This is a genomic window from Streptomyces sp. NPDC057445 (assembly GCF_042802855.1).
GTDB lineage: Bacteria > Actinomycetota > Actinomycetes > Streptomycetales > Streptomycetaceae > Streptomyces.
The window spans coordinates 91,209-148,879 of record NZ_JBHVDH010000003.1 but is presented as its reverse complement, the minus strand read 5'-3'; the positions used below and the strand labels follow the sequence as shown (position 1 = coordinate 148,879).

Genomic DNA, 57,671 nt, shown 5'->3' with positions numbered 1-57,671 from the left:
CTCCTCGAGGTTCACGTACCAGTTCTTGAACTGCCAGCCCCGCTCCCAGAACAGCCAGACCGACCACGGCTCGCCGGGCCGTGCCAGCTTCAGCACGCCCGTGCCGAACCAGCGCGAGCGGACCGTGGTCCGCGGCACGGTGTACCGGGTGGCGAGCGGTTCCTGCTGCACGGGCGAGCCGTCGCTGAGCACCGGCTTCACGCACTCGGTCCCCGGCGCCATCCACACGGCCAGCAGCTCGGGAGTGTCCTCGACGACTGTCACGGGGCGGCAGATGTGGACGTGCCCGGACGCGTTGCCGCGATAGCGCCAGAGGATGTGATCCCCCGGCGCCCAGTGTTGGGGCTCCGCCGATCCTGTCATGCGCAGATTTTAGGCGGGCAGGCCTTTCCCCGCTGCGGCGCAGATCACGAGGCGTGGCGCCGTCCACCCGGACTCCACCGTGCCCGGACGCGGCCCGCGGCGGGGGCAGCCGCCCGCCCCTGCCGGGGCCATTGCGCCCGCGCGGGTCGCGGCGTACGGCGGAGAAGTCCCTTCCACCCGGCTCCGCCGGGCGGTTCACGGGTCTCGCCTGCGGGATCCGGGGCCCGGGGCCCGGCGCCTGCTGTCACAGTCCCCAGCGGGCGCTCGCGACCTCCGGCCGGCCGGTGCGGCGAGGCATCCCGCGGGCGGCCGCGCCCCGCCCCTCGGCCCCGTGACACCGGGCCGGCGTCACGGATGCGTCATCCGCAGTACGTCCAGCGCCTCGTCCAGCTGCTCCAGCGTCAGGTCGCCCCGGTCCACGTACCCCGACTCCAGCACCACCTGACGGATCGTCTTCCGCTCGGCGAGGGACTTCTTGGCGACCTTGGCCGCCTCCTCGTAGCCGATGTACTTGTTCAGCGGAGTGACCACGGACGGGGAGGACTCGGCGTACTCACGGGCCCGCTCCACATTCGCGGTGACGCCGTCGACCGTGCGGTCGGCGAGCAGCCGGGAGGCAGCCGTGAGGAGCCGTACCGACTCGAGGACGTTCTTGGCCATCACCGGCAGCATGACGTTCAGCTCGAAGTTCCCCGCGGCTCCGGCCACCGCCACGGTCGTGTCGTTGCCGGTCACCTGCGCGGCCACCATCAGCACGGCCTCGGGAATCACCGGATTGACCTTCCCCGGCATGATCGAGGACCCGGGCTGCAGGTCGGGAAGGTTGATCTCGGCGAGCCCGGTGCGCGGGCCGCTGGCCATCCAGCGCAGATCATTCGCGATCTTGGTGAGCGAGACGGCGATCGTACGGAGCTGCCCCGACGTCTCGACCAGCCCGTCCCGCGCGCCCTGCGCCTCGAAGTGGTCGCGCGCCTCCGTGAGCGGCAGGCCCGTCGCCCTGGCCACCTCGGCGATCACGGCCGGGGCGAAGCCGGGCGGGGTGTTGATGCCGGTGCCCACGGCGGTCCCGCCGAGGGGCAGTTCGGCGAGGCGGGGAAGACTGGCCCGGAGCCGCTCGGCCCCGTACCGGATCTGTGCGGCGTAGCCCCCGAACTCCTGGCCGAGGGTGACGGGCGTCGCGTCCATCAAGTGCGTCCGGCCCGACTTGACGACCTGCGCGAACTCGGCGGCCTTGCGCTCCAGCGATGCGGCGAGATGCTCCAGGGCCGGGATCAGGTCCCGCGTCACCGCGGCGGTGGCGGCGATGTGGATGGACGATGGGAAGACGTCGTTGGACGACTGTGAGGCGTTGACGTGGTCGTTGGGGTGAACGGCGCGGCCCAGGCGCTCCCCGGCGAGCGTCGCCAGGACCTCGTTCATGTTCATGTTGGACGACGTGCCGGAGCCGGTCTGGAAGACGTCGACCGGAAAGTGCTCGTCCCAGCGGCCTTGGGCGACCTCTTCCGCCGCCTCCTGGACGGCCCCGGCGATGTCCTTGTCGAGCACCCCGAGCTCCGCGTTGACCTTGGCGGCGGCCGCCTTGATCCGGGCCAGTGCCTCGATATGGGCGCGTTCCAGCCGCGCACCCGAGATGGGGAAGTTCTCCACGGCCCGCTGGGTCTGGGCCCGCCACTTGGCGTGACCGGGCACCTTCACCTCGCCCATGGAGTCGTGCTCGATCCGGTAGCCCGGATGGTCGCCTGCGTTCTCGCGCGTGTCGGACATCTCCAAACCTCCTGAAAAGCTGAGCACTTGTCGAGGTCCGCGTATTCCCGCGTCCTGTGGCCGGTGGATCCCGTCGGTGACGCACGCCGGGACACACGGGACGCGCTTCGGCCGGACGGACCCGGCGGCCGCGGCCACCGTGGCCCATGCGGCGGCCCTGGCACCATGGCAGCCACCACCGCCGCGTGCGTGCAGGACACGGCGCACCCGGTCGCATCGCCGCCCCCCGTACCCCGTCCGCCGGAGCCCGGGCGATCCGGGCGCGGAGGTGCCCACGGGGGCGAGCGCCGGGCGACGGCCCGACGCCACCGAGCCGCCGCCCCTGGAGTGATCGCTCCGAGGCATCGCTCCGAGGCTGTGCAGGGTCCGCTGCCGTCCCTCTTGCCGTCCTCAGCAGGACGGCATCGGGGAGGGCAGTCGGAAACTTCGGGAGACTCTTTCCGGGCACCCGCCGTCTTTCCCTCGGTGTGAACGCGCCGGGGGTCAGCCCGAACTGGCGGGTCCTGCGGGGGTGAGTATCACTCGGACTCGCCCGACCTTGGCTTCCCAACGCTCTCCCCGTGCCAGGGCCGCGCGACCATCGCTGAGCATCTGGGCGCGGATGACCCGCGCCGATTCGCGTAGGGCCGCAGCCTCCAGCGGGTTCATGGCTCGTTCCTGAATCCGCAGCACCGACCCGTCAAGAGCCTTCACGGCGCCCTCGATGTTGTTCACGTTCTCACCGGCCGAGGCGATAGGCGCGACTTCCCAGGACATGCGCAGAGCCATGGTCGAAGTGTAGGAGCGGGCCCGGGACCGTGCATCACGTGTCGTCGGCAGATGGCGCCGAGGCAATTCGAGTGGCGTGACGCACGTCGTGGTCACGGGGTGTGTCGGAATCTGCCTTGCACCAGGTCTTTCCATGTGAGGCCGGCGAACGGATGGGCCCCGTTCCCGCTGCCCGTGAGTCGGGTGGGCCCAGCACGCTCAGACTTGCGAAACCCCCTGCTCCGTGGCCCTACTTGCGCCGCAAGGACGACGGACGAGGGCGCTGCTCACCCGTCTGTGCCCACTCGCGACCATGCGCGTCGTCGCATGAACCGGCGCGCCCCGGGGCTGTGGGAACGCCCCGTGTACGGCAGGGGTCTGCCTGCGGCGAAGGGCGCCGGAACGCCCGTGTGCCTGCCGGGACAACGACCGAGCCCCCGGCGGTTGCCAGGGGCTCGGTCGAATGGCGGAGGTCAGCCCAGTCCGGGACCCCGCACCGGGATGCTGGTGAACGTCGGCGCGGGAGCCGGGTTCTGGAAGAAGTCGTTGCCCTTGTCGTCCACGACGACGAACGCTGGGAAGTCCTCGACCTCGATCCTCCAGACCGCCTCCATGCCGAGCTCCTCGTACTCGACGACCTCGACCTTCTTGATGCAGTCCTGGGCCAGCCGCGCTGCCGGGCCGCCGATCGAGCCGAGGTAGAAGCCGCCGTGCGCATCGCACGCGTCCGTGACCTGCTTGCTGCGGTTGCCCTTCGCCAGCATGACCTTGGAGCCGCCCGCCGCCTGGAACTGCTCGACGTAGGAGTCCATGCGGCCGGCCGTGGTGGGGCCGAAGGAGCCGGACGCGTAACCCTCGGGCGTCTTCGCCGGGCCCGCGTAGTAGACCGGGTGGTCCTTCAGGTACTGCGGCATCTCCTCGCCCGCGTCGAGACGCTCCTTGATCTTGGCGTGCGCGATGTCGCGAGCCACGACCAGCGGGCCGGTCAGCGAGAGACGGGTCTTGACCGGGTACTTGGTCAGCTCGGCGAGGATCTCGTCCATCGGCTGGTTGAGGTCGATCCTGACGACGTCACCCGCCTCGTCGAGGTGCTCCTCCGTGGTCTCGGGGAGGAAGCGCGCCGGGTCCGTCTCCAGCTGTTCCAGGAAGACACCCTCCGCCGTGATCTTCGCGACGGCCTGGCGGTCGGCCGAGCAGGACACGGCGATCGCGACGGGGCAGGACGCGCCGTGCCGCGGCAGCCGCACCACGCGCACGTCGTGGCAGAAGTACTTGCCGCCGAACTGCGCACCGATGCCGATCTTCTGCGTCAGCTCGAAGACCTTCTCCTCCAGCTCCTTGTCCCGGAAGCCGTGGCCGAGGGGCGAGCCCTCCTCCGGCAGTTCGTCCAGGTAGTGCGCGGAGGCGTACTTCGCGGTCTTCAGCGCGTACTCGGCCGACGTACCGCCGACGACGATCGCCAGGTGGTACGGCGGGCAGGCGGCCGTACCCAGCGAGCGGATCTTCTCCTCCAGGAACTTCATCATGGAGGCCTCGTTCAGGACCGCCTTGGTCTCCTGGTAGAGGAAGGACTTGTTGGCGGAGCCGCCGCCCTTGGCCATGAAGAGGAACTTGTAGGCGCCGCCGTCGGTCGCGTACAGCTCGATCTGCGCGGGCAGGTTCGAGCCGGTGTTCTTCTCCTCCCACATGGTGAGCGGAGCCATCTGCGAGTAGCGCAGGTTCAGCCTGGTGTACGCGTCGTGGATGCCGTGCGAGAGGGCTTCCTCGTCGCCGCCCGACGTCAGGACGTTCTGACCGCGCTTGCCCATGACGATCGCCGTGCCGGTGTCCTGGCACATCGGGAGGACGCCCGCGGCGGCGATGTTCGCGTTCTTGAGCAGGTCCAGTGCGACGAACTTGTCGTTGGACGACGCCTCGGGGTCGTCGATGATCTTGCGCAGCTGGGCGAGGTGTGCAGGGCGGAGGTAGTGCTGGATGTCGTGGATCGCCTCCGCGGCCAGCTTGCGCAGCGCCTCCGGCTCGACCTTGAGGAAGGTGCGCCCGTCGGCCTCGAAGGTGGAGACACCTTCGGCGGTCACCAGGCGGTAGGGCGTGGTGTCCTCTCCCAGCGGGAGCAGATCGGAGTACTCGAACGCAGGGTTGGTCGGGCGGGAGACAGGGGGCATTACGGCCATTCCTCACTCGGCAGACGGCGGCTGGCATCCATTGGCAGCGCGCCCACAAGCGTAAGACGCTCCCGGGCGTCCGGGCTTGTGAGGTAAGGCTCAGTTGCCGGGGTGCCGTTGTCCGGATCGGCGCAACGCGCTGACCGGGCGGCGGTCTCGGCCGTGAGGAGGACATGCCCTCCGGATCCTGCCGGGCCCGCGAACGGCCTGGCGTCGCGCTCGTCCGGTCGCCGCTCGGGCCCGGTGGGCGTCCCCGGCGCGGCGGGGGAGTGCCCCCGGTCGCGTTGCCGTGTGGCGCCGGTGCTCCGCGCGGACGCTGCCCCTGCCTTCGGACCGCTGCCTTCGGACCCTGCCTTCGGGCCGCTGCCTTCGGAGGGGTCGTTCGCCGTTCACCGGCCCGGTCCTTCCCGTACCCGGCCGGTCCCCGTACTGTCCGATCCCGTCCCCTCCCGTCCGGTCGGACCCGGTCGGGTCCGGAGGACTGACCCTAGTCGCGATCTATCGCGTTTCGCTAGGCTGGGGTCGTGGACCTCGAAAAGCACCCTCAGACGCCGGTCGCACCCGCCGTTCCTGCGGACCGGCCCGCTTCCGCCGACCCCGTCGGCTCCATCCGTGCCTCCGATGCCGACCGCGACCGTGTCGCGGACATCCTCCGCGACGCCCTGGCAGAGGGCCGCCTCGACGCCGACGAGCACTCCGACCGTATCGACGCGGTCTACCGGGCGAAGACCGTCGGCGAACTCGAGCCGATCGTGGGGGACTTGCCCGCGGCCGGGCGCCGTCCGGACCCGGTTCCCCACGCGTACGGGCCGGAGGCGCCTGCCGGGCCCACGGACAACCTGGTAGCGATCTTCTCGAGTTCCACCCGCAAGGGCCGCTGGCGCGTCGGCGCGAGGACCAACGCCTTCTCCCTCTTCGGCAGCGTCGAGATCGATCTGACCGAGGCGATGTTCGGGCAGCGGCTCACCGTCATCAACGCGACGTCGATCTTCGGCAACGTGGAGGTGCGCGTGCCGGAGAACATCTCGCTGCGCGGCAGCGGCACCGGAATCTTCGGCAACTTCGAGGTGGTCACTCTGGAGGCCGCCGACCCGGAGGCCCCGGTGGTGGTGGTCAACGGCTACTCGGTTTTCGGCAATGTCGAGGCCAAGCCGAAGCGGGGCAAGCTCATCGCCGACCTGCACAACCGTCTGCGCAAGCACCTGGGCCATTGACGCGGCCACGCGGTGTCCACTGCGGTGTCCGCTGACGGCGACCGGGATTCCGGCACCCGGAACTCCGTGCCACTCAGTGCATAGGCGCGCGCACAGCGGGTAGGCCTTGCTGCATCGTCTCTCGCTCGCGAAGCCGTCGTCAGGAGTAGACCGTGCTGCAACTGCCGCATCAGGCCCTGCAGGTAGCCACCGTTCCGCCTCAGCGCACCTCTGCTCGGGAAGACCAGGACGGGCCCTGGCACTCGGAGGCGGTGTGCCGCCGGGACGAAGCCGGGCTGTTCTTCGCGCCGTCGAAGGAACCGACCGCCGCGCGGCTCTCGCGCGAGGAGGCCGCCAAGCGGGTCTGCGCCCGCTGCCCGGTCATGGTCGAGTGCCGCGAGCACGCGCTGCTCCAGCCCGAGCCGTACGGAGTGTGGGGCGGACTCACCGCGGCCGAGCGCCGTGTCGTCCTCGCCCGCCGCAGGCGGCGCGAGACGGAGCTGAAGAAGCCGGCATCGGCTGCCTGACGAAACCGTGACGTACGCGGATCCTCGCGTACGTACGGGAAGGGGCGCCCCCACCGCACATGGGGACGCCCCTTTCTGTATGCAGGACTCCGTTCTCAGGACTCCCTGTTCAGGGTCCTCGCGAATCCAGGGTGAGCTCCGCCCGAGCGCGGGCGAGCCCGCTACTGGGCGCGGTCGAAGTCGATGGCGCTGTAGGCGCGCAGCTTCGACAGCCGGTGCGTCGAGTCGATCTGGCGGATCGTTCCCGACTTGGACCGCATCACCAGCGACTGCGTCGTCGCGGTCGCGGCGCGGTACCGCACGCCGCGCAGCAGTTCGCCGTCCGTGATGCCCGTGGCCACGAAGAACACGTTGTCGCCGCTGACGAGGTCATCGGTGAGGAGCACGCGGTCCAGGTCGTGGCCCGCGTCGAGCGCGCGCTGCCGCTCCGCCTCGTCCTTCGGCCAGAGCTTGCCCTGGATCGTGCCACCCAGGCACTTGATCGCGCACGCGGTGATGATGCCCTCCGGCGTACCACCGATGCCCATCAGCATGTCGACGCCGGTGCCCTCGCGCACGGCCATGATCGCGCCCGCGACATCGCCGTCCGAGATGAACTTGATCCGCGCGCCGGTCTCCCGGATCTCCTTGACGATGCCCTCGTGGCGGGGCCGGTCCAGGATGACGACGGTGACGTCCTCGGGCGCGGAGTTCTTCGCCTTGGCCACCCGGCGGATGTTCACCGGTACGGGGGCGTCGATGTCGACGAAGTCGGCGGCCTCGGGGCCGGTGACCAGCTTGTCCATGTAGAAGACCGCGGACGGGTCGAACATGGTGCCCCGGTCGGCGGCGGCGAGGACCGCGATCGCGTTGGGCATGCCCTTGGCGGCGAGCGTCGTCCCGTCGATCGGGTCCACGGCGATGTCGCACTCGGCCCCGGTCCCGTCACCGATGCGCTCGCCGTTGAACAGCATCGGGGCTTCGTCCTTCTCGCCCTCGCCGATCACGACGACACCGTTCATCGAGACGGTGGACACGAGAGTCCGCATGGCCTTGACAGCCGCGCCGTCCGCGCCGTTCTTGTCGCCGCGGCCCACCCACCGGCCGGCGGCCATGGCGGCGGCCTCGGTGACCCGGACGAGCTCCAGGGCGAGGTTGCGATCGGGGGCCTCGGGGGAGACCTCCAGCTGGGACGGAAGATGATGCTCGGTCATCGGAGCGCACCTTTCTGTACGACGACGGCCGGAATAAAGAGGGTGCTGTGACTCTATCGGTACGTCGACAAAATGAGCAGAGGGGCCCACGTTTGAGCAAACAACCTTGATGCGACCATAGTGCGGTGGCAGGTATGCGAGGCAAGCAAACGGTACGCGGGATGGTCCAGTCGATGGCGGTGGTTCTGGCCGCCGCCTTCGTGATCTATCTTTTCGTCCCGCACGACGACACGGCGAACCCGGTTCAGGCGAAGGACTACCGCGTCGAACTGGTGACAGCGCGCCGGGCGGCGCCCTATCCGGTGGCCGCTCCCGCCGGTCTGCACGCGGACTGGAAGCCCACCTCGGCCCGCTACAGCCGGGCGGACGCCCATGCCTGGCACCTCGGCTTCCTCGACCCGGACGGGCAGTACGTCGCGGTCGAGCAGTCCACCGCGGCCGCGCGCAAGTACGTCCCGAAGGTCACCCAGCGGGCCGCCAGGACCGACCGCACCGAGCAGGTGGGCGGCGTGACCTGGGAGCGCTGGGAGGGCCCGAAGTACGACGCGCTCGTGCGCACCGGCGAGAACGGCTCGACGACGGTCGTCACGGGAACGGCGTCCTTCAAGCGGCTCGCGGAGATGGCGGCGGCGCTGGAGCCGAAGAAGTCCTGAGGCCGGAGAGGTCCTGAGGCCGGAGCCCCGAGGTCGGAGAGGTCCCGGGGGCCGCAGAAGTCCTGAAACGCACGACGAGGCGGCCGCACCCACAGGGGTGCGGCCGCCTCGTCGTCGTACGGACCGGAGTGTCAGACGGTCTTGATGACCTCGTCGAACTCCAGACGCGGCGAACGCGGGAACCACGCGTCGTCGCCCGGCTTGCCGATGTTGACGACCATCAGCGGGGTGTGGTCGTCGTCCAGGAACTCCTTCTGGACGCCCGCGAAGTCGACGCCGGTCATCGGGCCCGCGGCCAGACCGGCCGCGCGGACGCCGACGATGAAGTAGGCGGCCTGGAGCGCGGCGTTCAGCAGAGCGGACTGCTCACGGGCGGGGCGCTCGGCGAAGAACATGTCCTTGGCCTGCGGGAAGTGCGGGAACAGCGCCGGAAGCTCCTCGTGGAACTCGTTGTCCGCGGCGAGGATCGCGACCAGGGGTGCCGTGGCGGTCTTCGGCTGGTTGCCCTCGGCCATGTGCTTCACCAGCCGCTCCCGGGCCTCGGCGGAGCGGACCAGGACGACGCGCAGCGGCGACTGGTTGAAGGCGGTCGGGCCGTACTTGACCAGGTCGTAGATGGCCTGGACCTGCTCGTCGGTCACCGGCTCGTCGGTGAAGGTGTTGGCGGTGCGGGCCTCGCGGAAGAGGAGGTCCTGGGCGGCGGCGTCAAGAACGAGGGACATGCTGCGTGCCTTCCGAATGAGCAAAAGGGGATCAAGCTGTGACCTCACCGTACGGTCTAGATAGGTGAAGCTTCAACTAAATGCGGCCCGTCGTGAGCGGACTCACACAACTTTCAACTAAATGGAGTGCGCGTTCATGCCCCGCCCGGGCCGAACGCCTCAGGCGCCCGAATCGTCCCCGTAGCCACGTTCTCCGCCGGCCCCCGCTGAAGCCTCTTCGTCACGCGCCCCCGGTCCTGCCGCCCCCGGCCCCTGGTCGCCCCCGTCGCGCCCCGCAAGCGCCGCGTCCAGACGCGCCCGGGCGCCGTCCAGCCAGCGGCGGCACACCTTCGCCAGCTCCTCGCCGCGCTCCCACAGCGCGAGGGACTCCTCGAGCGTGGTGCCACCTGCTTCGAGCCGGCGTACGACCTCGATCAGCTCGTCGCGTGCCTGCTCGTAACCGATCGAACCGGCCGAACCCGTCGCGCCGATGGATTTCGCCGGATCGGCCGAGCTCTCGTCCGTCTTCGCCGTCATGCGTTCCACCCTATGCGTGAGGTCCGACAGTGACCGTGAACTCGCCTTCCGCGACCCTGGCCCGCAGCTCCTCGTCCGTCGTCACCTCGTCGGCCGCCCGGACGACCGATCCGTCCGCCCGCTGCAGCACCGCGTACCCCCGCTCCAGCGTCGCGGCCGGGGACAGGGCGACGACCCGAGCGCGGGTGTGGGCCAGCTCGGAGTCGGCACGGTCCAGCAGATGTCCGAGCACGCGACGGCCCCTTGCGGCGAGCGCGTCCGCCTCCCGCTCGCGCTCCTCCACCATCCGGTGCGGATGCTCCATGACGCGCCGGTGCAGACAGTTCGCGAGCCCCCGCTCCTCGCGCTCCAGCAGCCCCCGCACCGTCCGCAGCGCACGCTCCTGGAGCGTCCGCACCCGGTCGAGCTCCTCGCCGACGTCGGGAACGACCTTCTTCGCGGCGTCGGTCGGGGTGGAGGCACGCAGATCCGCGACCAGATCGAGCAGCGGCGAGTCCGGTTCGTGCCCGATCGCGGACACCAGGGGCGTACGGCAGTCGGCGACCGCGCGCACCAGCTGCTCGTCCGAGAACGGCAACAGGTCCTCGACGCTGCCGCCGCCGCGCGCGACGATGATCACGTCCACGTCAGGCAGCTCGTCGAGCTCCTTCACCGCCTGGACGACCTGGGGGACGGCGCGCACACCCTGCACCGCGACATTGCGCACCTCGAACCTGACGGCTGGCCAGCGCCGCCGCGCGTTCTCCAGTACGTCGCGCTCGGCTGCCGAGGCCCGGCCGCAGACCAGGCCGATCAGCTGCGGAAGGAAGGGCAGCGGCTTCTTGCGGTCGAGTGCGAAGAGACCCTCCGCGCCCAGGGTCCGCTTCAGGTGCTCGAGCCGCGCGAGCAGCTCACCGATGCCGACCGGTTTTATCTCGGCGGCACGCAGGGAGAGCTGGCCACGCGGGGCGTACCACTCCGGCTTGGCCAGCACGACGACCCGGGCGCCCTCGGACACGACGTCGGCGACCGCGTCGAACACCTGGCGGTAGCAGGTCACGCTGACCGAGATGTCGTACGACGGATCGCGCAGCGTCAGGAACACGACCCCCGCCCCGGGCCTGCGCGACAGCTGGGTGATCTGTCCTTCCACCCACACGGCGCCGAGCCGGTCGATCCATCCCCCGATGAGCCGTGACACCTCGCCGACGGGCAACGGTGCTTCGGCAGACGTAGTGAGACCCATGCACGCGAGCGTATCGGCACCCTCGGACAGGACCAGGCCCCGCACAGTGGCCCGTTCCCGCCGTCACCCGCCGCATGGACCGGCCACGGACCCGGTGAGCGCTCGGGGGACTCGTCCCGTACGCACATCGCTGATCACATATGGGCGGCGGACTCAGCCCTGTGGGCGATCGTTGGCCCGTTCGGTGCGCCCTTACGATGGGTGGCATGACTGCAACGAACGCCCGCCGCGTCCTGCTCGCCGCTCCCCGTGGCTACTGCGCGGGCGTGGACCGTGCCGTGATCGCCGTGGAGAAGGCCCTGGAGCAGTACGGCTCCCCGATCTACGTACGCCACGAGATCGTCCACAACAAGTACGTCGTGCAGACCCTGGAGAAGAAGGGCGCGATCTTCGTCGAGACGACGGAGGAGGTCCCTGAGGGCTCGATCGTCATGTTCTCGGCGCACGGCGTCGCTCCGATCGTGCACGACGAGGCCGCCGAGCGGAAGCTCGCGACCATCGACGCGACCTGCCCCCTGGTGACCAAGGTCCACAAGGAAGCCGTCCGCTACGCGAACGAGGACTTCGACATCCTCCTCATCGGCCACGAGGGCCACGAGGAGGTCATCGGCACCACGGGCGAGGCCCCCGACCACATCACCCTGGTCGACGGCCCGGACGACGTCCAGAAGGTCGAGGTCCGCGACCCGTCGAAGGTCGTCTGGCTCTCCCAGACCACGCTGTCCGTCGACGAGACGATGGAGACCGTCGACAAGCTGAAGACCAAGTTCCCGCTGCTGGTGTCCCCGCCGAGCGACGACATCTGCTACGCCACGCAGAACCGCCAGATCGCGGTCAAGCAGATGGGCGCCGACGCGGACCTGGTCATCGTCGTCGGCTCGCAGAACTCCTCGAACTCCAAGCGGCTCGTCGAGGTCGCCCTGGGCGCGGGCGCCCGCGACGCCCACCTGGTGGACTACGCGTCCGAGATCGACGAGGCCTGGCTGGAGGGCGTCACCACGGTCGGTGTCACCTCGGGTGCCTCCGTGCCGGAGGTCCTGGTCGAGGAGGTCCTGGAGTGGCTGTCCCGCCACGGCTTCGAGGACGTGGAGATCGTGAAGGCGGCGGAGGAGTCGATCACCTTCTCGCTGCCGAAGGAGCTCCGTCGCGATCTTCGCTCCGAAGCCGCCGGGCTGATCGAGGAGTAACCGTCAGCGGTTCCTCGTAACGTTGTGTCCATGAACGTCTTCGGAGTGGACATCGGCGGGTCGGGGATCAAAGGCGCTCCCGTGGACCTGGGCCGCGGCGACCTCGCAGAACCCCGCCACAAAGTACTCACACCGCACCCGGCCACGCCCGACGGCGTGGCCGGGTGCGTTGCCGAGGTGGTGGAGCACTTCGGCTGGTCGGGGCCGGTCGGGATCACCTTCCCGGGCGTGGTCACCGGCTCCGTCGTCCGAACGGCCGCGAACGTCGACAAGGGCTGGATCGACCTGGACGGCGGCAAGCTGCTGGGCGACCGGCTCGGCCTGTCGGTCACCGTGCTGAACGACGCGGACGCGGCGGGTGTGGCCGAGATGGCCTTCGGCGCGGGGCGCGGACGCAAGGGCACGGTGATGCTGCTGACGTTCGGCACGGGCATCGGCAGCGCCCTCTTCCTCGACGGCAAGCTCGTGCCGAACACGGAGCTCGGTCATCTCGAGCTGAACGGGCACGAGGCCGAGAAGCATGCTTCGACCAAGGTCAAGGATGACGAGGAGCTCAGCTGGGAGCACTGGGCGCACCGCGTCCAGAAGTACCTCATGCATCTGGAGATGCTGTTCTCACCCGAGCTGTTCATCGTCGGCGGCGGCGTGAGCCGCAAGGCGGACAGGTTCATGCCGCTGATCAAGCATGTGCGCGCGGAGATCCTCCCGGCGGAGCTCCAGAACAACGCGGGGATCGTGGGCGCGGCGATGATGGCTGCGGAGCGCTAGCAGGAACCACGGAACGGGACACCGGCAGGGCAGTCCGACGCATGCGATTGCTGTCCTGCCGGGTTCCTGCCCGTTCCTGCTGGTCCCGGGCGTTGTCTGTTGGCGTCTGCTGGCCTCTGTTGGCGTCTGTCGGTGCTCGTCGGTGCTCGTCGGTGGCCGTCGGTGTTTGTCGGTGGTCGTCGGAAGGCCGGGGGCGCCCGGCAGGACTCAGGCGCGGCCGCCCGGGCGCCGCTGGACCTGGCCCGCCCGGCCGGTGCCGGCCCGGTCTGCACGCCGGTCCGCCTCGCGCCGCCGCATCAGACGGACCTTCCGTACGGTCGTGATGAGACCGGCGATGAGCGTGCCCCCGTACAGCCATCCGGCGTTCACGGCCAGAGCCGTCACGACCGCCATGATCTGGCCGCCGTATCCGCCGGTACCGCCGGAGATCGGGACGGCCCCGACCGCGAAGGCGATCGGCACGCTGATGGGGGCCGTGACCAGGTCGGCGCTCCGTACCCACAGCGCGGTCAGGGCGCTGAGGGGGAGGAAGAACACGCCGTACACGATCGCCGAGCCGTCGAACAGAAGCTCGTCGAGCATGCCGATCAGCAGCATCACCGCCGACGCGAACAGCCCGGCGCCGATTCCGGTCAGCCGCGGATTCGGCAGTCTCCGCAGGGCATGCGCCACCGGCGGCAGCCGGCGCCCCGGGTCCGGGTCCGGCCGCCGGGGGCGACCGGACCGTTCGGGTCCGCCCGGCCGTCCGGGCGGACCCGAACGGCCCGACCCGCCGGGCTTGGCCGTGACCCGGTACACCGTGGCGCCCTCGACGAGCGCGCCCTGCCCGTAACGAGGGGCCCGCGGCCGTGGGCGTTGCTGCGAGGGACCTGTCGTGTGCTCCACGGGACCAACGTAGGTCGCAGGACGTGAGTGTTCCGCCACAGGACACGCCCTTTGGGCGACCTTGGCCGTGAGTTCGACGCAATCCCGCCCCTGCCACGTCCGGCGCGCCGCCGTGGCCTCCCTCGGTTCCCCGTCGTCGGCCCCGGCGACGCGCCCGTAAACTGGGGGATCGGCCCACCCGGGTCCGGGCCCCCGGCCCTCAGCCAGTCCTCACCCAGGAAGTCGCCAACGTGTCGCTCACGATCGGAATCGTCGGACTGCCGAATGTCGGCAAGTCGACCCTGTTCAACGCCCTGACCAAGAACGACGTGCTGGCGGCCAACTACCCGTTCGCCACCATCGAGCCCAACGTGGGCGTGGTCGGTGTCCCCGACACCCGCCTCGCCAAGCTGGCCGAGATCTTCGGGTCCCAGCGGATCCTCCCGGCGACGGTCGACTTCGTCGACATCGCGGGCATCGTCCGCGGCGCGAGCGAGGGCGAGGGCCTCGGCAACAAGTTCCTGGCGAACATCCGCGAGTCCGACGCGATCTGCCAGGTCATCCGGGCCTTCAAGGACGAGAACGTCGTACACGTCGACGGCAAGGTCTCGCCCAAGGACGACATCGAGACGATCAACACCGAGCTGATCCTCGCGGACCTCCAGACCATCGAGAAGGTGCTGCCGCGCCTCGCCAAGGAAGCCCGCATCAAGAAGGACGTGGCTCCGAAGGTGGCGGCGGTCGAGGCCGCCCAGGCCATCCTGGAGGAGGGCAACACTCTCTTCTCCGCCGGCATCGTCCAGGGCTCGGAGAAGGCGGAGCTGCTGCACGACCTGCACCTCCTCACGACGAAGCCGTTCCTCTACGTCTTCAACGTCGACGAGGACGAGCTGGTCGACGAGGACTTCAAGAACGAGCAGCGCGCCCTGGTCGCCCCGGCCGAGGCGATCTTCCTCAACGCCAAGCTCGAGGCCGACCTCGCCGAGCTCGACGAGGAGGACGCCATGGAGCTCCTCCAGTCCGTCGGCGCAGAGGAGCCGGGCCTGGCGACCCTCGCCCGCGTCGGCTTCGACACCCTCGGCCTCCAGACCTACCTCACGGCAGGTCCCAAGGAGTCCCGCGCCTGGACCATCAAGAAGGGGGCGACGGCCCCCGAGGCGGCCGGTGTGATCCACACCGACTTCCAGAAGGGCTTCATCAAGGCCGAGGTCATCTCCTTCGCCGATCTCGTCGCCACGGGCTCGGTGGCCGACGCGCGGGCGGCGGGCAAGGCGCGCATGGAGGGCAAGGACTACGTGATGCAGGACGGGGACGTGGTGGAGTTCCGCTTCAACGTGTAGTGCCTGATTCCTTGAGCGGCCGAAGTGGCTGGTCAGGGTAATAAACCCCAGGTCAGGGGCCAGATCTTCGGGTCTGGCCCCTTCCTGTTTTCTCCGGCCGGATCAGCCTCTTTCCTGCCCCCTGTGCTGACTTGGTGCTGCTTGCCGGGTGGGTCTGTACGTCCTCTGAGCAGGAGTTTCCGGCCGTTCGCTTTCTGATCGCTGTTGGTTCGGACCTCGGAGGCGCGTTCACCGCCCCGGAGGGGGAAGGGCTCGTGGAGATCCCGGAGGAGACGTTGAGGGAGTCTTTCCGTGCTCTTGGCTGGTGAGGCGTGGGCGGCGCGGTTCGAGCGCTTCACGCAGGAGGCATGGCGCCTGGAGACGCTGCCGCAGTACCTCATGCCGCAGGAGGAAGAGGAGTAGTCCGGCTCGCGAAGCGCTGCAACATGAGCCAGACAAAGATCAGCAATATCGAGAGCGGGAAGCTCACCCCCGCCATAGTCGACGTTGAGCCGATCCTTCATGCCCTTGGGGCGGAAGGGCCGCTGGCGGGCGAGATCCTCGCCCTCGCTCGCTCAGCGAACACGGAGTGGCAGGACCACCCGGCTATGCGGCGAGTGTCGCCAGCGTCTGCTCGGGTGCGGTGAGGATCGAGAAGTGGCCTTGGCCGGGATGGATGTGAAGGCGTGCGCCCGGTATCGCCGCGGCGAAGCGGCGGGCGTGCTGGAGCGGGACGGTGGTGTCGGCGTCCCCATGGTGGATCGACGTGGGCACCCTGATCGACTCGAGGTCGAAACCCCAGGGCCGGGTCAGCACGCGCAGATCCTGCTCGACTCCCCGACTGCCGCGGTGGAACGCTCGCAGGTAGTTGGTCAAGAAGGCCGCGCGTGCGTCCGACTGAGCGAGGGCACGCCGGTCGTTGGTGGGCATCTCGCTGGTCGCCAGGCGAAGGAACAGCCCTGGTGCCCGGCGCGCCAGCGTGGCCAGGCGGCCCAGAAACCAGCCACCGAAGGCCGGAGCATGCCGGGCGATCTGCAAGGACGCGCGCTGCCCGGCTGCCATCCCGCGGGTGGGCCAGGCAGGCGGACCGAGGGGCGCGATGAGCAGCAGGCTGCGGACGCGGTCAGGCAGCTCGGACGCGCAGGCGGCCGCGAACGCTCCTCCGCCCGAGACGCCGAGCAGCGTCACCGAGCCGACGTCCAACGCGTCCAGGACCAGGGTGGCTTCCGCAGCCCAGTCCACGACCTGCGGCAGGCGACGGGCGTCGGTGCCGCCGATGCCGGGGCGATCCGGGGCGATGAGGCGCAGTCCGAGCGCGTGGGCCGCGCCCGCGAAGCCGTACGCGGCCAGCCGGGAGTCGGCCAACCCGTGGCAGAACAGCACCGCAGGCGCGTCCGGCTCCCCCACCACCTCGACCGCGATCACCCCGCCGTCGGCTCGATGCAGCTCCACCCTCATATTGTCTCCCGTGACCTTGATCTGAGAGCTGCCTGAGCGGCTTTCCAGAGGTTCTGCCGGTAGTCGGCTGGGAGCCAGGGGCTGTAATCAGGTCTCGTAAACGGTGGACCGGTGTCCCACGTGAACGACCCAGACCACCAGCTCTCCGTTGTCGATCGTGTAGACGACGCGGTAGTCGCCGACGCGCAGACGGCGTCGTTCGGGCTGGGACACGAGTGCGGTGGTGTTGAAGCCGAGAGGGTCGGTCTCCAGCTCGGTCAGCTTGGCCAGGATGCGCAGCGCCATGTCGCGGGGGATCTTCCGAAGCTCGGCCTGTGCCTCAGGGCGGAAGACGGTTCGGTACTCACTCACCGCGTGCCAGCGTCTCCCTCATGATGTCCTCGATCGGGATGCCGGGCGCGGGGCTGGCCATGCGCTCGTCGATGATCCGATTGATCTCGCGCTCTTCCCACTCCTGGTACTTGCGCAGCACCTCGATGGAGACGACGGCGGCGACTTCCTTGCCTCGGCGCGTGATCACTGTGGGCACATCGTCGCGGTCTGCGCGCTCCACGACCTCCGCCAAGTGCGCACGCACGTCGCGGATGGACTCTATGGGCAGTGGCTGCGTCATGCGCTCAAGGGTACCGAGTGTCCCATGTGTACACAAGAGAGGCCGTGGTGGTGGGCAGGTCGCCTCGACGCGCGCGTGCTGGGTGTGCTGAATGAACGCGCACCGTGCTGGATCGGTGCTGGACAGGGGCTCCGGAAATCGCGTTTCCGCAGGTCGGAGCTCTGACTTTTCAGCTGCTTCGGGGCGGCGTGAGCTTGTCGAGGTCCAGGCTGACCTCGAAGGGCACCGGGCGCTGGAGGGTGCCCCGGAAGATCCCGGCGGGCGCGTAGGCGCCGGTGGGTTCGTCGAGCTCGTAGACGTGGACGACGGGTGCCCCGTCCTCGTCCTCGATGCACCAGTAGTGCGGGATGCCGGCCTCTGCGTACTTGCGAAGCTTTACGGTGCGATCGCGGTGGGCCGACTCGGGGGAGACGACCTCGCGGTGTTGTGCAAGGCGACGGGGCCGGTCCCCTTCGGGGCCCGGCCCCGTCGCCGCGTCCGCTGGATCCGTGCCGTGTCCGGGCCCGGGCCCGGCTCGGGTGAGCCGGACCCGGTGTGCGGCGTCGCGTGTCAGACGATGCCCGGGGGATAGCCGTAGTGGGCACCGCCCCGGACGAGGACCCGCCAGGCCTCCTCCTGACCGGAACAGTCGGGGAACACCTCCAGGCGGACGCCGGGCCCCCAGCTCAGGGCGAGATCACCGGCCTTGCCGAGGTGGACGCTCTCCACACGCGGCTCAGCCTTGCGGAAGACGTCGTTGAGGAGCTCGGCGCGCGCGTCGTACATCGTCGAGAAGGTGTCGAACGCGTCCGGTCCCGCGCCCTTCTGCGGGTACCTCATGTCGCGCGATCCGAGCAGCACCCTGTCGTCGTGGACGAACCGGAACGGGCACTGGATGTGGAGGCCGAGTTCTTCGCCGCGTGCGCCGGTGAGCTCCACCACCCCCATGTCCGCGGCCCTTCCGACGGTGCGGAGCACCGCCTGGTCCAGCATGCGCCGAACGTTTGCGGCCTCTTCGTCAGCACCCACCGAACATCCCCTTGGCCTCCTCGATGATGCGATGGTAGCCGTATCCCCGCCCAGTGATCCGGTCGTGCAAGGCACGTCGCTCACCAGGGGTCACGTCTCGGCCGAGATCGCGCTCCACTGCGCGGAGAGCGTCCCTGAACTCCTTGTTCTCCGCTTGGTTGCCGCGGGGTGCGTGGTACCCGTCGTCGTCAAGATTGCCGGAATCCCAGCTCCTCCTGATGTCCTCAAGGCCCTTGTCCCAGTCGAATCCGCCGTCGTTGTGCACCAGGACCGGCGAGCTTCCGGCAAGCACATAGAAGGTATGGGCATTGCTGACGGTGAGGTTGTAGACCCGCTGCTTCTGGGCCCAGGTACGGGTCGCGACGACCGTCCGCAGCGTTCCGTCCGGTGCGCGCAGACGATCCCCGGTCCGTACCTGACCGGCAGTGGTCCAGCTCTTCTGGTCGACCAGCCACAGCGGATGGTTGTCGGTCGCCGTGAAGGTGCCGGTGACGCTGCCGCGGGCGCCGTCGGTGTCGACGGTGAGGCGTACGAGGCGCTTGGCTCCGTCGCCGACGATCACCCGCTGCACGGTCTGCGGCCCCGTCACCCCCGTCGCGGTGTCGGTGGCGAGCACGCGGTCACCCAGACGCATGTGCTGGATCTGACGGGTGGTTCCGTCGGCCATGGCGACGCGTGTCTCGGGCGTGAAGCTGTTGGGTACCTTGCAGGCTTTGGCACCCTTGCCGAACAACCCCTTGAGGGCTCCGTAGGCCTTGTCGCCCCACTTGCCGAATTTCACGGCGGAGGCGCCGTAGCCGGCGACCGGGATGGCGGACGCGCAGGAGAGGCCGGCGTTGAGTGCGTCGCCTTCGGCTCCGTACCAGGCGCAGTTGGCTCCGTCGGCCGCCTCACCGGCGCCGGGGATGAGCCCGACGAGGTCCAGGGCGAGGTGTCCGCTGTCGGACCAGGTCCAGCCGCTGTCCTCCTCTTCCTCAGCAGCCTTTCTGAGGTCCTCCTCGCGCTTCTTCCGGGCTTCTTCGTCGCGCCGCCGCGCCGCCTCCTCGGCCCGTCGCTTCTCTTCTGCGATGCTCTTCGCCTCCTTGGCCGCCTTGTCGGCGGCCGCGGAGTCCTTACCTGCAGCGACGGCGGAGGCGCGGGCCTCCTGAGCCGCCGTCTCCGCGTCGGCGGCAGAGGCGCGCGCCCATGCGGCGGACGCGTGGGCCTCCCGCGCGGAGTTGCCGGCTTCGCGTGAGGCTGCGACCGCGTCGGTCTGTGCCTTGCGGGCGGCCTTGGCCGATTCCCGCGCCTGAGCGGCGGAGTTCTCGGCCTCTGATGCCGACTTGTCGGCCTCGGCCGCGTACTTCTTGGCGTCGCCTGCGGAACGGTCGGCCTGCTCGGCCCAGGTCTTGGCCTCTCCTGACTTCTTGTTGGCAAGGGCAGCGGCCCGACTGGCCTCGGCCGCGTTCTGCTGGGCGCGGGCGGCGACGACGGCGGCGTCGGAGATCAGGCGTTGGACGTCGGCGATATGGGTGGCGGCCAGGGCGTCCTTGCGCTTGGCCCGGTACTGGCCGACGGTGATGAACTCGTGCAGCATCTGCGGGGGGCCTTCGACGGCCACACGGGCCGCGGCCTTGAGTTCCGGACTGCCGGTGCTGATCAGCTGAGAGGCGCGCAGGCGTTCGTCGTTGGTGCGGGCGGCGTACTGCCCGGTGGTGAGGAACGTGCGCATCGCGTCCGTGCCGCCGCCGAGTGCGGCAACGGCCGCATCCTTGGTGGCGGGTCCGCCGGCGCTGACGGCCTGGGAGATCCGCAGACGGTAGTCGTTCGCGGCCACCTCGTGCTGACCGGCGATCAGGAAGGTGCGGATCTGCCGGACATCGCCGGCCAGGGCCTTCTCCGCTGCCTGGCGCACGGCCGGGGAGGCGGCATCGTCGGCGAGCCGCTCGGTGCGGGCGCGCTCGTCCTGTTCGGCTGCTTCCTTCCAGCCGGTACGCAGGTACTCGACGACCTCGGCGTCGGAGCCGGCCAAGGCAGCGGCTGCGGCGGTGCTGCTCCACGGTCCGCGGGTCTTCATCGTGACCAGGGCGATCCAACGGCCCTTCGCGACCATGCGCCCAGTGTCCGCGTCCGGCTGGGCCGCGTAGTCCGAGAGCTTGGCGATGAGGGCGTCCAGAGCGGAAGCCGTGCTCGCAGCCTTGTCGGCCTGGGCCCGCTTCCGCTCGTCGGCTGCCTTGAGTTCCTTGGCCTCCTCCGTAGCGGCCGCGGTGCGGGTGGCCAGTTCCTCGGCCTCGCTGCGGCGGGTCAGGCCGAAGGTGGTGCGGGCCTGGCCGACGGCGTTGGTGGCCACGTCCGCGGCCTTCTTCGCGTTCGCGGCGTGGACGGCGGATTCCTTGGCGGCCTGGGCCGACTTGCCGGCCTGCTTGGCCGCTTCCTCCGCTGCCGTGGCCGCCCGTTCGGCGTGCTCCGCCGCATCGTTGGCGGCGTCCCGCGCCTTGTAGGCGGCGGCTGCCGACTCCTTGGCGAGTGCCTGCGAGACACCGGCCGCGCGGGTCGCCTCGGCCGCTTGGCGGCGCGCTGCCGCTGCTGCGGCGTCCGCCTCGGCGGAGTGGGCTCCGGCGGCGGATGCCAGGCCGCTCGCCCGGCCGGCTTCCGCGGCGGCGGCGTCGGCGTTCCTGCCCGCGCTGCCGGCGGCCTCTGCCGCGACACCGGCGGCGGTGGCCGCCAGTCCGGCCGCCTCTGCCGCCTGGCCGGCCTGACGGGCCTCCTTGGCCACCACGCGGGCTTCCTGCGCGGCCTTGCGCGCGGCGGACGCCATACCGGCGTCACCCGCGGCCGCCGAGGCAGCACTCTGCGCCCGGGCCGCGGCATCGGCCGCACCCGCCGCAGCGGCTGCGGCCTGCGAGGCGGCGGTGGCAGCGATGCGCGCGGAGGCGTTGGCGGCACGTGCCGCGCTGATGGCCTGCTGGGCCGCGGCGGCGGCTCCCCGGGCCGCGCGGGCCGCCTGACCGGCCGCGTTCGCGGCACGCTTGGAGTCCTTGCGGGCCTCCTCGGTCTCGGTGGCCGCCTCTGCGGCAGCCTTCCTGGCCAGCTCGGACGCCTTCACCGCACGGGCGGAAGCCTCTTTGGCGGCATCGGTCTGCCGCTTGGCCTGGGCCCCGGCCGCCCTGGCCCGCTCGGCGAGCTGCGCGACAGTCGCGCGTTCCTGGTCCCGGGCCTGGGCGATGTACTGCCCGACCTCAAGGAAGTCCCGTACGTCGTCGATCGTGCCGTTGGCCGCGGCGATGGCGGCTGCCTTGGTGGCCGGCCCTCCGGTACTGACGATCCGGGACAGCGCTACCCGTTCATCGGCCTCACGCGCCGGGTACTGCCCCCGCTCGAGGAACTCCTGCACCTTTTCCGGGCCGGCGTTCAACGCGGCCACGCCGGCTTCCTTGACGCTGCTGCCGCCTTCGCTGATGACCTGCGAAACCCGGAGTTGCCGGTCCTTCTCCAGCGGCGCCTTCCAGCCGTCGTTCAAAAAGGCGTTCACGACGTCCGGGTCGTTGCTGTCCAACGCTTTCAGCGCCGCCTCACGCACACTCGGACCGCTGAGTGAGTAAAGCTGTGAGAACAACAACTGAGTGTCATGACGCTCGGCGACTGCCTTTTCCTTGCTCAGGAAAAGCTGCACGTCCGCGTCCGAACCCTGCAACGCGAGTTCAGCCGCCTCCCTGACGGCCGGCCCCCCGCGCGTCCATATCTGCAACACCTGACCGCGCTCGCTCAGCGGAACCGGGCCATTGGCTCCGGCGTCTTCCGCTTGCGCAGGACCTGCCCCGAGTACCCCCGCGGTCAGTGAGAGCGACAAGGCGCCGAGGCACACCAACCGTATGCCACGCGCCCACCTTCCCCCAGCTCTATTCACGTTTTTTGTTCCCTGTTCAAGAAACCTGCCTGGTCATGGCGGGTTCGCCGCATATCGGCCAGCCGAGCATAGCCCTGCGGGCCCGAAGTCCCGAACGCGGAAAAACTGGAACAGGGGATTCCGTGCGACGTCTCCGAGGGCTTTCGCGTTTCGTTTCCACCGGTAATTTTGCCAACTTGTTATCGGGGATTTCGAGTGAAGGTTCCGGGTGAATGGGTGATAAGTTCCGTGAAGGCCCTGGGGGAACGGGCCTTCTTTGCGGCTGCCGTTGCGCGCCGCACCATTCGGAAGGAACTCTCTGGTGAAATTTCGCGCGCGTGGAATGCTGCTTGCCGGTGTTGTGGGCACCGTCACAGCATTCGCTGGCGCTTGTACTCTCGCCGTCGCGTCCGCCGCCCCTCAGACCAGGGCGACGACCACGGTTGCAGCTGATGCCGGCGAAGCCGGGCCCTCTCATGCCGTCGAGGACTTCGCCTATCCCGACGCAGACAGGGTCCTCGCGGAGCAGGGCATCGTCCTGCGGAAGGGCGATGGCCACATCATGCTGACGGAGTGCAGCTCTCCGCACCAGATCCAGGTATGGACGCTGCAGAACGCGGCGGGCAAGTACTGCTTCCGGGTCACCGGAAAGACCGGAATCCTCACCCTGGAAGTCAACAAGGTTCACGCCATCCAGACCGAGGAGCGTGCCGTGCACGCCAGCCTGACGGTGGACGGGAAGACCACGACCGTCGAGGTCCCGAAGGACGACTACAAGCCCGTCGGCCAGGGAAACAGCAACAACCCGGCTCCGGCCGTGCTCGTCGAACTCAAGGTGACGGGCTGACCGGGCGCACTGTGCGGCCCGCGGCTGCGCAGTGTCCCCGGCTACCCATCGCACCTGATCTGCAAGGAATGAACATGTCTGGCATACGCCAACGCGCCACGGTCGTATCCATCCTCTCGGCGATCGCCGTCACGGCCGGTGCACTGGCGGGCGCCCCCGCCCACGCCGTTGTGGGGGACAGCCCCCAGGACGGCCAGTACACCTTCACCGCGAAACTCGACATAGGCAACGGACAGCGCAGCTGCACCGGCACCCTGGTCGACCAGCAGTGGCTGATCACCGCGGCCAGCTGCTTCGCCGACAATCCGGCCCAGGGGCCGAAGGTGGTGGCGGGCGCCCCCAAGCTCAAGACCACTGCCACCATCGGCCGCGCCGACCTCACGGCCACGGGTGGAAGCGTCGTCGACGTCGTCGAACTCGTCCCGCGTGACGACCGGGACCTGGTCATGGCGAAGCTCGCGACACCGGTCACCGGTGTGGCGCCCGTCCGGATCGGTTCGTCCGTCCCTCGGGAGGGCGAGGAGCTCAAGGCCGTCGGCTACGGCCGTACCAAGGACGAATGGGTGCCCAACCGTGCCCACGTCGGGGCCTTTTCCGTGCAGGCGGCCGGGGAGACGACCGTCGCCCTCGAGCCCACGTCCGCCGGCGCGGCCATCTGCAAGGGCGACACCGGCGGTCCGGCTCTGCGTGAGTCCGACGGCAAGGTGGAACTGGCCGCGGTCAACAGCGTTTCGTGGCAGGGAGGCTGCCTCGGATCTGGTGCGGAGGCCCGCAAGGGTGCCGTGAGCACCCGCGTCGATGACGTCGCCGACTGGATCCGGCAGATCACCCTGCGCGGTCTGCTGTCCCGCGCCGACTGGAAGAAGGCCGACCTCCTGGCCGCCGGGTACTTCACCGGTGGCTCCGCCAACGGCAAACGGCACATGGACCTGCTGGTGCGCTGGGTGGATGGTTCGGTGACGTTGTTCCAGGGTGCCGAGGGCAGTGACGCGAAGGCTCCGTTCTCGGCGCGGTACGAGTTGGCGAAGGCGGGCAGTGTGTGGAAGCACGCCCGGGCGATCTCGGGTGGGAGTTTCACCGCTGGTGGCAGTGATGGTCTGGTGGTGCGTTGGGTCGATGGTGAGGTGACCCAGTACACGCATGTCGATCAGCAGGGTTTCCATGAGGAGAAGATGCTGGCGAAGGCCGCGGCGGCGTGGCAGAGCGCCAAGGTGGTGACCGCGGGGCGGTTCAACGGCGGCAGCCTGCGGGACGATCTGCTGGTGGTCTGGGCGAACGGCACGGTGTCGCTGTATCCGGATCTGAACACCAACGGTGTCCGCAAGGAGAGCCAGCTGGTCAAGGCGGACAAGACGTGGACGTATGCCGATCAGATCAGTGCGGGTGAGTTCACCGGTGGCAAGACCAGTGATCTGCTGGTGCGCTGGAAGGACGGCGAGACGACGATCTATCCCGGTGTCGACACCAAGGGCTTCCACGGCGAGACCAAGATCCGCCCCGCCAAATCCCCCTGGGCCAACGCCACGGTACTGACCGTGGGCGCCTTCACCGCCAACAAGGTTCCCAACGACGTCCTCGTCCGATGGAACGACGGGAAGCTGACGCTCCACCCCGGTGTGGACGGAGCCGGGCTGCACAGCGAGGTCCAGATCGCCGGCTGAGGCACACGCCCACGTGCAGCGGTGGCGGCCCTCGCCCGACAGGAAGGTCGGGAGGGCCGCCACCGCACTACCCGACGGTCCGGCCAGTCCAGCTTCTCCTGCTTCCGGAGTACCAGCTTTGTTCCTCAGAAGTCGTCCCCACCGCCACGCCGCCCTGGCAGCCCTGTGCGGTGTGTTACTCGTCCTCGGCAGCGCGCATGCGGCGACAGCCGCTCCCCGTCCCGCCGGTGATCCGCCCTCTCGGCAGACCGCCGCGCCCCAGCGCAACAGCGATGTCGACGGGGACTGGACCGTCGAGGAAGCCCTCCGGTTCTGGACCCAGCAGCGCATCAGCACCGCGACCGATCCCTCCGGCCGTACGACTGTCGCGCCACGCAGGCGTGCCTTCGCGCGGGCGGACACGGCCGTGCACTTCGACGGCATCCGGTCCGTGGGCATGCTCTTCGGCGTGGACAAGGAGATGCGTGCGCACTACTGCTCCGCCGGCACGGTGCAGAGCGGCGATCGCAGCCTGATCCTGACCGCCGGTCACTGCACCAACGCGAAAGGCGTTTTCGTTCCCCGTTACGATCCGGCGAAGCCGATGGCCGAGCAGCCGTACGGCATCTGGCCCGTGGAGGAGTGGTTCGTCGACCCGCGCTACGAGCGCAACAGCAGGAACGCGACCTCCGACCTCGACTTTGCCTTCGCCCGCGTCAAGGTGAACGGCGACAAACGCCTGCAGGATCTCGTCGGCGGCAACACGCTCGCCCGACCTGCGTCGGCCGACAACGACGTCACCGTCATCGGATACCCGAACATCGGTCGCAATCCGGAGGACCGGCCCGTGCGGTGCGCCACCCGAACACAGGCTCTGCCGTCGTTCCGGCAGATGCGCGTGGACTGTGCGGGCATGTGGGGCGGGGTCTCCGGCGGCCCGTGGTTCTCCCGGCTCGACGACAAGGGAACGGGCACCGGAGAGATCATCGGAAACGTGGGCGGCTACAACGGCGGAGGCCCTCATGTCCCCGAGAGCGACCCGATGTACAACCGCATCACCTACAGCCCGCTCTACGGCGACCGGTTCTTTCAGCTCTACGAGGACGCCCAGCAGGGCCGCCACGGCGACCCGGGACCGTACCAGCCGCCCGCGCCGCCCTTCTCCCTCGGTGACGCCGAACGGTGGCGGCAGGCCCGGCTCATGGCCGCGGGCGAGTTCACCGGCGGTCGGCGGAGCGATCTGCTTGTGGTGTGGGTGGATGGTTCGGTGACGTTGTTCCAGGGTGCCGAGGGCAGTGACGCGAAGGTTCCGTTCTCGGCGCGGTACGAGTTGGCGAAGGCGGGCAGTGTGTGGAAGCACGCCCGGGCGATCTCGGGTGGGAGTTTCACCGCTGGTGGCAGTGATGGTCTGGTGGTGCGTTGGGTCGATGGTGAGGTGACCCAGTACACGCATGTCGATCAGCAGGGTTTCCATGAGGAGAAGATGCTGGCGAAGGCCGCGGCGGCGTGGCAGAGCGCCAAGGTGGTGACCGCGGGGCGGTTCAACGGCGGCAGCCTGCGGGACGATCTGCTGGTGGTCTGGGCGAACGGCACGGTGTCGCTGTATCCGGATCTGAACACCAACGGTGTCCGCAAGGAGAGCCAGCTGGTCAAGGCGGACAAGACGTGGACGTATGCCGATCAGATCAGTGCGGGTGAGTTCACCGGTGGCAAGACCAGTGATCTGCTGGTGCGCTGGAAGGACGGCGAGACGACGATCTATCCCGGTGTCGACACCAAGGGCTTCCACGGCGAGACCAAGATCCGCCCCGCCAAATCCCCCTGGGCCAACGCCGAGCTGATCGCGGCCGGAGCCTTCTCCGGGCACGGCGATCGCGACGACGTCCTCGTCCGCTGGAACGACGGCAACGTCAGCTACTACCTGGATGTGGACGGAGCCGGCACACACGGCGAAGTACAGCTCGTCGGCTGACCGGGCCCGCCCTGCCGCTTCCCAGCCGAATCCCTCGCACGTGCCGCGGACAACGCGCTGCGCCCACGTATCCCCTCAACGGAGTTCCCTGTTGCGTAAACCTCTCGTGGCCCGCGTCGCCGTCTCCCTTGCGTGCTGCGCCCTGGCCACTGCCGTCACAAGCCCCGTCTCCCTGGCGGCCGGCCGGCCGGCACCTGCGCCCACGAGTCCGCCGTCCGGCGCTTCCTCCGCGGCAGCGGACCTGGCCGGCACGCCGGAGCGGCCCGATGACGACGCCTGGTCGCTGGCCGAGGCGCTGCAGTTCTGGACGCCGGAGCGCATCGCATCCGCCACCGATCCTTCCGGCCGCCCCCGCTCGGCCCTGAACGGGCGCGGCACGTCACCACGCGCCCGAGCGTACGGGGGGCGGCAGTTTGCGGGCATCTCCTCCGTCGGCATCCTGTTCACCGCCGGCGCCGGCATGCGGACGCACTACTGCACTGCCGGCGCGGTGCAGAGCAAAGGACGCAACCTGATCCTGACGGCAGGGCACTGTCTCAACAGCAAGGCGGTCTTCGTCCCGAAGTACGATCCGTCCAAGACGCTCGAACGGCAGCCTTACGGAATCTGGCCCGTTGACGAATGGTTCGCCGACAAGCGGTACGTGAGGAACAGCAAGGGTCCGGAGTCCGACCTGGACTACGCGTTCGCCCGGGTCAAGCCCAGCGGCACCAGGAACCTCCAGGACACCGTCGGCGGCAACACCCTCGCCCGCCCCGCCGCACCGGAGAACACCGTCACCACCATCGGGTACCCCCACGTCGGGCGCAACCCGCGGGACCGGCCCGTCCAGTGCACCGGTCGCACTCAGGCTCTGCCGGGCTACAACCAGATGCGGATCGACTGCGCAGGCATGTGGGACGGTGTGTCCGGCGGGCCGTTCTTCGCCACGCTCGACCGTGCCCGGGGCACCGGCAAGATCATCGGAAACGTGGGCGGCTGGAACGGCGGCGGACCGGGCGTCCCCGCCAGCCACCCGGCGTACAACCGCATCAGCTACAGCCCTGTGTACAGCGACCGCTTCTTCCGGCTCTACGACGATGCCGACAACGGCCGTCACAACGACTTCGGTCCGTACGTCCAGCCGGCCCTCCCTTTCGCCATGGGCGGATGGGAGCAGTGGCAGAACGCCAGACTGCTGGCCTCCGGGGACTTCGCCGGTGACAAGGGCGACGACCTGCTCGTCGTCTGGTCCGACGGCTCGGTCGTCCTGTACCAGGGAAGCGCCACCGGGGATCCGCGGCATCCGTTCTCCACCGTGTACCGGCTCGCCGCCCCGGGCAGCATCTGGAGGCACGCGCGGGCCATCGCCGGCGGGAGGTTCGCAGGCAGCGGCACCGACGGGCTCGTGGTGCGCTGGAGCGACGGAGAGCTGAGCGAGTACCGGCACGTCGACAAGACGGGCTTCCACGACGAGAAGACCCTGGCCAAACACGCGAACTGGCAGAACGCCAGGCTCATCGCCGTCGGCCGGCACACCCCGGGTGCGTTGCGGGACGACTTGGTCGTCGTCTGGGCGAACGGCTCCGTCGCGATGTACGCGGACGTCGACTCCAAGGCGGTGAGAAGGGGCACCTTCCTGGCGAGGCCGAACAGAACCTGGCCGCATGCCGTACAGATCAGCTCGGGCAGGTTCACCGGCAGGAACTCCGACGACCTGCTGGTCCGCTGGGTGGACGGTGAAACCACCATCCATCCGGGTGTGGACTTCGCCGGCCTGCACGGTGAGATCAAGATCCGTCCGCCGAGGTCCCCGTGGTCCCGCGCAGACGTCGTGACCGCGGGAGCCTTCGGCCCCGGCACCGAACGCAACGATGTCCTGGTCCGCTGGCGGGACGGGAGCGTCACCCTGCATCCGGACGTCGACAAGGCGGGCCTGCACAACGAGGCGAGGCCGGTGCAGTGACCCTCCGGGCACCGGCTCGTCGTCCACCGAGGCGTCATCAAGGCCGGCGGAGCGCCGGGGGACCGTCCGAGGCCACCCGGAGCTTCTCCCGCCGCAGGCCGGAAGCTTCGCCTCGTAGGCCCTGGAGTTCCGCGCCCGAAGCAGATCGTCGGCAACCGCACCTCCGGCGGCGAGCCGGCCCGGAACATCGGCGCCCGGCGGGTCGAATGCACTCCTGGTCGCACCGCGCGGCCGTGCCTCGGTCCGGAGCGGGGGTGGACGCGGCTGATGGTCAAGGCGCCGCCGCCGTCCCGGTTTTGAGCCCCGCACCGCACAGCGGCAGGACGGCGGTGCGGTCGCCCAGTCCGTACGCTCCGACCGCGGCCCAGCACGCCACTCCGGTCGTCTCGACGTACAGCCCGCGCCTGGCGAGGTCCAGCTGCGCCGCGCGGATCTGATCCTCCGTCACCGTGAGGAAGGTCCCTCCCGTGGCGCGCACAGCGGTGAGGATCTGGCGGGCGCGGGGCGGGGAGGGGATGGCGATGCCCTCGGCGAGGGTGTGGGTCGTGAAGTCCGGTGCCAGCACGTCGTCCGCGCCGGCCCGGAACGCGAAGGCCAGCGGTGCGACGGCGGCCGCCTGCACCGCGATCAGGGCCGGACGGGCGTCGATCAGCCCGTGTGTATACAGCTCGTCGATCGCGAGCGCCGCGCCGAGCAGCAGCGTCCCGTTGCCGACGGGGACGACGACGGCCTCGGGCAGCCGGCCACCGAGGTCCTCCCAGATCTCGTAGACGTAGGTCTTCGTGCCGTGCAGGAAGTAGGGGTTGAAGACGTGTGAGGCGTAGAAGACCCCGTCCTCGTCGGCGGCCGTGCGTGCCGCCCGCGCCGTGGCCTCGCGGTCGCCGGGCACGATTTCGAGATGCGCGCCGTGTGCCCCGATCTGCTCCACCTTCTTCCGGGAGGTCGTGGCGGGGACGTATACGGTGCAGTCCAGCCCGGCGCGGGCGCAGTACGCCGCGATCGCGCTGCCCGCGTTGCCGCTGCTGTCGGCGATCACGCGCCGCGGCTGCAACTGCCGTGCCAGCTCCGCGAGCATCACCGCCCCGCGGTCCTTGAAGGACAGGGTCGGCATCAGGAAGTCGAGCTTGGCGGTGACGGTGTCCGTGAGAGGTACGAGCGGGGTGCGGCCCTCGCCGAGGGAGACAGCACGGGCCTTCGACGCGGACAACGGCAGGGCCTCTTCGTAACGCCACAGCGAATCGACGCGCCCGGAAAGCGAGTTGTACACCACGGCGGACGTATCGAAGTCGAGGTCCCATGGACCCTGGCACTCCGGGCAGCTCCAGGCCAGGGCCTCCACGGGGGAACGTACGTCGCACATCGGACAGTGGTATGCAGTCATGTGACCGAGGATGGCAGTTGTGTGGCACACGTGTTACGTCGCCTGCAAAGCTCTTGTGGGATTCCTATGGGTCCGTCAATCTTTCGGACGGCAGAGGCGTAGCAGCAGCACGGAAATCGTGCGGATGCCCAAGCAATCGCTTGTCATGTCTCTGTCATTTCCCCCACAGCAGCGCACCACCAATGAGGAGGACCCCTCACATGTCCGTGATGCGTAATTCGCGGCGAAGACTGTCCGCGGCCGGTGCCATAGCAGTCGCCACCCTCGCGCTCGGCGCAGCAGCCGCACTCCCGGCCACCGCGGCCGAAGCCGCGCCGGAAGGCGTCATCGAGAACGCCGACGCACCCGGCGCCATCGCCGGCAGCTACATCGTCACCCTCGACGAGTCGGCTGCCGACGCCGGCTCCAAGGCGGGCAAGGCCCTCGCCGCGGAGTACGGAGCGAAGATCAAGAAGACGTACAACGCCGCGCTCAACGGGTACTCCGTCGAGCTCTCCGAGGCGCAGGCCAAGAAGTTCGCCGCGGATCCCGCGGTCGAGTCCGTCGTGCAGAACCGTGTCTTCACGATCTCCGGCACCCAGCCGAGCCCGCCGTCCTGGGGCCTGGACCGGATCGACCAGAAGGCGCTCCCGCTCAACCAGAGCTACACCTACCCCGACTCGGCGGGCCAGGGTGTCACCGCGTACATCATCGACACCGGTGTGCGGATCACCCACAGCGACTTCGGCGGGCGGGCCTCGTACGGCTACGACGCCATCGACAACGACAACACCGCACAGGACGGCAACGGGCACGGCACCCATGTCGCGGGCACGGTCGCGGGTTCCTCCTACGGTGTCGCCAAGAAGGCCAAGATCGTCGGTGTCCGTGTGCTCGACAACTCCGGCTCCGGCACCACCGAGCAGGTCGTCGCGGGCATCGACTGGGTGACGCAGAACGCCGTCAAGCCGGCCGTCGCCAACATGAGCCTCGGCGGCGGCGTCGACACCGCGCTCGACACCGCGGTACGCAACTCCATCGCCTCCGGCGTCACTTACGCCATCGCGGCGGGCAACGACGGCGCCAACGCGACCAACACCTCTCCGGCCCGCGTCACCGAGGCGATCACCGTCGGCTCGACCACCAGCAGCGACGCCCGCTCGAGCTTCTCCAACTACGGCAGCGTTCTGGACATCTTCGCGCCGGGATCCTCCATCACCTCCGCGTGGAACAGCGGCGACAGCGCCACCAACACCATCTCGGGTACGTCGATGGCGACCCCGCACGTGACGGGAGCGGCGGCGCTCTACCTGGCCGACAACCGCACGGCGACCCCGGCACAGGTCTCCACGGCCCTGACCACCGCGGCCACTCCGAACGTGGTCGGAAGCCCCGGCTCCGGGTCCCCCAACCGCCTGCTGTACGTCGGCGGCGGATCGACCACCCCGCCCGGACCGAAGTTCGAGAACGCCGCCGACTTCGCGATCAATGACAACGCCACCGTCGAATCGCCGGTCACCGTCAGCGGAGTCGCGGGCAACGCCCCGGCAGCCCTCCAGGTGCCGGTCAACATCGCGCACACCTACATCGGTGACCTCCAGGTCCAGCTCATCGCCCCGGACGGCACCGCGTACACGCTGAAGTCGTACGGCACCGGCGGCAGCACGGACAACATCAACACCACGTACACCGTCAACGCCTCCTCGGAGGCCGCGAACGGCACGTGGAAGCTGCGGGTCAGCGACAACGCCCGCTACGACACCGGGAAGATCGACTCCTGGGGTCTGCAGTTCTGACGCCCGATGGGCGCTGCCCGCGGAGAAGTGCGACGTGAGCAGTGAGCAGTGAGCAGTGAGCAGTGAGGGGCGCCGCGGGGAGCGGCCGCCCCTCTTCTCAGGTCTTCAGCAGCTCGTACATCACGGGCCGGGGGAGCGCGGGGTTCGACGCCGCGTCCCGTGCCGCCGCCTCGTCGTCCAGCAGGGCGAGCAGCCGATCGAGAGGGAGTCGCGGGTGGCGGGCGGCTGCCGCGCGTATCGCGGGGTCCGGGTCGCGGGTGAGCCGGTCCGCGACGGCGGGAGCGAGGCCGGGGTCGAGCGTGGCGAGCCGGCGCAGGGCAGGATCGTCGGCATCCGCGAAACGCGCCGCGAGCCCGGCGCCCGGGAACCGCGGATTCTCGGTCAGCAGGTCACGTTCCTTGCCCTCGTACTCCAGATAACAGCGCAGCAGCAGCTCCGGTGGCGCCTCCGGATGGTTCTGCGCGAGCAGCACCCGTACGCCCAGGTCGTCGTCTCCGGAAAGCAGCTCGACCAGGTCTGCGGGTAGGTTCCGGTTGTACGCGACACGTCGGCGCAGCAGCGGATGCGCGGACCGGGCATACGCGAGGGGCGCCCGGTGGTGGTCCGGGAACGGCCCGAAGTCCTTGTCCGTGGAGACGACGTGGTCGATCGCCGCGCGCTCGGCCTCGGTGAGCTCGGGGCGTACGGAGACGGCGGTACGGACGTCGGGGTCGGGGTCCCCGGCGAGCAGTTCGACCAGCGCGCGGTCCAACTCCTCGCGGCAGGCGACCTCCCGTCTGACCTTCGGGTCCGGGTCCTCGGCCATCCGCGCGACGATGTCCGGCGGGGTGCTGTAGTTGTAAGCGAGCACCCAGTGGCCGTCTCCCTCGTAATTGTCCAGGAGGTCCTCGACCACCGCTCGGGACAACCGACAGTTCACCAGAAGGTGGTTGCGGGCGTGGTTCGGGTGCGAGGGCAGCTCCCGCAGTTGCCGGTCCGTCTCGTCGGCGTCGTCCCACGCGACTCGCCGCTCTGCCGACTTGCGGACGGCCGGATGCGGATCGGCGAGCAGGGCGGCTTTCCGTTCCTCGGAGAGGGACGGCCACATGCTCACGGCGTTCGACCGTAGCCCGGCCATGGGATGGGTCGCGTGCTCGATCAGGACACGGGACGGCACCTGCCGTGACGCGGTGAGTTCCCCCAGGCCGTCGTTGTCGTACGTCGTGTACATCCGGTCGATGACCCAGTCCGGCAGATACCGGGGAGTCCAGTCCTGGACCGGCCGGCCGGCGAGGGCGCACCGTACGAACCAGTCCGGATCGTCCACCAGGAGCCCCCGGATCTCCCCGTCCACATGGGGATTGCGAACGAACGCAGCCCGCACCCTGCGCTCGGGATGCTCGACGATCGCGTCCACCACCGGGCCCGGCATCTCGCGGCGCTCCCGGCACAGCGCGGACCACGCTGCCTCGTACTCGGGCTCCAACAGCCGCAGCAGGAGGCCGACGGGCGCGGCCGGGTTGACCGCGAGCCCCTCCAGTACAGCGGTCACTCGCCCTCCCTGTATTCGTCGTCGTACTCCGGGTAGGGCGTCGGCTCCGCGAACCGGCCCGCGGTCAGGAGGGGTTCGGTGCACGCCCGCCCGAAGAGAGTGTCATACCTGCGGTAAGACCCAGCGCAAAGAGGGCTCATCACTTCGGGTGAAACTCTGGCCCATGCTTGCGGAGGACAACCGACGGTTGCCACGCTGTTGCTGTCTGTCAACCTGTTGGGAGTGGCCAGTGACATTCGGTGAGCAGCCCGCCTATCTACGCGTTGCGAGCGATCTCCGCCGGAAGATCGTCAACGGCTCGCTGCCGCCGCACACCCGCCTCCCCTCGCAGGCCCGCATCCGCGAGGAGTACGGGGTGTCGGACACCGTCGCACTCGAGGCGCGCAAAGTGCTGATGGCCGAGGGTCTGGTCGAGGGCCGCTCCGGGTCCGGCACCTATGTGCGCGAGCGGCCCGTGCCGCGCAGTATCTCCCGCTCGGGGTACCGGTCCGCGTCAGGTGCCAGCCCCTTTCGCCAGGAGCAGGCGGCGGAGGGCACCCGCGGTACCTGGGAGTCGAGCAGCGAGCAGGTGGAGGCGAGCGCGGCGGTCGCCGCGCGGCTGGGAATCGGCACCGGCGAGCGCGTGATGCGCACGCATTACGTCTTCCGGGACGCGGGCGAGGCGATGATGCTGTCGACCTCGTGGGAGCCGCTCGCCATCACGGGGCGCACGCCCGTGATGCTGCCGGAGGAGGGGCCGCTCGGCGGCTGCGGGGTCGTCGAGCGTATGGGCGCCATCGATGTGGTCGTGGACAACGTGGCGGAGGAGGTCGGCGCGCGGCCGGGGCTGGCGGAGGAGCTCGTGACGCTCGGCGGCGTTCCCGGTCATGTGGTCATGGTCATCCAGCGGACGTACTACGCGTCGGGACGTGCGGTGGAGACGGCGGACGTCGTCGTCCCCGCCGACCGTTACCGGATCTCCTATCACCTGCCGGTGCGGTGACCGTCGCCGTGTGCCGGACGGGCGCTTCGCCCGGTGTGACGTCGAGTTAACGCGCACTCCGCTTCCGTAACGCGCGGGCAACCGCTGTCTGTGCCGGTCCGTCACGACCGGCTCCTACCTTGCTCGTCCGTACCTGCAATCCGGTCGGACGACAGGAATCCTCATGACGGATACGGTCACCCGCGACACCCGGGAAGAGGCTGCGCCGCCCAAGCGCAGCTATGCGAAGTTCGCCGCCGACGAGAGCCGCGAGGACTACTCGCTCCGCTACGCCCCCCACTCCTTCCGACGCTGGTCGCCTCTGACGGTCGCAGGCACGGCGCTCGGCGGGATCGCGTATCTGGCCGACTTCGCCATCGGCGCGTCGATCGTCTTCACCTACGGTTTCACGAGCGGGCTCGCCTCGATCCTCACCGCCGCCGTGATCATCTTTCTCACCGGCATTCCGATCGCCCGCGCCTGCGCCACCTATGGCCTGGACATGGACCTGGTCACGCGGGGCGCCGGCTTCGGCTACTTCGGCTCGACGCTGACCTCCCTCATCTATGCCTCGTTCACGTTCATCTTCTTCGCCCTCGAAGGCTCGATCATGGCGCAGGCCATGCATCAGGCCGTGGGGCTGCCCGTCGAGATCGGCTATCTGGTCACGACGCTGATCGTCATCCCGATCGTCTTCAAGGGCATGGGGGCGCTGGCCAAGCTGCAGGCCTGGACGCAGCCGGTGTGGATCGTCGGGATGGTGCTGCCGTTCGTGGTGCTCGCCTTCGAAGCCCCGGACTCCTGGGGGGCGTTCGCCTCGTTCGGCGGTACGGAGGGCGCCGGCGCGGGCTTCTCGTGGATCGGCTTCGGGCTCGGAACGGGCGTGGCCCTCTCGCTGATCGCCCAGATCGGCGAACAGGCCGACTATCTCCGCTTCATGCCCGCCAGGACCGAGCAGAACAAGCGCCGCTGGAACCTCGCCGTGCTGGCCGCCGGGCCCGGCTGGGTCGTCATCGGCGCGGCCAAGCAGCTCGGTGGTGCCTTCCTCGCCTTCGTCGCGCTGGAGGCCGTGGGCAAGACACACGCCCTGGAGCCGATCGCCCCTCAGGTCGAGGCGCTCAAGCCCTGGCTCGGATCGGTGGCGCTGCCCGCGGCGGCACTCTTCGTGATCGTTTCCCAGGTCAAGATCAATGTGACCAACGCCTACAGCGGCTCGCTCTCCTGGTCCAACTTCTTCTCACGCATCACCCACAGGCACCCTGGCCGCGTCTGGTACATCTTCCTCAACCTCGCCATCGCGCTGACGCTGATGGAGATGAACATGTTCGCGGCGCTGGGCAAGCTGCTCGGCTTCTATTCGAACGTCGGCATCGCCTGGATCGCCGCCGTGGCCGCCGACCTCGTCATCAACAAACGCATCGGGCTCAGCCCGCCGTACATCGAGTTCAAGCGGGCCTATCTCTACGCCGTCAACCCGGCCGGCTTCGGTGCGATGGTCATCGCCTCGACCGTCTCGATCCTCGCCTTCTTCGGGGTCTTCGGGCGGTACGCCGAGGCCTTCTCCACCTTCATCGCCGCCGGACTCGCCCTCGTCCTCTGCCCTTTGATCGCCTGGACCACCAAGGGCAAGTACTACGTGGCCCGCCCCAACCCGGTGTGGGCGTACTCCCGGGCCGAAAGCGCCGGGCAGGGCCCGGAAGCCGGTGCGGCGGACATCACCGCGACCCACACCTGCACCGGCTGCGATACGGCGTACGAGCTCCCTGACATCGCGGACTGTCCCGTCCGGTCCGGCCCGGTCTGCTCACTGTGCTGCTCGCTCGACGCCGAGTGCGGCGACGCCTGCCGCAAGAACCCCGCGGCAGCCGGGCCCGTACTGATGCCGCTGCCGACGACACGAACGGAGTGACGACCGCCGAACCTCTCCGAGGGGGCGCACCCGGCCAGGTGCGCCCCCTGCCGACGTCCGGAGCCTGGCCAAATCCGTATCTCTTTGTAAAAACACGTATCCGCTGCGTAAATGTCAGGCGTAGGCTCAGGCATATGCAGAGTGCGGTTTCCTGGGGATCGTCAAGGATGTGCAGGCCGGCAGCGGGAGGGGTGGGATGAGCGACGGTGGCGCGATGCTTCCCTGGCTGGTGATCCGCCAGGACGACAACGGCAACCGCTATCGCGTCGGCAGGTACGCCACCGAGGACGAGGCGCAGAAGATCGCCGACAGCCTCGACGACCGCGGCCACAAGCAGCTCTACTGGGTGGAGCGCGTCGGGCAGACCACGCCCAGGTAGAACCCTGCGGGGCCCGCCGGGTCGGAGAGACTCGGTGGACCGTCGGCGGGGAGGCCGGACGGCCGCTCGCCGGGGCGCCCGCAGGCGGCGCCGCCGCGCTTTGCGGGGTGCATCGCCCCGCGGGTTACGCTCCGGCGCATGACAGATCGCGTGACCGCCCGGGTCGTGGTGGCCGGAGCCGTGTACGACGAGGGGCGACTGCTCGCCGCGCGCAGGAGCGCCCCGCCGGAGCTCGCCGGCCGTTGGGAGCTTCCCGGCGGCAAGCTGGAGCCCGGCGAGACCCCTGAGCAGGCTCTCGTGCGGGAACTCCGCGAAGAACTGGGCGTCGAGACCGAGCCGGTCGAGCGGATCCCCGGCGAGTGGCCCCTGGGCCCCGGCTATGTGCTGCACGTCTGGACGGCCCGGCTGCTCTCGGGCGAGCCGCGTCCGCTGGAGGACCACGACGAACTGCGCTGGCTGGCCGCTGACGAGCTGGACTCCGTGGACTGGCTGCCGCAGGACCGTCCCGCGGTGGAGGCCGCGGTGCGCCGTCTGTCCCCGGGGTCGCCGTTCGGGTCCTCCGGCCGACCGCGCCACTCGGACCCGTCCGGCCGTACGGGTGGCGCATGCGGCTGAAGCCGTACACCATTCGTGCCACCACGCCCCTGTCCCGGCGATAGCATGCCCCGAATATCGGGTATGTGCTGATTAACCGCCCGAAAGTGGATGTAGGCCAGCGTCAACGGCTGGTCCTGGGAAGTGATCGGCGTGATCGACACCGATGGCGACGTCGCCGAGTGGACTTTCCCTGGCGAGCCCGGTGCCGTACGCACTGCGCGTCATGCCGTCCGCGACGCCCTGCGCACCTGGGGCCTGGACAACGCCATAGGTGACGTAACCGTTCTCCTGGTCAGTGAGCTCGTGACCAATTCTCTTCGGTACGCCTCCGGTCCCATCGGCGTCCGTCTGGTCCGGCTGCATCCCGACGGCGTGTCCCCTTCCCAACAGCCCGCGCTTCTGGTGGAAGTCTCCGATCCGCTTCCGGATCCGCCCCTTGAACGTCCCGCAGGACCCGACGACGAGGGTGGACGCGGACTTCAGCTCGTGGCAGGCGCCGCGAGGCGGTGGGGCACGCGGCGCGGCAGAACCGGCAAGACCGTGTGGTTCGAGCTGCCCTTCCCTGGTTAGAAGTGTGAAGGGACAACGATCACTGCGGCCCGGCTCAAAATGAACGAGACCGCTCTGTGATCGTGAACGCCGTGTCGCCAGGAGCCGTAGTGCTGAATACTGCGGGGCATGGCCGGTCCGGTGCGGTGAGCTGGAGGGGACGGTCGCGTGAGCGAGATACCTGAGACGGCGAGCAGCGTGGTGTGGCAGAGCAGTCCGCCCGGCTCGATCTACGACTACATCAAGGTCGCGTCTTTCTCGATCGGCCCTGACGGGTTGGTCGACCAGTGGAGTCGGCGCGCCGCCGAGCAGTTCGGCATCGAGTCCGCCGAGGTCAGGGGCAAGGACCCGATCGAGGTCTTCATGCCCCCCGAGCTGCGCTCCCGGGGTCACCGCAAGATCGCCGAGATCCTCGACGGCAAGGAGTGGACAGGTCTCGTCCCCTTCCGCATGCCAGGCGAGGGCCGGGCACACGGCCTGGCCGAGGTCTATGTCATGCCGAGCGAGACCGGACGTGGCGAGCGCGCCGCGCTCTGCATCGTGGTCGACGTCCGCGCCCTGCGCGGGATCGAGACGGATCTTGCGGCATCGCAGGCCATTTTTGGCCAATCTCCTTTTGGCTTCCTCCTGTTCGGTCCCGACCTCACCGTCCTGCGCGCCAATCAACGCTTCGTCACTGTGTTCGGCGGTGCGGCTGCGGACCATCGCGGCCGCACCGTCCACGACTACCTCTCCCGGCCCGAGGCAGAGCGGATGACCGCCGCGCTCGGGAGAGTCCTGGAGACCGGTGAATCCGTCACCGATCTGCAGGTCGTCGGAAGTGTGCCCGGCATCACCGAGCGCCGTCACTGGTCCGTCAATCTCTACCGCGTGCACAGCGGGACGGGGCGCCCCATCGGCGTCGCCGGAATCGCCACCGATGTCACCCGTCGTCAGATCGCCGCACGCGAGGCCGCCAGCGCCCGCCGCAACCTGGCCATCCTCAACGAGGCCAGCGCCCGGATCGGCAACTCCCTCGACCTGGAGACCACCGCTCGCGAACTCCTCGACGTCGCCGTTCCCGGGTTCTGCGACCTCGCCTCCGTCGACCTCTACCAGGGCTTGCTCACCGGAGACGAAGCCCCGCCCGGACGCTGGGACTCCGCCCCCTCCGAGGTCTACGGCAGCGGCAGCGCCGAGCTGCGCCGCGTCGCCTTCGCGAGCGCCGTCTCCGGCGCTCTGCCGGTCGCCGGTCCCGACGGCTCCGGCGGGCCCGGCGCGGGGACGCCCGCCTCGCCCTCCGTCGGCGCCGTCCACCACTACCCGTTCAGCTCCGCCTCCGCGGTCGCCCTGCGCACCGCACGCGTGCAGGCCATCCCGGGCGAGGACGGCAGTCTCGTCCAGTCCACCCTCGCGGTGCCGATGGTCGCGCACGATGCTGTCGTCGGGCTCGTCCAGTTCTCCCGGGCGAAGGGCAGTGAACCGTTCGGGGAGAGGGACCGGGCACTCGCCGTCGAGCTCGCCGCCCGCGCCGCGGTCTGCATCGACAACGCACGCCTCTACCGCCGCGAACACGAGCGGGCCCTGATCCTCCAGCGCAGCCTCCTGCCGCCCGGCGACCCCGAAGCCGCGGGCCTCGACATCGCCTGCCGCTATCTGCCCGGCAACACCGCCACGGAAGTCGGCGGTGACTGGTTCGACGTCATCGAACTCCCCGGCCACCGCACCGCTCTCGTCGTCGGCGACGTCATGGGCCGGGGACTGCGTGCGGCCGTGGCCATGGGTGAACTCCGCACCGCCGTGAGGACCTTGGCACTGCTCGACCTCGAGCCCGCGGAAGTGCTCTCCGCGCTCGATGAGATCGCCCGCGGACTCGGCACCCCCAGCGGCGCCCAACAGGCGTCCCGCGTCGCCCACAAGTCACGCGGCCCCGAGCTCTCCGAGGTCTATCTGGCGACCTGTGTCTACGCCGTCTACGACCCGGTGACCAGGCGCTGCACCTTCGCCAACGCGGGCCATCTGCCGCCTGTGCTCGTCGAGCCCGGGGAGGAGGCCCTGCTGCTCGACGTGCCGCCCGGGATGCCGCTCGGAGTCGGCGGGGAGCCCTTCGAGGAGGTCCAGGTCGAACTGCCTGAGGGCGCGCTCCTCGCGCTCTACACGGACGGCCTCGTCGAATCGCGTGACCACCCCCTCGACGAGGGGCTGAGTGCCTTCCGGAAGGCACTCACCGACCCCTCCCGGCCGTCGCCCGGCCGCCACCTTCCGGCGACGGTGCTCGGCGCCGATGCGCCGGGCGCCGGCGAGGGAGCCCGCACCCACTCGCTCGAGGACATCTGCGACCACGTCCTGAACACCCTCGACACCCGGCACGGTGAGGACGACATCGCCCTGCTGATGGCCAGGATCCAGGGGATGCCGACGGAGGCCGTGGGGGACTGGCGGCTGCCCCGCGAACCCCGCTCGGTGGGGCGGGCCCGCGAGCTCGCCCGGGCGCAGCTGGTTGCCTGGGAACTCGAACCCCTCGTGGACACGGTCGAACTGCTCGTCAGCGAACTCGTCACCAACGCGCTCCGCTACGGCGAGGGCGAGATACGTCTGCGGCTGCTGCGTGATCGCACCCTTGTCTGCGAGGTGTGGGACGCCGGTCTCGTACAACCGCGGCGACGGCGGGCCCGGGACACCGACGAGGGCGGCCGCGGGCTCCAGCTCGTCGGTCTGCTGAGTGCGGCATGGGGATCGCGCCGGACCCCGCGCGGCAAGACCGTTTGGTTCGAACTCGCCCTGCCGGACGGGGACTCCACGGCCGAGCCGAGCGTGGAGCAGCTGCTCAGCATGTTCTGACCCGGGCGGGCGTGGGGGACACCGGGCCCGCGGGCCGCCCCGCCTTCGGTCCTGGTCGGGGCGGCCCGGACCCACGCCGGGGACGCGACCACGCCAAGGGCCGGTGCGGGAGTCGGAGTCGGAACCGGCGCCGGAGACACGGCCGTGGCCGGGCCCGCACGGGCCGCCCCGCCTTCGGTCCTGGTCGGGGCGGCCCGGGCGAGCCCAACCAGGACCGAAGGCGGGACCGGGGCCGTTGGGCGGCACTGCATGACGTACGTCGCTCGTCGGGCCGCCGATCCGGAGCAGGAACGGCACCGCGTCAGAAACCGCCGCCGCCCAGCCGGCCGCGCGTACCCCCACCGCCGAAGCTCGCCGGGCCGACGCCCGATCCGCCGTCTCCCGGACCCCCGTCATGGTCCCCGCCCCCTCCGTGTCCGCGCTCGCCGCCGACCGGGCCGCCGAGGATGATTCCGCCGAGCACGGCACCGCCGAACCCGCCTCCACCTCCTTGTGCACCGCCCGAGCCGAAGGGGTTCCCGTACGAGAGGACGTCCTCTTCCGCGAGGCTCAGCCCCTCCCGGGCAAGGGAATCCGCCCGCTGCGCGTCGGCCAGCGCGCCCTGCGTCTCGTCCAGCTCCGCCAGTTCCCGCGAGCGCTCCAGCAGCCGCCGCGCCTCCGCGAGCCGGGTCCGGGCCCGCGTCACGACCGCTCCGCGGTGTGTCGTGACGAAGTCCGTGGCCCCTGCGAGCGTGGAACGCGCGGCGAGCGTCGCCCGGTCCAGCAGCGCGCTCCGCCGCGCCTCCTGCTCGCGCTCCCCCGTGCCCGGCAAGGCAGCCTCCAGCACGGCCGCCACCTCCACCAGCCGGCGCAGCGCGTCGATCGGGTCGTACGGCCCGGCCTCCGTCGCCCGCTGCACCTGTGCGACCACGGTCTCCGCCTCGCCGATCCGGCCCCGCAGATCGGCCTTGGCCGTGCCCTCGGCGGTGTCCTTCAGCAGTTCCCGCACGTCCGTGAGGACGGCCACCGTCCCGCTGATCGCACCCGGCAGCTTCCCCGCCGCCTCCGCGAGGTCCTGAGCGCGCCCGTCGACCGCGTCGATGAGCCGTCCTGCCTGGTCGACCCCGCCTTCCGCGGCCCGGATGTGGACGGCCGCCGTGGCGACGTCGCCGGTACCGGCCGACTGCCGTGCCCGGTCGAGAGACGTCGACGCGAACAGCAGCCGCTCCCGGGCTTGCTGGACATCGCTCGCGACGGGCGCGCAGCCGGACTCGCCGTACCGTTCGCGCATGACGCCGAGGGTGACTTCCGCCGTGCGGGCCCGTCCGTCGAGCTCCTGGCAAGCGGACTCGGCCGTGGCGAGGGCCTGCGGGGCGGACCCTTCGAGGGCGCGCAGCCGGTCGAAGCCCTCCGCCTCCGCGTCCAGCAGCCGGTTGGCCTCCGCGCAACGGGAGATGATCTCGTCCAGCATCTGACGTCGGCTCGCCTCGTCCTCGAAATAGGCGTCGTCCAGCGCCTGCCGCAACCGGAAGGCCGTCGACAACTCGTCCTGGGCATGCACCACCGCCTCCGTGAAGGGCGTGGTGGCCGCCTGGCCGAACTGGGCCGTGGCGAACCCGAGTTCCTCCTCGCTGGTACGGAGTGCGTCGTCCGTGTCCACGAGCGTCCGCCGCGCCTGAATGTCGAGTTCGTCGAGACCCGGCAGGGGACCGGGCGGATCGGGCGAAGGCTCCTCGTGGCGGGCCTCCGGCGCGGTCTGTCGGCGCCCGGGGGTCGTGACCTCCTTCACCCGGCGTCTGCGCCGGCCGTAGATGTAGACGGAGAGCGCGGCCACCCCGCCCAGCACGGCGACCGGGAGGATGAGGTCGGTGGTGGAGACGCCCTCTCTGCCTTCGCCGGGGTCGGCCGCGACGGGTGTGACCGCAGGTGACGGCGTCGGCTTCGAGGCGAGCACGGTGTCGTCGCAGCCGTTCGCCTTGCCGGAGAAGCCGCACGCGTACGCGACGGGCAGTTCGATGCGCCGGTGATCGTGGAGCCGGTCGACGGCCGGCACCACCTCGCCCTCCCGGTCACCGAGCGCGTCCACGCGGTCGGTGATCCGGCCCTGTCCCGGCAGCTTCACCCGGTCCTCGGCCCAGGCGCACTGAATGACGGGCACGACGAGCCACCATGCCGCCACCAGCACGGCGAGCAGAGCCCGAGTGGCTGTTCGTGTCACGTTTGGGAGGCTATGTCCGCCGCCCGGGCGGCGCGACCGGACGGCAGACCCGGTAGCGGCCCCGGGGGATCCCCTCAGTGCTGCGGTGACCGCTCCTCGGCCCCGCACACCGCCCCGGAGCGTGCCGCGGTGCTCCCCGTCATGACCAGCAGGTTCACAGCGCGTGACCGTCACTGTCAGTGGTTGCCTCTAGGGTTGGAGATCATTCGGCACTGCTGACGGGGGATTCCGGGTGAACGCATCACCACGCCACGTCCCGCGCCGCGCGCTCGCGCGGCTCCGGGGTCCAGGGCTGCGATGGCCGCGGCGCATCGCGCTCGCGCTCGTTCTGCTGCTGACCGTGCCCGCCCTGGCCGGGGCCACGGCACTGCGTCTCAACTACGCGGGGGAGTACGAGAAGGGCACGAAGACGCGAGGGAAGGACGCCGTCTGGCTCGGGCACGCCTGGGTGGACGGCCGGAAGAAGGACGCCGACCTCGACGCCTTCGCCGCGCGGACAAGGGGGACCGGGATACGGGACCTGTATGTGCACGCGGGGCCGCTCGAGCACGACGGGACGCTGCCCGCCACGCGGTATCCGCGGGCGCGGTGGCTGATCGACGGCGTCCACCGCAGGATTCCCGGCCTGAGGGTGCAGGCCTGGCTCGGCGACAAGCTGGCCACCGAGTCACCGGACGGGCTGCGACTGGAGCGGGCCGCGTCCAGGGCCGCCGTGGTCCGCTCGGCCGACCGGATCCTGGCAGCGGGCTTCGACGGGGTGCACTTCGACCTGGAGCCGCTGCACTCCGGCGACCGTGACTATCTGTCGCTGCTGGACGATCTGAGGGTGCTCACCCAGGCACGCCGGGTCCCCCTCTCGGTCGCCGCCCACCAGATGGACCCGCTGCCGACGGTGCACTCGGTCGCGGGAGCGGTTACCGGCAGCCCCAAGTGGTGGTCGCAGGAGTTCTTCGGCGAAGTGGCCCGCAGGGTCGACCAGATAGCCGTCATGTCGTACGACACCTGGATGCCGCTGGAGAGCCTCTACGGCGGATATGTCGCCCAGCAGACCTCGCTGGCGCTCGAAGTCACTCCTCGCAGCACGGACTTGCTGATGGGGCTGCCCTTCTTCCACGAGGACGACCTGGGCCACTGGGAGAACGCCGAGACGGTGGCGGCAGCGATCCGGGGCACTCGTCTCGGGCTCGGGAGGACGGACCGCGAACGGGAGCGGTTCGGGGTGGCGCTGTACGTCGATTTCGCTGCCGAGGAGGAGGACTGGGCGGCGTACCGGGAGGAATGGCACTGACCGGAGGCCGGCCCGCGGCAGATGGCACGGGCCGGCGCCCACCCGGGACGGGCGTCATTCCGCCCGTCGCCGGATCTTGTTCCCCAGCCACACCAGTGGGTCGTACTTCCGGTCGACCGTCCGCTCCTTCAGCGGGATCAGCGCGTTGTCGGTGATCCTGATGCCTTCGGGGCACACCTCCGTGCAGCACTTGGTGATGTTGCAGTAGCCCAGGCCGTGTTCGTCGTGAGCCGTGCTCTTGCGGTCCAGGCCCGACTCGGCGGCCGCGTCCAGAGGGTGCATGTCCAGTTCCGCGACGCGCATCAGGAAGCGGGGGCCGGCGAAGGCCGCCTTGTTCTCCTCGTGGTCGCGCACCACATGGCAGGTGTCCTGGCACAGGAAGCACTCGATGCACTTCCGGAACTCCTGCGAGCGGTCCACATCGACCTGCTGCATGCGGTACTCGCCGGCGGCGACGCCAGGTGGCGGGACGAAGGAGGGGATCTCACGGGCCTTGGCGTAGTTGAAGGAGACGTCCGTGACCAGATCGCGCACCACAGGGAAGGCCCGCAGCGGCGTCACGGTGATCGTCTCGTCGCGGGAGAAGACGGACATGCGGGTCATGCACAGCAGCCGCGGGCGGCCGTTGATCTCCGCGCTGCACGAGCCGCACTTGCCCGCCTTGCAGTTCCAGCGCACCGCGAGGTCGGGCGCCTGCGTGGCCTGGAGCCGGTGGATGATGTCGAGGACGACCTCGCCGTCATGGACCTCGACGGTGAAGTCGGTGAGGTCCCCGCCTTCCTGGTCGCCCCGCCACACCCTGAACCGAGCGTCGTACGTGCTCATTCGTACAGCTCCTCTTCGGCGAGGTACTTGACCAGCTCCTCCTTCTCGAAGAGGGCCAGCAGGTCGTTGCGGATGGGCTCGGTGGTCTTCCGTACGAGATCGATCTGACCGTGAGCGGGGTCGGCGACCGCGAGGCCGCCCGTGGGGTCGGCGAGCCGGCACATCAGATTGATCCGGCGCCACTCGCGTTCCATCCCGGGGTAGTCCTCGCGGGTGTGGCCGCCGCGGCTCTCGGTGCGCTCCAGGGCGGACTTCGCGATGCACTCGCTGACCAGCAGCATGTTCCTCAGGTCCAGCGAGAGATGCCACCCCGGGTTGAACTGGCGGTGGCCCTCGACGCCGGCCCGCCGCGCGCGCACCCTGAGCTCGGACAGCTTCCTCAGGGCCTGCACCATCTCGGGTTCGCGCCGGATGATCCCGACGAGGTCGTTCATGGCCTGCTGCAGTTCCTGGTGCAGGGTGTAGGGGTTCTCCGGGGCCGTGCCGGGCTCCGGGCCCTCCGCGCTGAACGGACGCAGCGCCTCCGCCGCCGCCGCGTCGATCTGCGCCTCGTCCACGAGCGGTCGCGTCCCGCCGAGCCCTGAGGCGTGTTCGGCGGCGTGCAGTCCCGCCCGCCGGCCGAAGACCAGCAGATCGGAGAGAGAGTTGCCGCCCAGCCGGTTGGAGCCGTGCATGCCGCCCGCGACCTCGCCCGCCGCGTACAGCCCGGGGACGCCGACCGCCGCGGCCGTTTCCGAGTCGACCGCGATGCCGCCCATCACATAGTGGCAGGTCGGCCCGACCTCCATGGCTTCCGCCGTGATGTCCACGTCGGCCAGCTCCTTGAACTGGTGGTACATGGACGGCAGTCGGCGCCGGATCACCTCCGCCGGCATCCGGGTGGACACATCGAGGAACACCCCGCCGTGCGGGGACCCGCGGCCGGCCTTCACCTCGGCGTTGATCGCGCGGGCGACCTCGTCACGGGGGAGCAACTCGGGCGGGCGCCGGTTGTTGTCCGGGTCCTCGTACCAGCGGTCGCCCTCCTCCTCCGACTCCGCGTACTTCTCCTTGAAGACGTCGGGGATGTAGTCGAACATGAACCGCTTGCCGTCACTGTTGCGCAGCACCCCTCCGTCGCCACGCACGGACTCGGTGACGAGGATCCCCTTCACCGACGGCGGCCAGACCATCCCGGTCGGATGGAACTGGACGAACTCCATGTTGAGCAGAGGGGCCCCGGCGAGCAGCGCCAGCGCATGCCCGTCGCCCGTGTACTCCCACGAGTTCGACGTGACCTTGAAGGACTTGCCGATGCCGCCGGTGGCCAGGACCACCGCGGGGGCCTCGAGCACGAAGAAACGGCCGGACTCGCGCTCGTAGCAGAAGGCTCCCGACACATGCGCGCCCTCCTTGAGCACACGGGTCACCGTGCACTCCTGGAAGACCTTCAGCCGGGCCTCGTAGTCCCCGTACTCGGCCTTGTCCTCCTGCTGCAGCGAGACGATCTTCTGCTGGAGGGTCCGGATCAGCTCCAGGCCCGTCCGGTCGCCGACGTGCGCCAGTCGCGGGTACTCATGGCCGCCGAAGTTGCGCTGGGAGATCCTCCCGTCCTTCGTGCGGTCGAAGAGGGCTCCCCACGTCTCCAGTTCCCACACCCGCTCCGGCGCCTCCTGGGCGTGCAGCTCCGCCATCCGCCACTGGTTGAGGAACTTCCCGCCGCGCATGGTGTCGCGGAAGTGGACCTGCCAGTTGTCGTGGGCGTTCGCATTGGCCATGGAGGCGGCGATGCCGCCCTCCGCCATGACGGTGTGGGCCTTGCCGAAGAGCGACTTGCAGATCACGGCCGTCCTGGCGCCCCGCTCACGGGCCTCGATGGCGGCCCGCAGCCCCGCGCCGCCCGCACCCACCACGACGACGTCCCACTCCTGCCGTTCCAGCTCAGTCATCAGAGGGCACCTTCCCTAGAAGAAGCGCGGATCGTCGAAGGCGCCGGTGGCGAGCAGATACACATAGAAGTCGGCGAGTGCGACGCTGATCAACGAAGCCCAGGCGAGAACCATGTGACGGTCATTCAGCTTTCCGACCCAGCCCCACAGCCGGTAGCGCACCGGGTGCTTCGAGAAGTGCTTCAGGCGCCCGCCGATGATGTGCCGGCAGGAGTGGCAGGAGAGGGTGTACGACCAGATCAGCACGATGTTGACGAGGAACACCAGCGTGCCGAGACCCATGTGCCCCCACGCGTAGTGCTCGTCGCGGAAGGCGAGCACCGTGTCGTACGTGAGGATGCCCGCGACCGGCAGTGCCGCATAGAAGAAGTAGCGGTGGATGTTCTGCAGGATCAGCGGGAAACGGGTCTCGCCCGTGTACTTCTTGTGCGGCTCTGCGACCGCGCAGGCCGGGGGCGAGGCCCAGAAGCCCCGGTAGTAGGCCTTGCGGTAGTAGTAGCAGGTCAGCCGGAAGCCGAGCGGGAAGATCAGGATCAGCAGCGCCGGGGACAGGCCCCACCAGCTGCCGAAGATCTCCCAGTTGGGGCCGGCGCGCATCGGCTCACAGTTCTCCGCGAGGCAGGGCGAGTAGAACGGTGAGACGTACGGCGCGGCGTAGTAGTCGCTGTTCGCGAAGGCCCGCCAGGTCGAGTAGACGACGAAGGCGAGCAGACCGGCGGCGGTGACGGCGGGCGCCAGCCACCAGCGGTCCGTCCTGAGGTGGCGGGGGACGATGGCGGCGCGTGTGGCGCCGTGCACGCCTGTGTCGGTGCGAGGTTCGGTGCCTGTGGCCAACGAGGTCTCCTAGGGCGCGTGCCGGTCGCGCGCACCCAGGCCCTCGTCGTCCGAATCCGTCCACAGCGTGCTGTCGTACGGAGTGTCGGGGATGGTGACCAGGTCTTCGGGGCGGTTGGCCGGCTGGGCACGGGTGGCGTCCTCACGCACTTGGGTGAGGCTCCGCTCCAGCCGATCGACCGTACGGACCAGGTCGTCGAGACAGCGCTTGACGGCTGTCAAATCGTCCTGCAGGGACATGTATTGCCCTCACTTCCGCGGTCGCGGGTGGCATGCGGGTGTCTGGGGGTCGCTCCCCAGAGGGCTCTTTGTGCGCCTGCGAGTGTCGCGCGTCACATCCCTTGTTGTGAAGGCGTGTGCACCGATTCCCGGCGCGCGCCACCCGGAAGGGTGCGTCCCCGTTGGGCCGCATGGGTGGGTTTGCGGGCCGCGTCGTCGTGTCGGCGTCACGCCCCTGCCCGCCGTGCCTTTCAGTGTAGGCGCAATAGGTGTGATCATCGCTAAATTCTCAGACCAGGACGAAGAGGTACAGGCCATGCCCTACGTCGTCGCCTCACGCCGCAGGACCCTGCGCTCCGTCGCCCTCTTCACCGGCGGCGTACTCGCGCTTCCCGTACTGGCCGGCTGCAGCACGGCGGAGCCCGGGGCCGACCACAAGCCGGTCCCCATGGACATCGGACTCGCATCCCGCGACGTGGTCGCGGACGGCGGAACGCTGCGCTGGGCCGTCGACGCCATGCCCACGACGCTCAACACCTTCCAGGCCGACGCCGACGCCGCCACCTCCCGCGTCGTCGGCGCGGTGCTGCCGTCCCTCTTCACCATGGACGAGCGCGGCCGTCCGCAACGCAACCCCGACTACCTGGAGTCGGCCGAGGTCGTGGACACCGAGCCCAAGCAGGTCGTCCTCTACAAGCTCAAACAGCAGGCGGTCTGGAGCGACGGCCGTGAGATCGGTGCACCCGACTTCGTCGCCCAGTGGCGCGCGCTGAGCGGAAAGGATTCGGCGTACTGGACCGCACGCAACGCGGGTTACGACCGGATCGAGAAGATCGAGCGCGGCGCGAACGACCTGGAGGTCCGGGTCACCTTCGCCAAGCCGTACGCCGACTGGCAGTCGCTCTTCACCCCGCTCTACCCCAAGGACGTGATGGGGACCCCGACAGCCTTCAACGACGACGCCCGGGGCGCACTGGCCTCCACCGCCGGGCCGTTCAGACTGCAGAGCCTCGACCAGAAGGCCGGCACGGTGACACTCGCGCGCAATCCCCGCTGGTGGGGGCAGCCCGCCAAGCTGGACTCGCTCGTGCTGCGCGCGGTCCCGCGCGACCAGCGTGCCGCCGCGCTCGCCACCGGGACCGTCGATCTGGCCGAGATCGACCGTGCCGTCGCCGACCGCATCGCCCTCGCGGTGCGGGACGGAAACGGGCAGGCCGCCGCGCACGGACCCGGCACCGCCGCCTCGCCGGCCGCCGCGGTGAAGTCCTTGGCGAAGGCGTACGGCTCCGACGAGGACCAGGCCGAGGCCATCCAGCTCGCCCGCGGCAGGAACCGGGCCGCGATCGCCCACTACGCCACCGAGCAGATCGCGCTGCGCGCCTTCGTCGTCCGCAAGTCGCTGGAGCCGGCGTACACCCAGCTCGCGCTGAACGGCGAGTCCGGGCCTCTCTCGGACGAGCGGGTTCGCCGTGCCGTGGCCCGCGCGCTGAACCGCCAGGAGCTGGCGGAGGTCGTGCTGAAGCCACTGGGGCTGCCCGCGTATCCTGTCGGCAGCCATCTGGCGCTCGCCGGACAGCCGGCATACGCCGACAGCAGTGGCGCCCTCGGCGGTCAGGACACCGAGGAGGCCCAGGCACTGCTCGCAGATGCGGGCTGGACACCTGAGGGTGCGCGGAAGAAGGCTCCGGACGGGACCAAGGCCGGCGCCGGGGCGGACGCGGACACGAGCCCGGCGGCGCCGAGTCCGGCGGCAACCGGCCCCGCGGCGAAGAGCCCCGCGGCCGATGCCCCCGCAGTCGGCTCCGGCAGCCCCGCGGCGAGCAGTCCCGCGGCCCCGGCCACCCCGGGCGGCCCCGCCGTGAGCACTCCGGCGCCGGCCGGCCCGGACGCGCAGAGCCCGGACGCGCAGAGCCCGGCCGCGCAGAGCCCGGACGCGCAGAGCCTCGCCCCCGCGACTCCGGCGCCGGCGAGCCCCGCCGCCGGGAACCTGGCGAGCGGCTCGGAAGGGGACTCCGCCTCCGACGAGGGCCTCTACGTCGTCGGTGACGGCAAACCGGGCGACGCCGTCCCCGGCCGCGAGGCCGGCTGGAACATCCTCGCCCCCGCCCGTACCGCCGCCCTCCAGCGGGCGGCCCTGCGCAGGCAGGCCGACGCCCTCGACGGCCCCGACGACCACCGTGCCGCGGACTTCCGCGACGACTCCGCCGAAGCCGACGGGAAAGCCGACGCCGACGGGAAGCAGCACGGTGTCGCCGGCGCCTACGCCCCGATCGGCACCCGGGCCCCCGCCCCCGCCCATGAGCAGAAGGGCTCGGCCCGCGGCCCGCTCGGCAAGGACGGCGAGCCGCTCACCCTCAGATTCGTCCTCCCGTCCGGCCCGGGCTCAGAGGCCCTGCGCACGGTCGGGGACCGGATCGCACGGATGCTGGACAGGGTCGGCATCCGCACCGAGGTCACCAAGGTCGCCGACGAGAGCTATTTCAAGGACCACGTCGCCTCGGGCGAGTACGACCTCGCCCTCTACTCCTGGCCCGCCACGGCCTACCCCGCGACCGACGCCCGGCCGATCTTCGCCAAGCCGCTGCCGGCGAGCGACGGGTCCCTGCTCGTGGAGCAGAACTACACCCGGGTCGGTACGGACCACATCGACCAGCTCTTCGCCCAGGCGGTCGCCGAGCTGGATGCGAAGGAGGCCCTGGACCTGATGAAGAAGGCCGACGCCCGTATCTGGGCCGCCGCCGGCTCCATCCCGCTCTACCAGCGCCCGCAGCTGGTGGCGGTCAAGCGGGATCTGGTGAACGCGGGCGCCTTCGGATTCGCCACACCGCGCTATCAGGACATCGGCTTCAAGCGGTCGAAAACCACGACGAACGATAAGAACTAGCAGGTCAGCGCCTGGGTGATGGCCCGCGGAACCGCGTCGTCCGGCGCCGGGGCAACGGAGAACCTCAGAACCTGCTCAAGTCCCTTGCCCGCCGGAGCCTCCGGCGGGCAAGGTCGTATTTGCCCATGACCCGGGCCTCATGCACCCCCCACCACCTGCACCCCGCTCGCCTTCCTCCACCACCCGGAGCCCGCCCTCGGATCGGGCCGGGAAGCCCCTTTCCGCGGCAGCCCCGTACCATGGGACACAGCCGTGGCGCGTCCGCCCGGCGGGCGTACGAGCAAACAGACGCCGCATCCCACGATCCGAGAGAAGCGCAAGCACCCATGCCCACGCGCCACGACATTCGCAACGTCGCCATCGTCGCCCACGTCGACCACGGCAAGACCACCCTGGTCGACGCCATGCTGAAGCAGGCCGGCGCCTTCGCCGCCCACCAGCAGCTCGACGACCGCATGATGGACTCGAACGACCTGGAGCGTGAGAAGGGCATCACGATCCTCGCCAAGAACACCGCGGTGAAGTATCACCCGAAGGACGGCGGGGACCCGATCACGATCAACATCATCGACACCCCAGGCCACGCCGACTTCGGCGGCGAGGTCGAGCGCGGTCTGTCGATGGTCGACGCGGTCGTGCTGCTCGTCGATGCGTCCGAGGGCCCCCTCCCGCAGACCCGCTTCGTGCTCCGCAAGGCCCTCCAGGCCCGGATGCCGGTCATCCTCTGCATCAACAAGACGGACCGCCCTGACTCCCGGATCGACGAGGTCGTCAACGAGACCTACGACCTCTTCCTCGACCTGGACGCGGACGAGGACCAGATCGAGTTCCCGATCGTCTACGCCTGTGCCCGTGACGGCGTCGCCTCGCTGACCAAGCCGGAGGACGGCACCGTCCCGGCCGACAGCGACAGCCTGGAGCCCTTCTTCTCCACCCTGCTCGAGCACGTCCCGGCCCCGGAGTACGACGAGAGCGCCCCGCTTCAGGCGCACGTCACCAACCTCGACGCCGACAACTTCCTCGGCCGTATCGCGCTGCTCCGCGTCGAGCAGGGCGAACTGCGCAAGGGCCAGACGGTCGCATGGATCAAGCGCGACGGCACGATCTCGAACGTCCGCATCACCGAGCTGATGATGACCGAGGCGCTCACCCGCAAGCCGGCCGAGATGGCCGGCCCCGGTGACATCTGTGCGGTCGCCGGTATCCCCGACATCATGATCGGCGAGACGCTGGCCGACCCGGAGAACCCGGTCGCGCTCCCGCTGATCTCGGTCGACGAGCCTGCGATCTCCATGACCATCGGTACGAACACCTCGCCGCTGGTCGGTCGCGGCGGCACCGGCAAGGGCGCGGACAACAAGGCCGCGGTCAAGGACCGCAAGGTCACCGCCCGCCAGGTCAAGGACCGCCTGGACCGCGAGCTGATCGGTAACGTCTCGCTCCGCGTCCTCGACACCGAGCGTCCCGACGCCTGGGAGGTCCAGGGCCGTGGTGAGCTCGCGCTCGCCATCCTCGTCGAGCAGATGCGCCGTGAGGGCTTCGAGCTGACCATCGGCAAGCCGCAGGTGGTCACCCAGATCGTCGACGGCAAGGTGCACGAGCCGGTCGAGCGCATGACGATCGACGTGCCCGAGGAGCACATGGGCGCGGTCACTCAGCTCATGGGTGTCCGCAAGGGCCGCATGGACAACATGTCGAACCACGGCTCCGGCTGGGTCCGTATGGAGTTCGTCGTTCCGTCCCGCGGTCTCATCGGTTTCCGTACGGAGTTCCTGACGAACACCCGCGGTACCGGTATCGCCCACTCGATCCACGAGGGCCACGAGCCGTGGTTCGGCCCGCTGGTGACGCGCAACAACGGCTCCCTGGTCGCCGACCGCTCGGGTGCGGTCACGCCGTTCGCGATGATCAACCTGCAGGAGCGCGGCGTCCTGTTCACCGAGCCCGGCACCGAGGTGTACGAGGGCATGATCGTCGGCGAGAACTCGCGCTCCGACGACATGGACGTGAACATCACCAAGGAGAAGAAGCTCACCAACATGCGTGCGGCTTCCGCGGACAACACGGAGAACGTGGTGCCGCCGCGCAAGCTGTCGCTGGAGCAGTCCCTGGAGTTCTGCCGCGATGACGAGTGCGTCGAGGTGACCCCGGAGGCGGTCCGTATCCGCAAGGTGAACCTGGACGCCCGTGAGCGCGCCCGCGCGGCGTCGCGCGCCAAGCACGGCTGATCCGGTCCGGCTTCCGGCCGGCTGATTCGGAAGGGGCCCGGCTTCCCGCAGAGACTGTGGGGAGCCGGGCCCTTCGTCAACTCATTTTGGCCTCCGAGCCGACCTATACGTCCGTTTATCGAACGTGGCTCTCCGGAACATGTGTTAACGGTCCGTTTCGCGGGTGTCTGTCTGTGATCGCTTTGTCCGGATTTCGGTCCGGTCGGGTCTGTCGATGTTGTCAAAACGAGACCCTTTAAGTGTGGTTTACAGCCCTCGCCTCCTTAATAGTTGGCTCCATTGAGCTCGGGTCAATGGGTCACGCGCTGTGGGGAGCGCCGACTCACGAGCACACTCGGGGTACTTGACGAAGCACGCTGTCAGGGGTGTCAGCGCGCGTAGAACGGTGCCCTTCTTGTAGTGACTAGTGGACTCATGAGGAGGAACCCATGCGCGGTGCCAAGAGCGCCAAGTGGGTCGCCGGTGCGATCGTTGTCGCCCTGGCGGCCACTGCCTGTGGCAGTGGTGGCGGTGACGAGGGCAAGAAGAACCCGGCGGGCCAGCCCGAGGGCTATGTCTCGATCGACGTCGGCGAGCCGCAGAAGCCGCTGATCCCTGCCGACACCAACGAGACCAACGGCTCTTACGTCATCCAGTCGCTCTTCACCCAGCTGCTGGACTTCGACGCCAAGGGCGAGATTGTCCTGACGAACGCCGAGTCCGTCGACACCAAGGACTCGAAGACGTGGACCGTCAAGCTCAAGAAGGGCTGGAAGTTCCACAACGGTGAGGCCGTTACCGCGCAGTCGTACGTCGACGCCTGGAACTGGTACGCCAACATCAAGAACAACCAGCAGAACGCGTTCTGGTTCGGTGACATCGCCGGCTACGCCGACGTGCACCCCGAGAAGGGTGAGCCGAAGGCCGACAAGATGTCCGGCCTGAAGGTCGTGGACGACACCACGTTCACGATCACGCTGACCGACAAGGTCCCGTACTTCAACTACAAGCTCGGCTACGCGACCTTCGCGCCGCTGCCCAAGGTCTTCTACGACGACCCGAAGGCTTTCGGCCAGAAGCCGGTCGGCAACGGTCCCTACAAGTTCGAGAAGTGGACCCACAAGAAGCTCATCCAGGTCGCCGCCAACCCTGACTACCAGGGTCCGAACAAGGCCGCGAACAAGGGCATCCTCTTCAAGAACTACGCGACCCTCGAGGCCGCGTACCAGGACGTCGTCTCCGGCAACCTGGACATCATCCGCCAGGTCGGCCCGACGGACCTGCCGAAGTACAAGCAGGACCTGGGCGAGGGTGCCATCGAGCAGCCCTACGCGGCCATCCAGTCGCTGGTCCCGGCGTTCTACAGCAAGACGTTCAAGGACGTGAACCCCAAGGTCATCCAGGGTCTGTCCATGGCGATCGACCGTGACACGATCACCAAGACCGTCCTGAACAACACCCGTACCCCCGCGACGAGCTTCACGCCGCCGCAGGTCAAGGGCAACCAGGACCTGGGCACGGACGTCTTCACGTACAACGCGGCGAAGGCGAAGCAGCTCATCAAGGAGGGCGGCGGCGTCCCCGAGAACAAGCTGTTCATCCAGTACAACGCCGATGGTGGTCACAAGGAGTGGGTGACCGCGGTCTGCGAGTCCATCCGCAAGGCCACCGGCGTCGACTGTGTCGGCGACCCGAAGCCGGACTTCGCGACCGACCTCGAGGCGCGCGACAACAACCAGGTGAAGTCGATGTACCGCGGTGGTTGGGTTGCCGACTACCCGGTCAACGTCAACTTCCTGAAGGAGCTGTACCACAGCAAGGCCGAGTCCAACAACGGTCGTTTCTCCGACAAGGAGATCGACGCGCTGATGGCCGCCGGTGACAAGGCGACCTCGCTGGACGAGTCCGTGAAGGCCTACCAGGCCGTCGAGAAGAAGCTGCTCGAGAAGATGCCGGCGATCCCGCTCTGGTACTACCGCATCAACGGTGGTCACGGTGAGCGCGTCGACAACGTCGCGGTCGACTTCCACGGCGACCTCGAGCTGACCGGCGTCACCGTCAAGTAGGCGCCTGCGGGCCCATCCCCACTCGGCCGTAATCCGCCGCCGTCGGTCATCCGGCGGCGGCGGAGGTCCGGGGGTCGTCTGTCACGACGGCCCCCGGCCCACTGCTAACCCCTCACGGAGGCACCCATGGGGCGCTACGTCGCACGACGACTGCTCCAGATGATCCCGGTGTTCATCGGGTCAACCCTGCTGATCTTTCTGATGATGTACGCACTGCCCGGTGACCCCGTGCGTGCGCTGGCAGGTGAACAGAACGTCGACCCGGCACAGATCGCGTCGCTGAGACACGAGTACGGCCTCGACAAGCCCGTTTGGCTGCAGTACCTGACCTATCTGGGCAATCTGTTCCAGGGTGACTTCGGGACGCAGATCGCCAGTGGGCGGCCGATCGCCGAGGTCATCGGCGAGGCCTACCCGGTGACCATCCAGCTGACGGTCTTCGCTTTCACGTTCACCGTCGTGGTGGGCATCCTTCTCGGTGTCCTCGCGGGCCTCAAGCCCGACACCCTCCGGGACCGTGGCCTGCTGATCCTCACGCTGCTGCTGATCTCGGTCCCGTCCTTCGTACTCGGACGTCTGTCCCAGTACCTCTTCGCGTACCAGCTCGGAATCGTCGACCCGAACGTGTCGCTCGACGAGAACTGGAACGAACTGCTGCTGCCCGCCTCGGTGCTCGCCGCGCTGTCACTCGCCTATGTGGCCCGGCTGACCCGCACGTCCATCGCCGAGAACCTGCGCTCCGACTATGTGCGCACGGCCGTTGCCAAGGGGCTGCCGCGCCGTCGCATCGTCGGTGTCCACCTGATGCGCAACTCGATGATCCCGGTGGTCACCTTCCTGGGCACCGACCTCGGCACGCTCATGGCCGGCGCCGTCGTCACCGAGGGCATCTTCAACATCCACGGCATCGGAAGCCTCATCTTCGAGGCGCTGAAGCGGCGCGAGGGAGCCACGGTCGTCGGCGTCGTCACGCTGATCGTGCTCGTCTACCTCATCTGCAGCCTGCTCGTCGACCTGCTTTACGCGGTCCTGGACCCGAGGATCCGTTATGCCTGAGATCGCAGAGACCGCGAAGAGCGCGGACACGATCACCACCGCCGCCGCCCCCGACACGGCCCTGGTGGCCGAGGCCGGACCGGCGCCGGGCAACGCACGGAGCCTGTGGTCCGACGCATGGCACGACCTGCGCCGCAGCCCGCTGTTCATCATCTCCTCGGCCATGATCCTCCTGCTGCTCGTCATGGCGGTCGCACCCGGGCTGTTCACCAGTGCCTCGCCGCGCGACGGCGACCTGGTCAACCACTACCTGCAGAAGCCGAACTGGGGGCACGTCTTCGCCCCCGACTGGTTCGGTTACGACATCCAGGGCCGGTCCATCTACTCCCGTGTCATCCACGGTGCCCGTGCGTCCATCACCGTCGGCGTCGTCGTGACGTTCATCGTCACGGTCTTCGGTGGCGTGCTGGGGATGCTCGCCGGCTACTTCGGCGGCTGGCTGGACAGCGTGCTGTCCCGGCTCACCGATGTCTTCTTCGGCGTTCCCTTCCTGCTCGGCGCCATGGTGATCCTCACCAGCTTCGAGAAGCGTGAGGTGTGGACGGTGATCCTCGCGCTCGCCTTCCTCGGCTGGACGCAGATCACCCGTGTCGCCCGTGGTGCGGTGATCACCGTCAAGCAGGCCGACTACGTCGTGGCGGCCAAGGCGCTCGGTGGGTCCACCAGCCGGATCATGTTGAAGCACATCCTGCCGAACGCCCTCGCCCCGGTGATCGTCGTCGCGACGATCTCGCTCGGCGGGTACATCGGCGCTGAGGCCACGCTGTCCTTCCTCGGTATCGGTCTCGCTGAGCCGACCGTGTCCTGGGGCATCGACGTCTCCGACGGCTTCGCCCAGATCCGGAACGCTCCGTACGTCCTGATCATCCCTTCGGTGATGGTCTCGATCACGGTGCTGTCGTTCCTCATGTTCGGCGATGCGGTACGCAACGCCCTCGACCCCAAGCTGCGCTGAGGGAGGCGTACGTGACCATCATCGACAAGTCTGCGCCCGTCCCCGCTCCGCGGGACTCGGGCGACCACGAAGGTCCCCTGCTCGAAGTCCGCGATCTGCACGTGGAGTTCCACACCCGCGACGGCGTCGCCAAGGCCGTGAACGGCGTCAACTACACCGTGAGCGCGGGCGAGACGCTCGCCGTTCTCGGTGAGTCCGGTTCCGGAAAGTCGGTCACCGCCCAGGCCATCATGGGCATCCTCGACATGCCGCCCGGTCGTATCCCCAAGGGAGAAGTGCTCTTCCGCGGTGAGGACATGCTCAAGATGTCCGCCGAGGAGCGGCGCCGGATCCGTGGCTCGAAGATCGCGATGATCTTCCAGGACGCGCTGTCCTCCCTGAACCCGGTGCTCTCCGTGGGCTACCAGCTGGGCGAGATGTTCCGCGTCCACCAGGGCCTCTCCAAGAAGGAGGCCAAGGCCAAGGCCATCGAGCTGATGGACCGGGTGAAGATCCCGGCCGCCGCGGCCCGGGTCAGCGACTACCCGCACCAGTTCTCCGGCGGTATGCGTCAGCGCATCATGATCGCCATGGCGCTGGCGCTGGAGCCGGACCTGATCATCGCCGACGAGCCCACCACGGCACTCGACGTCACCGTCCAGGCCCAGGTCATGGACCTGCTGGCGGAACTGCAGTCCGAGTACAACATGGGTCTGATCCTGATCACCCACGACCTCGGCGTCGTCGCCGACGTCGCGGACAAGATCGCCGTGATGT

Annotated in this window: 46 protein-coding genes and 2 pseudogenes (2 of these 48 cut by a window edge); 25 read left to right on the top strand and 23 right to left on the bottom strand. The window is 69.5% G+C overall.

Annotated elements, in window-relative coordinates; genetic code table 11:
• The 4 genes from ACFU5O_RS08595 to ACFU5O_RS08580 all read right to left on the bottom strand — a co-directional run.
• Positions 1–363, bottom strand: partial view of a DUF402 domain-containing protein gene (locus ACFU5O_RS08595; protein ID WP_384238079.1) — the 5' portion only. 303 nt of this gene lie to the left of the window's left edge; 363 of the gene's 666 nt are visible here — the first part of the coding sequence; it begins with the start codon at positions 361–363; its stop codon lies off the left edge, out of view.
• Positions 364–711: 348 nt separating this feature from the next.
• Complete coding sequence (locus ACFU5O_RS08590; RefSeq protein ID WP_384238077.1) at positions 712–2,127, bottom strand: class II fumarate hydratase; 1,416 nt, start codon at positions 2,125–2,127, stop codon at positions 712–714.
• A gap of 483 nt (positions 2,128–2,610) precedes the next feature.
• Positions 2,611–2,895, bottom strand: coding sequence for a hypothetical protein (locus tag ACFU5O_RS08585; RefSeq protein ID WP_384238075.1), 285 nt, complete (start codon positions 2,893–2,895; stop codon positions 2,611–2,613).
• Between the two features lie 452 nt (positions 2,896–3,347).
• Positions 3,348–5,039, bottom strand: a complete 1,692-nt coding sequence (locus ACFU5O_RS08580; protein WP_384238073.1) for a fumarate hydratase — start codon at positions 5,037–5,039, stop codon at positions 3,348–3,350.
• Between the two features lie 524 nt (positions 5,040–5,563).
• Here ACFU5O_RS08580 and ACFU5O_RS08575 point away from each other — a divergent pair.
• Both ACFU5O_RS08575 and ACFU5O_RS08570 read left to right on the top strand, forming a co-directional pair.
• Positions 5,564–6,253 carry a DUF1707 domain-containing protein gene (locus ACFU5O_RS08575; RefSeq protein WP_384238071.1) on the top strand — a complete coding sequence of 230 codons (690 nt, stop codon included), beginning with the start codon at positions 5,564–5,566 and terminating at the stop codon, positions 6,251–6,253.
• Positions 6,254–6,405: 152 nt separating this feature from the next.
• Positions 6,406–6,759: a WhiB family transcriptional regulator gene (locus ACFU5O_RS08570; RefSeq protein WP_384238069.1), complete on the top strand. Its 354-nt coding sequence runs from the start codon at positions 6,406–6,408 to the stop codon at positions 6,757–6,759.
• Between the two features lie 161 nt (positions 6,760–6,920).
• Here the strand turns inward: ACFU5O_RS08570 and glpX are convergent, their stop codons facing one another.
• Entirely contained in the window at positions 6,921–7,952 is a 1,032-nt protein-coding gene (gene glpX / locus ACFU5O_RS08565; RefSeq protein WP_384238067.1) for a class II fructose-bisphosphatase, read from the bottom strand.
• A gap of 134 nt (positions 7,953–8,086) precedes the next feature.
• On the opposite strand from glpX, the gene ACFU5O_RS08560 reads away from it, so the two are divergent.
• Positions 8,087–8,605: a DUF4245 domain-containing protein gene (locus ACFU5O_RS08560; RefSeq protein WP_384238921.1), complete on the top strand. Its 519-nt coding sequence runs from the start codon at positions 8,087–8,089 to the stop codon at positions 8,603–8,605.
• A 131-nt stretch (positions 8,606–8,736) separates the two neighbouring features.
• On the opposite strand, the gene ACFU5O_RS08555 is transcribed toward ACFU5O_RS08560, so the two are convergent.
• From ACFU5O_RS08555 to xseA, 3 genes are all read right to left on the bottom strand, one after another.
• Entirely contained in the window at positions 8,737–9,327 is a 591-nt protein-coding gene (locus ACFU5O_RS08555) for a malonic semialdehyde reductase (protein WP_384238065.1), read from the bottom strand.
• A 159-nt stretch (positions 9,328–9,486) separates the two neighbouring features.
• Positions 9,487–9,843 carry an exodeoxyribonuclease VII small subunit gene (locus tag ACFU5O_RS08550; protein ID WP_384238063.1) on the bottom strand — a complete coding sequence of 119 codons (357 nt, stop codon included), beginning with the start codon at positions 9,841–9,843 and terminating at the stop codon, positions 9,487–9,489.
• 10 nt (positions 9,844–9,853) lie between these two features.
• Positions 9,854–11,068 carry an exodeoxyribonuclease VII large subunit gene (xseA, locus tag ACFU5O_RS08545; RefSeq protein ID WP_384238061.1) on the bottom strand — a complete coding sequence of 405 codons (1,215 nt, stop codon included), beginning with the start codon at positions 11,066–11,068 and terminating at the stop codon, positions 9,854–9,856.
• A gap of 197 nt (positions 11,069–11,265) precedes the next feature.
• Between xseA and ACFU5O_RS08540 the strand changes: the two genes are divergently transcribed.
• Positions 11,266–12,255 carry a 4-hydroxy-3-methylbut-2-enyl diphosphate reductase gene (locus ACFU5O_RS08540; protein WP_384238059.1) on the top strand — a complete coding sequence of 330 codons (990 nt, stop codon included), beginning with the start codon at positions 11,266–11,268 and terminating at the stop codon, positions 12,253–12,255.
• Between the two features lie 30 nt (positions 12,256–12,285).
• Positions 12,286–13,023 (top strand): polyphosphate--glucose phosphotransferase, encoded by a 738-nt coding sequence (ppgK, locus tag ACFU5O_RS08535; protein ID WP_384238057.1) that lies wholly within the window; start codon positions 12,286–12,288, stop codon positions 13,021–13,023.
• Positions 13,024–13,230: 207 nt separating this feature from the next.
• On the opposite strand, the gene ACFU5O_RS08530 is transcribed toward ppgK, so the two are convergent.
• Complete coding sequence (locus tag ACFU5O_RS08530) at positions 13,231–13,908, bottom strand: DUF6542 domain-containing protein (protein WP_384238055.1); 678 nt, start codon at positions 13,906–13,908, stop codon at positions 13,231–13,233.
• A 230-nt stretch (positions 13,909–14,138) separates the two neighbouring features.
• Between ACFU5O_RS08530 and ychF the strand changes: the two genes are divergently transcribed.
• Positions 14,139–15,227 carry a redox-regulated ATPase YchF gene (ychF, locus tag ACFU5O_RS08525; RefSeq protein ID WP_384238053.1) on the top strand — a complete coding sequence of 363 codons (1,089 nt, stop codon included), beginning with the start codon at positions 14,139–14,141 and terminating at the stop codon, positions 15,225–15,227.
• 347 nt (positions 15,228–15,574) lie between these two features.
• Positions 15,575–15,853 carry a helix-turn-helix domain-containing protein gene (locus ACFU5O_RS08520; protein WP_384238050.1) on the top strand — a complete coding sequence of 93 codons (279 nt, stop codon included), beginning with the start codon at positions 15,575–15,577 and terminating at the stop codon, positions 15,851–15,853.
• Here the strand turns inward: ACFU5O_RS08520 and ACFU5O_RS08515 are convergent.
• The 7 genes and pseudogenes from ACFU5O_RS08515 to ACFU5O_RS08485 all read right to left on the bottom strand — a co-directional run.
• Positions 15,813–16,658: an alpha/beta fold hydrolase gene (locus tag ACFU5O_RS08515; RefSeq protein ID WP_384238047.1), complete on the bottom strand. Its 846-nt coding sequence runs from the start codon at positions 16,656–16,658 to the stop codon at positions 15,813–15,815. The genes ACFU5O_RS08520 and ACFU5O_RS08515 overlap by 41 nt on opposite strands.
• A gap of 93 nt (positions 16,659–16,751) precedes the next feature.
• Positions 16,752–17,015, bottom strand: coding sequence for a type II toxin-antitoxin system RelE/ParE family toxin (locus tag ACFU5O_RS08510; protein WP_054221840.1), 264 nt, complete (start codon positions 17,013–17,015; stop codon positions 16,752–16,754).
• Positions 17,008–17,277, bottom strand: a complete 270-nt coding sequence (locus tag ACFU5O_RS08505; RefSeq protein ID WP_365927101.1) for a type II toxin-antitoxin system Phd/YefM family antitoxin — start codon at positions 17,275–17,277, stop codon at positions 17,008–17,010. The genes ACFU5O_RS08510 and ACFU5O_RS08505 overlap by 8 nt, the downstream gene beginning before the upstream one ends.
• A 169-nt stretch (positions 17,278–17,446) precedes the next feature.
• Positions 17,447–17,695 (bottom strand): annotated as a pseudogene (locus ACFU5O_RS08500) (Uma2 family endonuclease); the annotation flags it as partial.
• A gap of 131 nt (positions 17,696–17,826) precedes the next feature.
• Entirely contained in the window at positions 17,827–18,249 is a 423-nt protein-coding gene (locus ACFU5O_RS08495; protein ID WP_384238044.1) for a hypothetical protein, read from the bottom strand.
• A 25-nt stretch (positions 18,250–18,274) separates the two neighbouring features.
• Complete coding sequence (locus ACFU5O_RS08490; RefSeq protein WP_384238920.1) at positions 18,275–21,880, bottom strand: polymorphic toxin-type HINT domain-containing protein; 3,606 nt, start codon at positions 21,878–21,880, stop codon at positions 18,275–18,277.
• Between the two features lie 39 nt (positions 21,881–21,919).
• A pseudogene (locus ACFU5O_RS08485) lies at positions 21,920–22,015 on the bottom strand (ALF repeat-containing protein); the annotation flags it as partial.
• Between the two features lie 457 nt (positions 22,016–22,472).
• Between ACFU5O_RS08485 and ACFU5O_RS08480 the strand changes: the two are divergent.
• From ACFU5O_RS08480 to ACFU5O_RS08465, 4 genes are all read left to right on the top strand, one after another.
• A complete protein-coding gene (locus ACFU5O_RS08480) occupies positions 22,473–22,997 on the top strand; it encodes a hypothetical protein (RefSeq protein ID WP_384238041.1) in 525 nt (174 codons plus the stop codon).
• A 74-nt stretch (positions 22,998–23,071) separates the two neighbouring features.
• Positions 23,072–24,658 carry a S1 family peptidase gene (locus ACFU5O_RS08475; protein WP_384238039.1) on the top strand — a complete coding sequence of 529 codons (1,587 nt, stop codon included), beginning with the start codon at positions 23,072–23,074 and terminating at the stop codon, positions 24,656–24,658.
• Between the two features lie 118 nt (positions 24,659–24,776).
• Positions 24,777–26,609 carry a trypsin-like serine peptidase gene (locus tag ACFU5O_RS08470; protein WP_384238036.1) on the top strand — a complete coding sequence of 611 codons (1,833 nt, stop codon included), beginning with the start codon at positions 24,777–24,779 and terminating at the stop codon, positions 26,607–26,609.
• 91 nt (positions 26,610–26,700) lie between these two features.
• The gene (locus ACFU5O_RS08465) at positions 26,701–28,554 is read left to right on the top strand and encodes a trypsin-like serine peptidase (protein ID WP_384238033.1); all 1,854 of its coding nucleotides are present in this window, start codon (positions 26,701–26,703) and stop codon (positions 28,552–28,554) included.
• A gap of 271 nt (positions 28,555–28,825) precedes the next feature.
• On the opposite strand, the gene ACFU5O_RS08460 is transcribed toward ACFU5O_RS08465, so the two are convergent.
• Positions 28,826–29,935 carry a threonine synthase gene (locus ACFU5O_RS08460; protein WP_384238031.1) on the bottom strand — a complete coding sequence of 370 codons (1,110 nt, stop codon included), beginning with the start codon at positions 29,933–29,935 and terminating at the stop codon, positions 28,826–28,828.
• A 200-nt stretch (positions 29,936–30,135) separates the two neighbouring features.
• Here ACFU5O_RS08460 and ACFU5O_RS08455 point away from each other — a divergent pair, with 200 nt between their 5' ends.
• On the top strand, positions 30,136–31,710 hold the full coding sequence (locus ACFU5O_RS08455) for a S8 family serine peptidase (protein WP_384238028.1): 1,575 nt from the start codon (positions 30,136–30,138) through the stop codon (positions 31,708–31,710).
• Between the two features lie 97 nt (positions 31,711–31,807).
• On the opposite strand, the gene ACFU5O_RS08450 is transcribed toward ACFU5O_RS08455, so the two are convergent.
• Positions 31,808–33,241, bottom strand: coding sequence for a translation initiation factor 2 (locus ACFU5O_RS08450; RefSeq protein WP_384238025.1), 1,434 nt, complete (start codon positions 33,239–33,241; stop codon positions 31,808–31,810).
• A 229-nt stretch (positions 33,242–33,470) separates the two neighbouring features.
• On the opposite strand from ACFU5O_RS08450, the gene ACFU5O_RS08445 reads away from it, so the two are divergent.
• The 6 genes from ACFU5O_RS08445 to ACFU5O_RS08420 all read left to right on the top strand — a co-directional run bounded on the left by ACFU5O_RS08445 (position 33,471) and on the right by ACFU5O_RS08420 (position 40,456).
• A complete protein-coding gene (locus ACFU5O_RS08445) occupies positions 33,471–34,223 on the top strand; it encodes a GntR family transcriptional regulator (RefSeq protein WP_384238023.1) in 753 nt (250 codons plus the stop codon).
• A gap of 163 nt (positions 34,224–34,386) precedes the next feature.
• Complete coding sequence (locus ACFU5O_RS08440; RefSeq protein WP_384238020.1) at positions 34,387–36,111, top strand: purine-cytosine permease family protein; 1,725 nt, start codon at positions 34,387–34,389, stop codon at positions 36,109–36,111.
• Between the two features lie 196 nt (positions 36,112–36,307).
• Positions 36,308–36,490, top strand: coding sequence for an SPOR domain-containing protein (locus tag ACFU5O_RS08435; protein WP_384238017.1), 183 nt, complete (start codon positions 36,308–36,310; stop codon positions 36,488–36,490).
• A 138-nt stretch (positions 36,491–36,628) separates the two neighbouring features.
• Entirely contained in the window at positions 36,629–37,105 is a 477-nt protein-coding gene (locus ACFU5O_RS08430) for a (deoxy)nucleoside triphosphate pyrophosphohydrolase (RefSeq protein WP_384238014.1), read from the top strand.
• 123 nt (positions 37,106–37,228) lie between these two features.
• Positions 37,229–37,657, top strand: a complete 429-nt coding sequence (locus tag ACFU5O_RS08425) for an ATP-binding protein (RefSeq protein ID WP_384238011.1) — start codon at positions 37,229–37,231, stop codon at positions 37,655–37,657.
• Positions 37,658–37,804: 147 nt separating this feature from the next.
• Positions 37,805–40,456 carry a SpoIIE family protein phosphatase gene (locus ACFU5O_RS08420; RefSeq protein ID WP_384238008.1) on the top strand — a complete coding sequence of 884 codons (2,652 nt, stop codon included), beginning with the start codon at positions 37,805–37,807 and terminating at the stop codon, positions 40,454–40,456.
• 301 nt (positions 40,457–40,757) lie between these two features.
• Here ACFU5O_RS08420 and ACFU5O_RS08415 read toward each other — a convergent pair whose 3' ends face one another.
• Positions 40,758–42,653: a TPM domain-containing protein gene (locus tag ACFU5O_RS08415; RefSeq protein ID WP_384238006.1), complete on the bottom strand. Its 1,896-nt coding sequence runs from the start codon at positions 42,651–42,653 to the stop codon at positions 40,758–40,760.
• Between the two features lie 292 nt (positions 42,654–42,945).
• Between ACFU5O_RS08415 and ACFU5O_RS08410 the strand changes: the two genes are divergently transcribed.
• Positions 42,946–43,941 carry a hypothetical protein gene (locus ACFU5O_RS08410; protein ID WP_384238918.1) on the top strand — a complete coding sequence of 332 codons (996 nt, stop codon included), beginning with the start codon at positions 42,946–42,948 and terminating at the stop codon, positions 43,939–43,941.
• 54 nt (positions 43,942–43,995) lie between these two features.
• Here ACFU5O_RS08410 and ACFU5O_RS08405 read toward each other — a convergent pair whose 3' ends face one another.
• Genes ACFU5O_RS08405 through ACFU5O_RS08390 form a run of 4 tightly spaced genes read right to left on the bottom strand, consistent with a single transcriptional unit; the run spans position 43,996 to position 47,768 of the window.
• Entirely contained in the window at positions 43,996–44,766 is a 771-nt protein-coding gene (locus tag ACFU5O_RS08405) for a succinate dehydrogenase/fumarate reductase iron-sulfur subunit (RefSeq protein WP_384238003.1), read from the bottom strand.
• Entirely contained in the window at positions 44,763–46,694 is a 1,932-nt protein-coding gene (locus tag ACFU5O_RS08400) for a fumarate reductase/succinate dehydrogenase flavoprotein subunit (protein WP_384238000.1), read from the bottom strand. The genes ACFU5O_RS08405 and ACFU5O_RS08400 overlap by 4 nt, the downstream gene beginning before the upstream one ends.
• A gap of 15 nt (positions 46,695–46,709) precedes the next feature.
• Positions 46,710–47,528: a hypothetical protein gene (locus ACFU5O_RS08395; RefSeq protein WP_384237998.1), complete on the bottom strand. Its 819-nt coding sequence runs from the start codon at positions 47,526–47,528 to the stop codon at positions 46,710–46,712.
• A gap of 9 nt (positions 47,529–47,537) precedes the next feature.
• Complete coding sequence (locus ACFU5O_RS08390) at positions 47,538–47,768, bottom strand: hypothetical protein (RefSeq protein ID WP_384237995.1); 231 nt, start codon at positions 47,766–47,768, stop codon at positions 47,538–47,540.
• 295 nt (positions 47,769–48,063) lie between these two features.
• Between ACFU5O_RS08390 and ACFU5O_RS08385 the strand changes: the two genes are divergently transcribed.
• The 6 genes from ACFU5O_RS08385 to ACFU5O_RS08360 form a co-directional block, all read left to right on the top strand.
• Positions 48,064–50,631, top strand: coding sequence for an ABC transporter substrate-binding protein (locus ACFU5O_RS08385; protein ID WP_384237992.1), 2,568 nt, complete (start codon positions 48,064–48,066; stop codon positions 50,629–50,631).
• Between the two features lie 326 nt (positions 50,632–50,957).
• Positions 50,958–52,859, top strand: coding sequence for a translational GTPase TypA (gene typA / locus ACFU5O_RS08380; RefSeq protein ID WP_384237989.1), 1,902 nt, complete (start codon positions 50,958–50,960; stop codon positions 52,857–52,859).
• Between the two features lie 428 nt (positions 52,860–53,287).
• Positions 53,288–54,904, top strand: a complete 1,617-nt coding sequence (locus ACFU5O_RS08375) for an ABC transporter substrate-binding protein (RefSeq protein WP_384237987.1) — start codon at positions 53,288–53,290, stop codon at positions 54,902–54,904.
• 126 nt (positions 54,905–55,030) lie between these two features.
• The gene (locus tag ACFU5O_RS08370; RefSeq protein WP_384237985.1) at positions 55,031–55,960 is read left to right on the top strand and encodes an ABC transporter permease; all 930 of its coding nucleotides are present in this window, start codon (positions 55,031–55,033) and stop codon (positions 55,958–55,960) included.
• Positions 55,953–56,915, top strand: coding sequence for an ABC transporter permease (locus ACFU5O_RS08365; protein WP_384237982.1), 963 nt, complete (start codon positions 55,953–55,955; stop codon positions 56,913–56,915). The genes ACFU5O_RS08370 and ACFU5O_RS08365 overlap by 8 nt, the downstream gene beginning before the upstream one ends.
• Before the next feature lie 11 nt (positions 56,916–56,926).
• Positions 56,927–57,671, top strand: partial view of an ABC transporter ATP-binding protein gene (locus ACFU5O_RS08360; RefSeq protein ID WP_384237979.1) — the 5' portion only. Its footprint extends 314 nt past the window's final position; the window shows 745 of its 1,059 coding nt (coding positions 1–745); the start codon lies at positions 56,927–56,929; the stop codon falls past the right edge of the window.

Coding starts and splice junctions, on each gene's coding strand:
- ACFU5O_RS08590 (WP_384238077.1), bottom strand. CDS start 2,127: ATGTCCGACACGCGCGAGAACGCAGGCGACCATCCGGGCTACCGGATC.
- ACFU5O_RS08585 (WP_384238075.1), bottom strand. CDS start 2,895: ATGGCTCTGCGCATGTCCTGGGAAGTCGCGCCTATCGCCTCGGCCGGT.
- ACFU5O_RS08580 (WP_384238073.1), bottom strand. CDS start 5,039: ATGCCCCCTGTCTCCCGCCCGACCAACCCTGCGTTCGAGTACTCCGAT.
- glpX (WP_384238067.1), bottom strand. CDS start 7,952: ATGACCGAGCATCATCTTCCGTCCCAGCTGGAGGTCTCCCCCGAGGCC.
- ACFU5O_RS08560 (WP_384238921.1), top strand. CDS start 8,087: ATGCGAGGCAAGCAAACGGTACGCGGGATGGTCCAGTCGATGGCGGTG.
- ACFU5O_RS08555 (WP_384238065.1), bottom strand. CDS start 9,327: ATGTCCCTCGTTCTTGACGCCGCCGCCCAGGACCTCCTCTTCCGCGAG.
- ACFU5O_RS08550 (WP_384238063.1), bottom strand. CDS start 9,843: ATGACGGCGAAGACGGACGAGAGCTCGGCCGATCCGGCGAAATCCATC.
- xseA (WP_384238061.1), bottom strand. CDS start 11,068: ATGGGTCTCACTACGTCTGCCGAAGCACCGTTGCCCGTCGGCGAGGTG.
- ACFU5O_RS08540 (WP_384238059.1), top strand. CDS start 11,266: ATGGGTGGCATGACTGCAACGAACGCCCGCCGCGTCCTGCTCGCCGCT.
- ppgK (WP_384238057.1), top strand. CDS start 12,286: ATGAACGTCTTCGGAGTGGACATCGGCGGGTCGGGGATCAAAGGCGCT.
- ACFU5O_RS08520 (WP_384238050.1), top strand. CDS start 15,575: ATGGCGCCTGGAGACGCTGCCGCAGTACCTCATGCCGCAGGAGGAAGA.
- ACFU5O_RS08505 (WP_365927101.1), bottom strand. CDS start 17,277: ATGACGCAGCCACTGCCCATAGAGTCCATCCGCGACGTGCGTGCGCAC.
- ACFU5O_RS08495 (WP_384238044.1), bottom strand. CDS start 18,249: ATGCTGGACCAGGCGGTGCTCCGCACCGTCGGAAGGGCCGCGGACATG.
- ACFU5O_RS08475 (WP_384238039.1), top strand. CDS start 23,072: ATGTCTGGCATACGCCAACGCGCCACGGTCGTATCCATCCTCTCGGCG.
- ACFU5O_RS08460 (WP_384238031.1), bottom strand. CDS start 29,935: ATGACTGCATACCACTGTCCGATGTGCGACGTACGTTCCCCCGTGGAG.
- ACFU5O_RS08455 (WP_384238028.1), top strand. CDS start 30,136: ATGTCCGTGATGCGTAATTCGCGGCGAAGACTGTCCGCGGCCGGTGCC.
- ACFU5O_RS08440 (WP_384238020.1), top strand. CDS start 34,387: ATGACGGATACGGTCACCCGCGACACCCGGGAAGAGGCTGCGCCGCCC.
- ACFU5O_RS08435 (WP_384238017.1), top strand. CDS start 36,308: ATGAGCGACGGTGGCGCGATGCTTCCCTGGCTGGTGATCCGCCAGGAC.
- ACFU5O_RS08430 (WP_384238014.1), top strand. CDS start 36,629: ATGACAGATCGCGTGACCGCCCGGGTCGTGGTGGCCGGAGCCGTGTAC.
- ACFU5O_RS08405 (WP_384238003.1), bottom strand. CDS start 44,766: ATGAGCACGTACGACGCTCGGTTCAGGGTGTGGCGGGGCGACCAGGAA.
- ACFU5O_RS08400 (WP_384238000.1), bottom strand. CDS start 46,694: ATGACTGAGCTGGAACGGCAGGAGTGGGACGTCGTCGTGGTGGGTGCG.
- ACFU5O_RS08390 (WP_384237995.1), bottom strand. CDS start 47,768: ATGTCCCTGCAGGACGATTTGACAGCCGTCAAGCGCTGTCTCGACGAC.
- ACFU5O_RS08385 (WP_384237992.1), top strand. CDS start 48,064: ATGCCCTACGTCGTCGCCTCACGCCGCAGGACCCTGCGCTCCGTCGCC.
- typA (WP_384237989.1), top strand. CDS start 50,958: ATGCCCACGCGCCACGACATTCGCAACGTCGCCATCGTCGCCCACGTC.
- ACFU5O_RS08375 (WP_384237987.1), top strand. CDS start 53,288: ATGCGCGGTGCCAAGAGCGCCAAGTGGGTCGCCGGTGCGATCGTTGTC.
- ACFU5O_RS08370 (WP_384237985.1), top strand. CDS start 55,031: ATGGGGCGCTACGTCGCACGACGACTGCTCCAGATGATCCCGGTGTTC.
- ACFU5O_RS08365 (WP_384237982.1), top strand. CDS start 55,953: ATGCCTGAGATCGCAGAGACCGCGAAGAGCGCGGACACGATCACCACC.